Genomic DNA, 57671 nt, shown 5'->3' on the forward strand with positions numbered 1-57671 from the left:
TTTTCTTCGATTGGACGGTTTACCTTTCCCCAGTCAACAAAATCTGCACAAACCTCATCTTTTACAATAAATTTATCTTCGGGAGAACGCCCAGTATATTTTCCAGTAGTTGCTCGAATTGCACCCGTAGAAGTAAGACTTCCTTCTTGATAACGTAAAATTTTTTCTACTAATTGTGCTACCGACAAATTAATATGCATATTATTGTGTTCATTTAACTCTTTAATTAATGATCTCTCCACCGTTTTCATGTCATTATCTCCTGCCTTTTTAAGGATTTTATACGTTTATGACAACTTTTATTTTCTTAAGATGCTTATTAGTATAACACATTTATATTATTAGTCCATACTATTTAAAAATAAATTATAAAAAATATATAATAGCCCACCATCCGAAAATAGTTGACACCTACAGCTACTTTCGTTAATCTAAAGGTTGAACGGATACTCTTATTCAGAGTTGGTGGAGGGACAGACCCGATGAAACCCAGCAACCATCACATGATGTGAATTGGTGCTAACCTGATGCAAGGAACACTTCCTTGAACAATAAGAGCGAAAGGCCAGTATACCCTTTCCTCATGTCTTTGAAGGAAAGGCTTTTTTGTTTTTTATAGAGAAGTTATATATAAAATGATATTCATAGAAAAGCGATTGACCTGGTCAGTGGGAAAAGTTTTACCTTTTGAAGGTACTTTGAATAATATATGTAGAACATTTAAATTAGAGATCCGTAACATACAATAAAGGAGAGTTTAGCCTAATGGCTGTAAATCGACGTTTATTTACTTCAGAATCAGTAACAGAAGGTCATCCAGACAAAATGTCAGACCAAATTTCAGATGCTATCCTAGATGAAATTTTAAAAAAGGATCCGAATGCACGAGTTGCGTGTGAAACAACTGTAACAACTGGATTAGTGTTAGTAGCGGGGGAAATTTCGACAAGCACATATGTAGATATTCCTGCTATTGTAAGAGAAACGATAAAAGGAATTGGCTATACTCGAGCTAAATATGGTTTTGACTCGGAAACATGTGCTGTAATGACGGCAATTGATGAGCAGTCAGCAGATATTGCTGGCGGTGTTGACACCGCACTAGAAGCACGCCAAGGAAAAATGAGCGAGGATGAAATTGATGCAATAGGTGCTGGAGATCAAGGGTTAATGTTTGGTTTTGCTTGTGATGAAACCGAAGAGCTTATGCCACTACCGATTTCATTAGCGCATAAATTAGCGAAGCGCCTTGCTGATGTAAGAAAAGAAAAAATTGTAGATTACCTGCGCCCGGATGGGAAAACACAGGTTACTGTAGAATATGATGAAAATGATCAGCCTATCCGAATCGACACAATCGTTATATCTACACAGCATCACCAAGATACCACTACTGAACAAATTGAAAAAGATATGATTGAGCATGTGGTTCGTGCCGTTGTACCTGCTGATCTCTTGGATGAAAACACAAAGTATTTCATTAACCCAACTGGTCGTTTTGTAATTGGGGGACCACAGGGGGATGTAGGACTTACTGGTCGTAAAATCATCGTAGACACATACGGTGGGTATGCACGACATGGCGGTGGAGCATTTAGTGGAAAGGATGCAACGAAAGTAGATCGCTCTGCTGCATATGCAGCTCGCTATGTTGCAAAAAACATCGTTGCTGCAGGTCTTGCGAAGTCATGTGAGGTTCAATTGGCGTATGCAATTGGTGTAGCAGAGCCTGTATCCATTGCGATTAATACATTTGGTACTGGAAAGGTAAGCGAGGAAACACTTGTAGCTGCGGTTCGCAAATTATTCGATCTTCGCCCAGCAGGAATTATTCGGATGCTCGACCTTCGTCAGCCAATATTTAAAAACACAGCAGCATATGGTCATTTTGGTAGAACGGATGTTGCATTTTCATGGGAAAAAACAGATAAAGTTGATGAGTTAATCGCATTGACAAAATAATATTATAGCTGTACAGCTCTTATTGAGTTGTGCAGCTTTTTGTTTAGCTGATGGAGTTTGGGCTAGCATACGATTTATAATCTAGAAAGAGAGGAATGCTCATGTACTATTATGAAGATAATAGTGGTCTACTACTGGATATTGTCATATTAATAGGTGTGCTTTCACTTATTATTTTTATATTTAATTCGATCATGAGAATATTATTGCACGTGAAGCGTCCAAAATGGTTTTCTAATAATTATGTGAACGATATACATGAAAAGTATGATAAAAGGTTACGATTAATAGCTGTCATTGCATACATAGGTGCTGGATTTTATTTCATTTATACAACTATTTCCTCGAGTTCTGATGTTACGCTGTATTTATTTTTACTTGGCATGATCTTCACTGGTATACAGGAATTGTTTCGAGCATACATGGAGTGGAAATACCTAGAAGGGAAAAATGATTATCTATTTACGCTCAGTCAAGTTATATTTATTTCCACACTTGTCATTGTAGCGTTGAGGTCTGAGTTCTTTGGTCTTTTAGGGTGATAAACAGAGGAGCTTGATCTATTATTTCAAGCCCCTAACTGATTAATGTCCCATATTTGTATTTTCCTTATAATATTTACCTTTTTCTACATAAGATGTACGAACCCGTTCCATTTCCGCATAATCTTTTTCAGATAGCTCGCGTACAACCTTTGCCGGTCTCCCCATTACTAAAGTGTTAGGAGGTACTTTCTTTCCGGGTGGCACAAGACTTCCTGCACCAACGAATGCATTTTCTCCGATTTCCGCACCATCCAAGATAATCGATCCCATTCCAATTAAGGCATTTTTCCGAACGATAGCAGAGTGTAAGGTAACTTGATGACCGATTGTGACATCATCTTCAATGAGAAGTGTCTTATTTGGGCTTTGATGCAGCATACAAAAATCCTGGATGTTAACCCGTTTCCCAATTCGAGTTGGCGCAACATCACCGCGGATAATTGCTTTAAACCAAACACTAGATTCCTCATCAATCGTAACGTCTCCATTTATTACAGCATCTTTTGCAATAAAAGCAGTTTCGTGAATGGTTGGATAAATATTTTTGTAAGGCTCAATCATGTTTACATCCCCTTGTTTTTTGTTTTCCTATTGTATATGATGCTATAATTAGTATAGCAAATTTCACCAATTGGAATGGAGGAAATAGATTGACAAAGGTACCAAAAAATGCGATTACATTACTAAGAATCGTGTTTAAACGAATCTTTCCAATGGTTGATGAGGAAATGAATTACTGGAAGCGTAGAGCAGAGCAGATACCGAATGATGAGTTGCGCACCCAAGCTCTTGCTAGCATAAAAGATAAACGATTTCACTGTCAAGGTGGAAGTGTTTATGCACTGCTTGCTGGAGAAAGAGAGAAAAAAGCAGTTCGTTTTATTGTTGCGTATCAAACAATTAGTGATTATTTGGATAATCTTTGTGATCGAAGCACTTCGCTTGATCCTAAGGATTTCCGTATGTTGCATGAAGCGATGAAGGATGCTTTAACGCCTATGAATCCAATGAAAAATTATTATGAACTGCGAGATGATCAAGCTGATGGAGGCTATCTTGCGGAGTTAGTTCAAACATGTCAAGAAACATTAAGAGATGTAGCATCCTTTGAACAAATCCAGAATCAGCTTCTCAAACTCCAAGGATTATACGCAGATTTACAGGTTCATAAGCATGTACAGTTAAGAGAAAGAATTCCACGGTTAACGTCATGGTTTGAAAAAAATAAAGATACGAATGAAAATCTCTCATGGTATGAATTTTCTGCTGCGAGTGGTTCAACCTTGGGAATTTTTTGTCTTGTATCTTACGGACTTGGCGGAAAACTCAAATCAAATACAGCGCAAGCTATTTATGATGGCTATTTTCCTTACATGCAGGGGCTGCATATCTTGCTTGATTACTATATTGATCAACAAGAGGATCGTGACGAAGGAGATCTTAACTTTTGTAGTTATTATGAGGATTGGAATAAAATGAAAGAGCGTTTCCTTTATTTTATTAAACAGACAAAAACAGATGTACGCGGGTTGCCAGATCGGAAATTTCATGAAATGATCCATCAAGGCTTAATTGGCCTATACTTAGGTGATAAAAAAGTAAAAACAATTCCATATAGTGATAAAATGCGAAAGGCTTTGCTGCAAGCCGGAGGAGTTACTGCTAAAATGTTTAATTGGAATATTCGTATGTATTATAAAGCAGAGGGAAAGAGAGGGGAAATGAAAGATGTATGAGCAAAAAATGAAAGAAAATGATCGAGATGTTGTGGCATTTATTGAGGATATTGACAATGCCAAAAAGCGAGAGGATGCTTATAAGCTGCTTGAAATTTTTACAGAAACAACTGGATATCCGGCTAAAATGTGGGGAACAACCATTATTGGATTTGGTTCCTATCATTATAAATATGCATCTGGTCATGAAGGAGATGCGCCATTAGTCGGATTCTCGCCACGCAGGGCAAAGCATAGTTTATATTTTGCAGCCGGTGATGACAGAAGAGAGGATCTGCTGACAGATTTCGGAAAGCATACAACCGGAAAAGCTTGTGTGTATATTAATAAACTTGCTGATATTAATGTGGATGTTTTGAAAGCATTGATCAATCAATCTGTGGAGTTTTTACAGGAGAAATATCCAAATGAAGCAGGGGAAGATGCGTAACATAAAGAAGGGAATTACCAAGTCAGAGAATAATCGGTAATCCCCTTTATGTGTGTTAGGCTTTTGCCAGTTTACTTGAGATCCAAAGATAAATGAAAATGCCGCCAAATGTAATACAAGTGCCTGTAATTAATCGGGCAGATTCTGTTAATGATGTAAAGCCGAGCAGATAATCTGGCAGGGAAACGAAAGTTAAAACAATTGGAAGTACCCAGGTTTTAGACCAAATGGAAATCCCAATTATAAAAATCAATGTTACGATTGCAATGATAATGGTTCCAATCATGCCAAAGCTAATGACTGGTGTCGTAACATGCTGGTTAAGGAAAATCAGACCGATAAAAAGGGCCATCGGTAACAGTGCAACTGGATAAAGTATAGCAAATTGTTTTCCGGTAGACAGGTTTTTTCCAGCAATATACCGAAATGCAAGTGAAATGCTTGTTAAGAATAAGATGGCTATGATAAGAAATCCGATAATCTCTAAAAGGGAGTAAGCAAGCGTTCCTTCAAATAAATCTCTGACAACTGTGAACGAAAAAGCACCAAATAGAATCATTGGAATATACTTCATCCAAGCTTTAAGGTCAATTGGCATTTCGCTAGCAAGTTGTTCCATGTATGCTCTAGGCGATTGACCAATAATATGTTCAATTGATTTCCCATCTTTCTCTGCTTGCATTAAATGATCCTCTAATTCCTCGACGATTTCATCAATTTCTTTTTCCTTTTTCCCAGTTGAAAAAAGGTAAACGCGAAGGTTTTCTAAAAATTGTTTGCTTTTTTTGGATAGCGGTACGTTTTTAGGCATCATGTTTAATCTCCTTTTCCTTTTTCGTTTCATGTTTTAAGACATGGTTAACGTTCGTCTGTAAGTTCTCCCATCTTTCTATAAAATCTTGCAATTCTTGTTCTCCGTTTTCTGTCAGGCGATAATATTTTCGTTTCGGTCCTGCTGTGGACTTCTTTAATGTAGAGGTTACTAATTTTTCTTTTTGCATGCGTAATAATAATGGGTAGATTGTACCTTCACTGAAGTTAGAGAAACCATATCCTTCCAATTTTTCAGCTAGCTCATAGCCGTAGACTTCTTTGTTTTTAATGATGGCGAGTATGCAACCATCTAAGATCCCTTTCATCATTTGGGTTGTCGACACAATAATCAAACCTCCCTTATCATGTATAACAAGATATTTGTTTTCTGGAATATTAGTCTTGTATTACAAGGTATATGCTTAGTATATGTTTTATTACCTTGTAATGCAAGTGTTATTGTCTATTTATTAAAAACTAGAAGTACTTGATTATCTTGTTCAACAACTATAAGTATTTTAAACCAGGTGTAGTGATGAGTAGCCGGGTGAAGAGATATTCAATTTATACGGTAACTCAAAGTCAGCATGAAGACCTGATTATAGAAGGAGTGGTGTTATTCGGTCACTGAAGTCGAGTCCAAATGTCCAGGAATAGCGGAGCATCATGAATTACTATCAAATTGATTTTTGATTAATCTTAATTTAGAGCAGGTAAGTACAAATCAGAGTTTTAATAAATCTAAAACTGATAAACCAGCAATGAAGAGCAACAAAAATAGCCCGCGCATCCATGCAGCGATCAAATTGTCTGTTGGTCACCTTTCATGTGACGGGAATCCTTAAAAAAACCGCAGAGAAAATTAAATTTCTCTGCGGTTTTGAGGAAGTGAAACGTTATATCAATGCATCTTCCTTATCTTTCTTAGAATCCCGATACGTATTATAGAAGTGCATAATGATTGTCCGTAGTAATGCATAGAACGGTACCGCGAACAAAATACCGAGGAAGCCTGCAATGCTTCCGGCAGCAAGGATAACTGTTATCACCGTTAACGGGTGCAATTGCAATACTTGTCCCATTACATTAGGTGAGATGACTGAACTCTCAATTTGCTGGGCGATGAACATAATTAACGAAATCCAAATTAGATTCATCGGATCCTGAAATCCACCTACGATTAATGCGGGAATAACAGCTAGATACGGACCGAGAAAAGGAATAACATTGGTAATCATCCCAAAAAGGGCAAATGCTAGAGCGTACTCCAACCCGATAATGAGATAGCCAATTAACAGCAATACTCCTACAAAGAAACTAACAAGTAACTGTCCTTGAATGAACGAAGATAAAACCTTATCCATCTTAACGAGTAAACTGCTAACATTCGCTGCTTTTTTCTTACTAAATACTTGTGTGATAAAAGGAATTAATTTATCCCCATCCTTCAGCATGAAGAAAAGGAAAAACGGAATAAGTACAATTCCCATTGCAATTGAAACAACTTGCCCTAAAAAGCCACCAATAAAGCTTGGGATATTATTTGCTATCCCTTCCAAATGTGTTGGGAGGTCAGCGACGAAGTCATTAATCATCGAAACTGCCTGCTCTGGAATAGCTTCATAGTTCTTTTGTACCCACTGAATTGTTTCTTCAGCAAGTTTTACCATTTGTGGTATGCTGTCAATCATTGTAGAGAACTGATTCTGCGCAATCGGCCAAATGAAAATAATGAATAACGTTGCAATTAAGATAAGTGTTAAGTACACAAATATAATCGAAAATATTCTATTTATTTTTAGACGCATGAACAAATGCATTAATGGCTTCGTTAAATAGTACAAAATTCCAGCGCCAATGATTGGGAGTGCAACAGCACCAATCAATCTAATAACAGGAAAAAAGATGAAATGTGTAATTGAAACAAGCCAGATTAAGAGAAAAAGCATAATTAAAAAAAGCATTACTTGAAACCATCGTTTATGAACCAATCAATATCACTACTTTCGACCATTTTTATTTCTATTTTACATGGAGAGGAAGATAATAGAAAGTATTTTGATACAATTGTGCCAACAATATTGCCTGTTTATACATATGGGTTGAAAAGAGTTTCATAGTATGCTGATGCTGAAGGGAAAACTTTTCATGTTTGTGCTTCGTCTAACTTAATAGGAGGGGAAATTGTGGATGAGTATATCGTAGAATCAATCGGAGCTGATGATAAAGCAATTATGATTGATACAATGATGAAAAATTATGGACAAGATATTTTACAGCTTGTCTATTCGTACGTGAAAAATCAAACGATTGCAGAGGATTTGACACAGGATATTTTCATAAAATGTTATCGGAACTTACATACCTACAGGAAGAAGGCTAAATTGAAAACCTGGCTTTGGAGTATTGCAATCAATCATTGTAAAGATTATTTGAAAAGCTGGTATAACAAAAATGTAGTTCTTTCAAATGAGGTTCTCGATTCTGAGTTCGATGAAGCCAATCAACTAGAGAGCAAAGTGATTCAACAGGATGAGGATGATCGATTAGTCGCACATGTCATGTCTTTATCAGTTGAATTTAGAGAAGTTATTTATCTGTTTTACTTTGAAGAAATGCCAATTAAAGAGATTGCTAGCGTAACTGGTACCAATTCCAATACCGTAAAAACACGATTAAGACGTGCGAAGCAACTACTAAAAGAACAGATAGGAGGCCGCTGAATGGAAGACGATTTGAAAAACTTACGAAATCGCATGAAAAAAACAAGGTTTAACGAGCTGAAATTTACGGAACAGCATCGAATGACAGTACTCAAGCAAATCCAACAGGAAGAAGCGGAGGCAGATATCCTGCATCTCGTTATGCAGTTACTTGTACAGGAAAAGACTGGCTACGAATTAACAGAACAGCTGCGTGTGCGGGGTGTTAAGAAATTTGAGGGGAATGAAGGATTTTTGTATACCTTATTGCATCAGCTGGAACAGAAACGCTATTTAGATGCTGCTTGGAATAAGGAAGAAATGAAACTTTATCAGTTAAATCGAAAGGGGAGGAAGCTATTGGAAAAGGCAGAAAAGGAAAAGGATAGAAAAAACGTTATCTTAGGCTTACTTGCCGAGGTGAAGGGAAGGTGAAAAGAAAATATTTTCTAGATGCAGTTCGGTTGCAAATGAAATCAGAGAAAGCAAAAAAGTATATCGTGAAAGAGCTGGATCACCATATTGCTAGTGAAAAGGCGTATTGGCTGAAAAAAGGATTAATAGACAGTGAGGCAGAAGAAAAAGCGGTTCAGCAAATGGGCAGTCCACTATTACTAGGACAGCAATTGAATAAAATCCATCGCCCTAAGGTGGATTGGTGGTTGCTGATTATCGTCTCCATTATTATCTCGCTTGGCTTTTTACCTCTACTTCAAGATAGTTTTCAAACCGATATCTTAGTCATGATTAAAAAAACTATGATGACTATAATCGGACTATGTTTCATTATTGGTCTCATGTTCTTAGATTATACGAAGTTAAGAAAATACGGATGGTTATTTTATGGTGTTGCACTTTTTATTCAATTCTATCTGTTTTTTTTCGTAGAAACACTCGTAAATGGGTCTCCAATTTTGATGTTAGGGCCATTATCCATTGAAGATACAATCTGTTTGCCGTTTTTCTGGATAGGTTTTGCTTGTCTGTTAAGTAATGAAAAACAAACGGTTAGTAAAACGATTCTTTTGTTTGCTATACCATACATTTTATATTTGCTTTTATATAACGACCATAATGCATTGATTTATAGTGTCATGGTGGTAGTGATGATTTGGATAAATGCAAAGGGCTATCGGAAACGAATAAAGACTTTAGCACCGATAAGTATCATTCTTCTTGGCTCGTTAATTTACATATGGCTATTTGCCGAAAATATTCATAATCGCTTGATGGGATACTCGAAACCAGAGCAATTCGCCTCTGACGAAGGTTATTTTTATTTGATAATTAAACAACAACTACAGCATCTAAATTGGTTTGGTAAGTCCGATATGCAATTATTCCTATATGAAGGACATACCGATTTTGTTTTTCTCAATCTGTTAGCTCAGTACGGATTGGTACTGTCTTTTTTTATCATTCTCATTTTGCTTCTTTTAATAAGTAGACTAATTGCTGTTTGTAATATGATGAAAGATTCGTTTGGAAAACTCCTGACGATTGGTGGAATTGCGCTCATTACGATTGAATTGATCTACAATATCGGGATGAATTTTGGGTACTTGCCTTTAGCTGGTATGCCACTGCCGTTTATTAGTTATGGCTTGATGCCAACATTGATTCATGCAATTGTTATTGGTGTTGTTCTAAGTGCTTATCGACAAAAAGATTTACAATTTAATATCCATTCGTAGGAAGGAACGAAGCTTATGCATTTGACTATTAACATTGCATTTTTTGGAACAATATTAATACTTTTATATATAGTGATCGATTTGATTCGCAATAAAGGAAGAAATCTGTTAAGGAAATTTATTTTTTATACGTTTATGTTTTATTTTGTGTATGTCCTGCAGCTTACAATGGGAGGGATCACCATACCGCCGTTGGAAGCGAGAATGATTAAAGTGCAGTGGATACCTTTCTTTTTTGTCAATGACTGGGTGATGCATTATCAGGCAAATGGTTTAGATTTCTTTTTTTGGAATTCGGTGAAATTAACATTCTATAATTTGATCATGTTCGTACCATTTGGAATCTATTTAGCACTTTTATTTCAAGTTAAACAAATTTCGAAAGCAGCATTATTGATCGTTATTCTCAGTTTAGCAATTGAAGTTTTCCAATTAATCCTCAGTTATTTTGGAGTTATTTGGGCGAGAGGATTTGATGTCGATGATATACTTTTAAATACGTTTGGTGGTGTGATAGGTTTTATGTGTATGCGAGTAGCTATGAGATTCAGGAGACGCATTCAGCATAAATATTAAAATGAAAATAAGCTTAGCGTGCAACTGGAACTGCCCTAAGCTTATTTTTTGATGGGGATAGGCAAGAATCTTTTAGCTTGCTGTCGAAGTGTAATGTGGTTAATAGAGGGAAGCCCTTTATCAAATAGAGGAATTCATGAAAGAAATAGCGAAATATATATGTTAGATTGAAAAGTTTTTTAAGGGAGAATAGACGATGACAAAGGGCCTTATTCATCATGTGGAAATTAACGTGTCAAATTTGGAAGATTCAATAGCATTTTGGGGTTGGTTATTGGAGGAATTGGGATATGAGCTTTACCAAAGTTGGAACGAGGGACGCAGTTGGAAGCTAGAGGACAGTTACCTCGTTTTTGTTCAAACTGAGGAAATTTATCTAGATGCTTCCTACCATCGGAAGCGTGTTGGTCTTAATCATCTTGCTTTTTACGCTAAATCACGTGAACATGTTGATGTAATGACAAAGCGATTAGAGCAAAAGGGCATTTCCATTTTATACAGGGAGCATCATCCCTTTGCTAGTGGAAAGAAGCATTATGCTGTTTTTTTCGAGGATCCAGATAGAATAAAGGTGGAGCTTGTCGCAACCGTTTAATTGTTGGTTCAATTTTTAAAGCATAATTGCATATTATATACTATAAAAGTTATGTGAGAGCTTATTAGTTGTAAACCGAAAAGGGGGAGATGAACAATGGACAAAAAACACAATGATTTAATCGGTGAGATACTCGAAGCAGCTGGTGAAAAAGATAATTTTAACTTAAAGGGTGCGGGAAGGCCGTTGCCAAAGGGATATGTGGAAAGAGATATTTTTCAAAACTTCCAGCAGATTGCAAAAGATGCAGGGTACTTGCCGTATTGGCTGAAGATTCAAAAGCAAATTGCAGCCATGTTGTTAACTGCTAAAACGCAAAAAGACATAAAGAAAATTAATAAGAAAATCAAAGAGTATAATACTGTTTGTCCCCCATCCATGCAAAAGCTCCCAGTTGAGCTGGATAAGCTAGAGGAGGCTAAAGTAATCTGGTAAGGTATTTGTTGCCAGTCAACACTATAAGGGAGGAGATTATGTGATTCTCCAAAAAGGGATTACAGGAAAAACTCAAAACTCAAATGATTTGCCAAAACCAGATGGGAAAGACTTTAAGCGATTATGCTATACACTTATCGCGCAGCTAGGTGGGAGCGTAAAAGCATTTACACAACCGCAAATCGATACAAATTATTTTCATGTCGATCTGGAGGTTTTTAATAAGCGATTGCATCTGCTCTTAAATGAGAATTATCCATATCTTGCTGTTGCAAGTGAGGTTGATTTTTTTAACATAACTTTTATTGATGTGCCAATATTAACAAAGCAATTTGCACCTTACTATACAATTTTGCTGAAAGCGGAATTGAATGAGCGAATTCAGCTCAGATCAGGACGTAAAAAGGGTGCTTTACTTAACGAAAATGAATTGATTCAAGAAGAATTAGCTGACTTAGTCTATTGGCAGCCTGAAACAGTTGGTCATGTGTTGTTCAATCATTGGGATTAAGCAGACTCGGAAGTCTTAGATTTTTCATTTGCTTGTCCAGATGCAATGGCGTGACTAGATTACATATACGTATAGGGAGGGAAAAAATGAAATTAAATCAAGAGGATCAATTTATTAAAGAGATTCAATTACATAAAGATAGTATTCATTCATACGACACATTTCCATTCGATCTTCCGGTTATTAAAAATTTAAAAAGGTTATTATTCCACCCGAACGTAACCTATATTATAGGAGAAAATGGAATGGGGAAATCAACCTTGCTGGAAGGGATTGCAATTGCACTTGGATTTAATCCAGAAGGTGGAACGAAGAATTTTAATTTCTCAAGCTTTGACTCGCATTCAAATTTAGATCAGTTTTTAAGAATCGCAAAGGGGCCATACCTGCCTAATGATAGCTTCTTCTTTAGAGCGGAATCCTTTTACAATGTTGCGAGCAATATTGAAGAAATGGATATGGATGCGTCACCATATAGTGGATCAAGAATTATCGATTCATTTGGTGGTAAATCTCTTCACGAGCAATCACATGGTGAATCTTTTTTTGCAACATTTACGAATCGCTTCCGTGGCCAAGGCTTGTATATCCTTGATGAACCAGAAGCAGCATTATCTCCAATAAGACAATTATCAATGCTTGTAAGAATCCACGAGCTCGTTAATCAAGGATCACAATTTATCATTTCCACACATTCACCGATTCTTATGGCTTATCCAGATGCACGAATCATTCAGCTTACGGAGGACGGTATGGAAAAACAGCGTTTAGAAGATACAGAGCATTATAAAGTGATGAAGCAATTTTTTGATGATAAAGATAGATTACTGCATCACCTGTTTCAATGATATTGAATAGGAGTGAGGCTATGAAAGCACCAGATTTAACGAGTGAAACAAAACGATTAATTATTCGACCATATCAGAAGCAGGATTATGAAAATTGGTATACGCAATTTAGTCGGCGATTGCCATCGCAATCCAAATACGATGAAGGTTATATTGACATGTCTCGTTTTACAAAGGATTGGTTTAGTAAATGGGTCCAAGGGTTCCGTGAAGGTGCAAAAAAAGATGATATGTATATTTTGGGTGTTTTTCGAAAAGAAGATGGAGCCAATGTTGGGACTGTCGAGTTATCGACAATATTACGGGCGAAATACCAATGGGCTATGATGGGATATTTTATACATAATCAGTTTTGGGAGAAGGGGTATGGAAAAGAAAGTGTTATTGCTGCCACACATTTATTTTTTAAACAATTAAACTATCATCGTATCGAACTGCATATCAATATGGATAACGAGCCGTCGATTCGATTAGCAGAAAGTGCTGGTTTTATTTATGAATGTACAAGAAATGAATTTACTTACGAGCGTGGACGTTGGACAGATTTATTAATCTATTATCGGAATAACGACTCAATATGAAAAGGCATACGTAACTTCTAGAAAAGGAGAGAGAAGATGGGGACCGTCATTCGCTGGTTGCTGGCGATATTTTTTACATACTTTGCAATTATTACACTACAAACAGGACTGGAATTGCTTAGTGCTTCAAGAGAAGATGGAGCAATTGCAGTTCGATTCCTATCTTTTGAAATAAATAATCAAGTTGATTCGGAAAACATGGCATCCTATACGATTGCATTCTTTGCAGGAGCGCTTGTTGCTATGATACTTGCGCTCAGCCTTATGAGAGATGCCTTTTCTAGTCTAAAGGGAAAAAGTTAATTGGGATTTTAAAAAAAGGGCTTGGAAGTGAATCTCTCAGTATTGAAACAAAGAGCCGTCATCTCAAAAGAGAATCCTGCTCCAGTTATTAATTGCCTTTATTAAAAAATGATTCTGTTCGTGTTGGCATTTCCAAAAAACAGAGAATAATACATTGCAATTCATTGTACCTATTTTAATTTAAGAACTTTTTTTTGAATAGCAAGTATAAAAGGTGGGTCATTTTTTTGATTAATAAAGCCATAGCGTAAGACATTAAACTGCTTTTGATCTAGTTGAAGCAGGTACTTTAATAGTCCTTCTTTTTCTTCCTTGCCACCTTCATGGCCGTGGTATACAACAAGAACGACAAGTCCATCTTTTTTCAAACGGTTTAAAATAGCATCTACAGCAGTCACCGTTGAATCAGGTGTTGTAATTACTGTTTTATCGCTTCTAGGTAAATAACCGAGGTTGAAAATCGCACCCGCAATTTCTTCATTTTTATCCTTTGGAAAATAATCCAGAATTCTTTCATGACTATCGTGGATTAAAGATACATTGGAGCAATTATTGTTAATTAATACTTTTCTCGTATTTGCAATTGCTTGGTCCTGTATATCAAAGGCATAAACATGACCGTTTTCACCGACTAGCTTACTGAAGAATAAGGTATCATTTCCATTTCCGCACGTTGCGTCAATTACTTTTTCACCCGATTGTATCGTTTCTTCTAATAAATAATGAGCATAATTTAGAATTCCTTTTAGCATATATGCAGCACATTCCTTTTCATTAGATTTATCTCTTCCTTCATGTTATCACGAAAATGCCAATCAAGAAATGCAGTAAAAACTGAGGCGAACCTTTAAAATGAGGTTACCTTGACAATAGTTACCGGATTCATTATAATTCGGTTAAATAATCTAACGACTTTGATAAGGATTAGTAGTAATTTTTTTCAGGCATAGAGAGGCAGTGCTCGGTGGAAACTGCCGTTGAAAGATTTTATGAACTCACCTTTAATGTTGCAGGAATGAATAGGAGTAATTCCTGCCGTCTATCCACGTTAAAGATAACAAGTGAACGCGAATATATGTGTTAATTTGGGTGGTACCGCGGGAGATACAGCTTCTCGTCCCTTTTCTGGGGATGAGTGGCTTTTTTTTTCGCAGATAAGAAAGTGTTAGACTTTCTTATCTGCATAAGTGCAACTAAGGCATCGCCTAAATACTTGCACTCCAAAGTATAAGGGCTTCTAAAAAAGCAAAGAACGCTTTCGTAAGAATCCCTTTAACGAATGCCAAGTTTACTAATGGAAAATACAAGCGTTGTACAGCGAAAGGAAGGAAAATTAGATGAGCTTTAACCATCAGCAAATTGAAAAAAAATGGCAAAAACACTGGCTTGAAAATAAAACGTTTAAAACGGAAACCTTTTCTGAAAAAGAGAAGTTCTATGCACTTGATATGTTTCCATATCCCTCAGGAGTAGGGCTGCATGTAGGACATCCCGAGGGCTATACGGCAACGGATATTCTATCGCGTATGAAACGAATGCAAGGCTATGAAGTAATGCACCCGATGGGATGGGATGCATTTGGGCTTCCGGCAGAACAATATGCAATTGATACAGGGAATAGCCCAGCTGAATTTACAGCAAAAAATATTGCGACATTTAAACGCCAAATACAAGAACTTGGTTTTTCGTATGATTGGGATCGTGAAATCGATACAACAGATCCGAATTATTATAAATGGACACAGTGGATTTTCACAAAGCTTTATGAAAAAGGGCTCGCTTATATCGATGAGGTTGCGGTGAACTGGTGTCCGGCATTAGGTACAGTTTTGGCGAATGAAGAAGTAATTGATGGAAAAAGTGAACGCGGTGGACATCCGGTCGTACGTAAACCAATGAAGCAGTGGATGCTGAAAATTACTGCATATGCTGATCGCTTGTTGGAAGATTTAGATGAATTAGATTGGCCAGACAGCTTAAAAGAAATGCAACGTAACTGGATTGGCCGCTCAGAGGGCGCAGAAGTAACATTTGCAATTGATGGACATGAAGAAGAATTTACTGTATTTACAACACGTCCAGATACATTATTTGGTGCAACGTATGCAGTGCTTGCCCCAGAACATCCGTTTATCGAAAAAATAACAAGTGCAGAACAAAAAGCTGCCGTAGATGCTTACTTGAACGAAGTCCAAACGAAATCCGATTTGGAGCGTACTGATTTAGCAAAAGATAAAACAGGTGTATTTACTGGTGCATATGCAGTTAACCCTGTGAATAATGAAAAAATGCCAATCTGGATTGCAGACTACGTATTAATGTCATATGGAACTGGTGCAATAATGGCGGTTCCAGCACACGATGAGCGGGACTATGAATTTGCAACAAAATTTGAATTGCCAATTGTGGAAGTAGTTTCAGGTGGAGATATAACAAAAGAAGCATTTACTGGTGATGGAGAACATATCAATTCAGGATTCTTAGATGGGCTTGGAAAAGAAGAGGCGATCTCCAAAATGATTGAATGGCTTGTCGCTGAAGGAAAAGGCGAGAAGAAAATTACGTATCGCCTGCGCGATTGGCTCTTTGCGAGACAGCGTTATTGGGGTGAGCCAATTCCGATCATTCATTGGGAAGATGGTACAATGACAACTGTTCCAGAAGAAGAACTTCCATTGGAACTACCAGTGATGTCAGAGATTAAACCATCTGGTACAGGGGAATCTCCACTTGCTAATAACAGTGATTGGGTAAATGTTGTTGATCCGAAAACCGGAATGAATGGGCGCCGTGAAACAAACACCATGCCGCAATGGGCGGGAAGCTGCTGGTATTTCTTACGATACATTGACCCGAAAAATACCGAACAGCTAGCAGATCCAGCTGCACTGGAAGAATGGTTGCCAATCGATATTTATATCGGTGGAGCAGAGCATGCCGTGCTTCATCTACTATACGCACGTTTCTGGCATAAGTTCTTATATGACATTGGAGTCGTATCAACAAAAGAACCATTCCAAAAGTTATTTAACCAAGGGATGATTCTTGGCGAAGGTAACGAAAAAATGAGTAAATCCAAAGGTAATGTTGTAAACCCGGATGATATTGTAACATCTCATGGTGCAGATACATTACGTCTTTATGAAATGTTTATGGGGCCATTGGATGCGTCTGTCGCATGGTCAACAAATGGATTAGACGGTGCTAGAAGGTTCCTTGATCGTACATGGAGATTGTTCATGAACGATGATGGTACCCTTTCTGAGAAAATTGTGGAAGCAGAAAATACAGCTTTAGATAAGGTCTACCATGAAACGGTGAAAAAGGTAACAGATGACTTTGAAAATCTGCATTTTAATACCGGGATATCGCAAATGATGGTATTTATTAATGAAGGCTACAAAGCAGATCAAATTCCAAAAGCATTTGTGGAAGGGTTTGTGAAGATGCTTTCTCCAGTTGCCCCACATATTGCTGAAGAGCTTTGGGAACAACTTGGCCACTCAAATACGATTACCTACGAAGAATGGCCGGTCTTCGATGCATCGAAATTAGTGGAAGATGAAGTAGAAGTAGTTCTTCAAGTCATGGGCAAAGTTCGTTCGAAATTAAGTGTGCCGAAAGATATTTCGAAAGAAGACTTGGAAAAATTAGCATTAGCAGATGAAGGATTGCAAAAATGGATCGAAGGAAAAACAATTCGAAAAGTAATCGTCGTGCCAGGAAAATTAGTAAACGTAGTAGCGAACTAAATGAAACCAAAAAGATCTCCTTCTATATTTAAAGAGGAGATCTTTTTTTATGAAGTGTCACGTCCATTTAACTGGATTCAACCCAATTCGTTTGTAAAATAATCCACTCGCCATTTTCGAAATACCATAATGTTTCAATTGTGCCAAGACGATCTGCGTGGTAGGCACCGCTAATTTGTTGATAGCTTTTTAGACCATACCCTTTGCTTTCACTAATCGATATTGGTTCATAAAAAGCAATTGGATCAATCATTAATGAAGTAGGTTTTAAAAGGTTGCCTTTTTTATTATAAATTCCAAGACGTATATAATCCTCTGCACGGTCTTTAACATCCATCACAATTGGCTTGCCATTAGGGATAATTTCAATAATTACTTGAAAATTCTCTTCAAATTTACCACTAACATAGCGCTGTTCTGGTAAAGGGATTTCTTTTAACTTCTGATTTGCCAATGTGTGTAAGAAAGAAGTGTATAAACCGCCACTCCCACCAGTCGGACTTTGATAGAAGATATCCTTTATTCCGTCATGATCCAGATCAATGAATTGAAGCTTTGGTTCGTAACCACCACCATAATTGATTTTCCACTCTTCTTTATCAGAAGATCGAATCTCAGCCCAAATATCTTGATAATATTGTGCGTCTGGAGCAAAAAGCTTTCCTTTCAATTCTATTGTATTGTTTTCTCCATCTCCTGTTACATCAGCTTGGTATGTTTCAATTAAGATACTATCTGGTGCTGTTTCTGCAGCAAATGTAATTGTTGGAAATGCAATCATCAATATTAGAAAAAAATATTTCACGTTCATCACTTCCTTTATTTGAAATAATAATGTGGTATATGTAAGGTGAATTGAATGTAACTTCACCTTTGCAAATAAAATGAATTACTTCCTGCTTTGTTAGTTCTTGTAGGTTGCGCATTGTGGTTGCATCCTATGCGTGAAATACGTAAAATTGAAATTGAATACAATAAAGGGGATGACAATATGCCAGAAATAAATGAAGTAGCACCTAAAGAAGTTGAAAAGCTGATGAACGAGGAAGATATTATAATCATTGATGTAAGAGAAGATGAAGAAGTTGCTCAAGGAATAATTGAAACAGCCAAGCATATTCCATTAGGAAATATTCCGGAAGCAGTAGCTGACTTAGATAAAAATAAATCGTATATACTTGTATGTCGATCAGGAGCAAGAAGTATGAATGCGTCCAAATATATGGATGAACAAGGTTTTAAGGTTTCCAATATGAAAGGCGGCATGTTGGAGTGGGAAGGCGAAGTAATCGTCGATTAATAGAGAAGAAGTTATTTTCAGTAATTCTGAAAATAACTTCTTTTTATTTAGGTATTGCATTTTGAACTTAAGGGGTGTAGTATAAATTTTGCTGTCAAGAAGAGAAGCAAATGAAATAAGTTTTCAGCTTCAAAATGAACTCGACAAATTAAAAATAAATGTTGACAAGTATTTATGAGAAATGCTATAATAAACATCCACTAGTTAGGAAAAGTCGAAAATGATTTGTTTTTCAGATTTATTGTTGATTACTAGTGTGGTATTGTAATTATAAGTTAACAAATTTGCTCTTTGAAAACTGAACAAAACAACCAGTATGTCAAGAAAAAGGAAACTCGTTTTTCTTTTTAAAACAAGTAGAAGTCAGCTTCTACAAAAGCTAAGTATTACAAACTTTTATGGAGAGTTTGATCTTGGCTCAGGACGAACGCTGGCGGCGTGCCTAATACATGCAAGTCGAGCGCAGGAAATAAACGGAACCCTTCGGGGTGATGTTTATGGAATGAGCGGCGGACGGGTGAGTAACACGTGGGCAACCTGCCTGTAAGATCGGGATAACTCGCGGAAACGTGAGCTAATACCGGATAACACTTTTCATCTCATGGTGAGAAGATAAAAGACGGTTTCGGCTGTCACTTACAGATGGGCCCGCGGCGCATTAGCTAGTTGGTGAGGTAACGGCTCACCAAGGCGACGATGCGTAGCCGACCTGAGAGGGTGATCGGCCACACTGGGACTGAGACACGGCCCAGACTCCTACGGGAGGCAGCAGTAGGGAATCTTCCGCAATGGACGAAAGTCTGACGGAGCAACGCCGCGTGAGTGATGAAGGTTTTCGGATCGTAAAACTCTGTTGTTAGGGAAGAACAAGTTGGGTAGTAACTGACCCAACCTTGACGGTACCTAACCAGAAAGCCACGGCTAACTACGTGCCAGCAGCCGCGGTAATACGTAGGTGGCAAGCGTTGTCCGGAATTATTGGGCGTAAAGCGCTCGCAGGCGGTCTTTTAAGTCTGATGTGAAAGCCCACGGCTTAACCGTGGAGGGTCATTGGAAACTGGAGGACTTGAGTACAGAAGAGGAGAGTGGAATTCCACGTGTAGCGGTGAAATGCGTAGAGATGTGGAGGAACACCAGTGGCGAAGGCGACTCTCTGGTCTGTAACTGACGCTGAGGAGCGAAAGCGTGGGTAGCGAACAGGATTAGATACCCTGGTAGTCCACGCCGTAAACGATGAGTGCTAGGTGTTAGGGGGTTTCCGCCCCTTAGTGCTGAAGTTAACGCATTAAGCACTCCGCCTGGGGAGTACGGCCGCAAGGCTGAAACTCAAAAGAATTGACGGGGGCCCGCACAAGCGGTGGAGCATGTGGTTTAATTCGAAGCAACGCGAAGAACCTTACCAGGTCTTGACATCCTCTGATACCTCTAGAGATAGAGTTTTCCCTTCGGGGACAGAGTGACAGGTGGTGCATGGTTGTCGTCAGCTCGTGTCGTGAGATGTTGGGTTAAGTCCCGCAACGAGCGCAACCCTTGATCTTAGTTGCCAGCATTCAGTTGGGCACTCTAAGGTGACTGCCGGTGACAAACCGGAGGAAGGTGGGGATGACGTCAAATCATCATGCCCCTTATGACCTGGGCTACACACGTGCTACAATGGATGGAACAAAGGGAAGCGAACCCGCGAGGTCAAGCCAATCCCATAAAACCATTCTCAGTTCGGATTGTAGGCTGCAACTCGCCTACATGAAGCCGGAATCGCTAGTAATCGCGGATCAGCATGCCGCGGTGAATACGTTCCCGGGCCTTGTACACACCGCCCGTCACACCACGAGAGTTGGTAACACCCGAAGTCGGTGAGGTAACCTTTTGGAGCCAGCCGCCGAAGGTGGGACTAATGATTGGGGTGAAGTCGTAACAAGGTAGCCGTATCGGAAGGTGCGGCTGGATCACCTCCTTTCTAAGGATTATTACGGAACCCTACCTTCGGGTAGGAAGGGCATACTGTGTTGTTTGGTTCAGTTTTGAGAGAGTAAATCTCTCTATTTGTACCTTGAAAACTAAATAAGAGTAACAACGACATCAATATTAATGTAAAAGGCTGAAGCGACTGTTCTCAGGAGCTGAAGCTGAATTAAATAAAAGCAAGGCTAATAAATTAGTACGCTTATTTACTGTAACTTAGTTAAGTGAATAAGGGCGCACGGTGGATGCCTTGGCACTAGAAGCCGATGAAGGACGGGACTAACACCGATATGCCTCGGGGAGTTGTAAGTAAACTTTGATCCGGGGATTTCCGAATGGGGGAACCCACTGTTCGTAATGGAACAGTACATGCATCTGAATACATAGGGTGCATGAGGTAGACCCGGGGAACTGAAACATCTCAGTACCCGGAGGAAGAGAAAGAAAAATCGATTTCCTGAGTAGCGGCGAGCGAAACGGAAAGAGCCCAAACCAGAAAGCTTGCTTTCTGGGGTTGTAGGACACTCCACTCGGAGTTACCAAGGAATTCTTTAAATGAATCGACCTGGAAAGGTCAGCCACAGAAGGTAACAGCCCTGTAGTTGAAAAAGAATTCCCTCCGGAGTGTATCCTGAGTACGGCGGAACACGTGGAATTCCGTCGGAATCCGGGAGGACCATCTCCCAAGGCTAAATACTCTCTAGTGACCGATAGTGAACCAGTACCGTGAGGGAAAGGTGAAAAGCACCCCGGAAGGGGAGTGAAATAGAACCTGAAACCGTGTGCCTACAAGTAGTCGAAGCCCGTTAATGGGTAACGGCGTACCTTTTGTAGAATGGACCGGCGAGTTACGATCGTATGCAAGGTTAAGTGGAAGACACGGAGCCGCAGCGAAAGCGAGTCTGAATAGGGCGAATGAGTATGCGGTCGTAGACCCGAAACCGTGTGATCTACCCATGTCCAGGGTGAAGGTCAGGTAACACTGACTGGAGGCCCGAACCCACGTATGTTGAAAAATGCGGGGATGAGGTGTGGGTAGGGGTGAAATGCCAATCGAACACGGAGATAGCTGGTTCTCTCCGAAATAGCTTTAGGGCTAGCCTCAAGAAATAGAGTACTGGAGGTAGAGCACTGATTGGACTAGGGGCCCTCACCGGGTTACCGAATTCAGTCAAACTCCGAATGCCAGTTACTTTTACTTGGGAGTCAGACTATGGGTGATAAGGTTCATAGTCGAAAGGGAAACAGCCCAGACCGCCAGCTAAGGTCCCAAAGTATACGTTAAGTGGAAAAGGATGTGGAGTTGCCCAGACAACCAGGATGTTGGCTTAGAAGCAGCCATCATTTAAAGAGTGCGTAATAGCTCACTGGTCGAGTGACTCTGCGCCGAAAATGTACCGGGGCTAAACGTATCACCGAAGCTGCGGATTGTTCTTACGAACAATGGTAGGAGAGCGTTCTAAGTGCTGTGAAGTCAGACCGTGAGGACTGGTGGAGCGCTTAGAAGTGAGAATGCCGGTATGAGTAGCGAAAAAAGAGTGAGAATCTCTTTCACCGAATGCCTAAGGTTTCCTGAGGAAGGCTCGTCCTCTCAGGGTTAGTCGGGACCTAAGCCGAGGCCGAAAGGCGTAGGCGATGGACAACAGGTAGATATTCCTGTACCACCTCATGATTGTTTGAGCGATGGGGGGACGCAGTAGGATAAGGAATGCGCACTGATGGATATGTGCGCCCAAGCAGTGAGAAAGTCAGATAGGCAAATCCGTCTGGCAATTTCAAGCTGTGATGGGGAGGGAAATTTAGTACCGAAGTTCCGGATTTCACACTGCCAAGAAAAGCCTCTAGTTAGATCATAGGTGCCCGTACCGCAAACCGACACAGGTAGGCGAGGAGAGAATCCTAAGGTGAGCGGGAGAACTCTCGTTAAGGAACTCGGCAAAATGACCCCGTAACTTCGGGAGAAGGGGTGCTTCATTTACATGGAGCCGCAGTGAATAGGCCCAAGCGACTGTTTAGCAAAAACACAGGTCTCTGCGAAGCCGAAAGGCGAAGTATAGGGGCTGACACCTGCCCGGTGCTGGAAGGTTAAGGGGAAATGTTAGCCGCAAGGCGAAGCTTTGAACCGAAGCCCCAGTAAACGGCGGCCGTAACTATAACGGTCCTAAGGTAGCGAAATTCCTTGTCGGGTAAGTTCCGACCCGCACGAAAGGTGCAACGACTTGGGCACTGTCTCAACGAGAGACCCGGTGAAATTATACTATGCGTGAAGATGCGCATTACCCGCGACAGGACGGAAAGACCCCGTGGAGCTTTACTGTAGCCTGATATTGAATGTCTGTGCAGCTTGTACAGGATAGGTGGGAGCCTTGGAAACCGGAGCGCTAGCTTCGGTGGAGGCATCCGTGGGATACCACCCTGGCTGTATGGACATTCTAACCCAGGACCGTGATCCGGTTCGGAGACAGTGTCAGGCGGGCAGTTTGACTGGGGCGGTCGCCTCCCAAAAGGTAACGGAGGCGCCCAAAGGTTCCCTCAGAATGGTTGGAAATCATTCGTAGAGTGTAAAGGCACAAGGGAGCTTGACTGCGAGACCTACAAGTCGAGCAGGGACGAAAGTCGGGCTTAGTGATCCGGTGGTTCCGCATGGAAGGGCCATCGCTCAACGGATAAAAGCTACCCCGGGGATAACAGGCTTATCTCCCCCAAGAGTTCACATCGACGGGGAGGTTTGGCACCTCGATGTCGGCTCATCGCATCCTGGGGCTGTAGTCGGTCCCAAGGGTTGGGCTGTTCGCCCATTAAAGCGGTACGCGAGCTGGGTTCAGAACGTCGTGAGACAGTTCGGTCCCTATCCGTCGTGGGCGTTGGAAGTTTGAGAGGAGCTGTCCTTAGTACGAGAGGACCGGGATGGACACACCGCTGGTGTACCAGTTGTTCCGCCAGGAGCATCGCTGGGTAGCTACGTGTGGAAAGGATAAGTGCTGAAAGCATCTAAGCATGAAGCCCCCCTCAAGATGAGACTTCCCATCACTTCGAGTGAGTAAGATCCCTCAGAGACGATGAGGTTGATAGGTTCGGTGTGGAAGCGTGGTGACACGTGGAGCTTACGGATACTAATCGATCGAGGACTTAACTAAATTCTTTATTTGATGTCTTGTTTTCTCTTATTTAGTTTTTAAGGTATAAACCTAAAAAAAATAGGTCTGGTAGCAATAGCGAAGAGGTCACACCTGTTCCCTTGCCGAACACAGAAGTTAAGTTCTTCAGCGCCGATGGTAGTTGGGGCTTTGCCCCTGCAAGAGTAGGACGCCGCCAGGCACATGTAAAAAGGAGTTACGAAAATAATTCGTAACTCCTTTTTACAATTATATACGAAGTACATTGTTTTCGTTGAGCAATAAAAAGGGATGTGTCTCATATGTGATGAGGGCATCCCTTTATATTGTTTATGTTACTATGAAATTTGATTGCCATAGTACCTAATTAGCTACGTCTTAAAAGTGCAGTATTGAAGATAGGCTTCCTACTCTACAGTTGCTAAGGGCGCTTTTTCTTTAGTTGTTAAGCTTCTGATTTATCAGCTTCTGTAATATTAAATTTAGTGCTTATCGAATCAGTGATGACAGTAATAGCTCCGTCACCAGTTACATTACATGCTGTTCCGAAACTATCCTGTGCTAAGTATAGTGCAATCATTAAAGATACCATTGTAGGATTAAAGTGCAGCATAACCTCTAATAATCCAATTGCGGCCATAACCGCTCCACCTGGAACTCCTGGGGCAGCTACCATTGTAACACCTAACATAAGTAGGAATGGTAAAATTGAGATAAATGAGACTGCTTCTCCTTGTAAAAATAAAACAGCAAGTGAACAGCTCATCAATGTAATTGTACTTCCAGATAGATGAATATTTGCTAATAATGGTACGGTAAAATCTGCGATATTTTTTCGAGCCTTTATGGTTTTCGTTCGTTCTAATGTTACCGGAATCGTTGCTGCTGATGATTGTGTTCCCAATGCAGTAAAATAGGCAGGAGTCATCTTTTTTAGCATAATGAATGGATTTTGTTTACTTAATGAACCAGCAACAGTATATTGAACGACTAAATATAAAATATGAAGTACGATAATCATAACAAACACTTTTGCAAAAACACTTAGAATCGTTGCAACTTGTCCTGCATGCGTCATATTGGCGAAAATACCAAAGATATGGAAAGGAAGTAACGGAATAATTACCTTTTCGATAACAAGTTGGACGATATCACGAAAGTCATTCGCTATATTTAGTAATGTATTACTTCTAACCGCTGCAATTCCAATACCGATAACAAATGAAAGCAATAATGCTGTTACAACCTCCATTGGTGGAGCCATATCAATTACAAAGAATGCTTCACTTAATCCAGCAGTAGGATCTGTAAATGCTTGAAGAGACTGACCACTTAGCATTGTGGGATAAAGACTTTTAGCAGTAAAGAAAGCAATGATTCCGGCAATGATTGTTGAAGTATACGCAAGGCCGGCAGTAACACTTAACAATTTTCCTGCACCACGTCCAACTTCTCCAATTCCCGGTGTGATGAAACCAAGGATAATAAGTGGGATAATGAAGCTCAGAAAGTTACCAAAGAGCCCATTAAATGTTGCAAAGAATTGTATAAGCCAATCATTACTGAAGGAACCAATGGCAATACCTAAAATAATGGCAGTAATAATTCGTGCGAGTAAACCAAATCGTTTCATTTTTGTTCCCCCTAAAGATATATATTTTTTTAGTATACACTAACTGATACAGTGAAGACCATACTATATAAAAAGTGGGATAATTCGCAATTAAACTACAATTTTAAAAGCGTACCAAAATGGCACGCTTTTTTTGCAGCTAAGTAAGTAGTAGGATACTTTCTTACTGCATCGTGAATTGCATTTTCCAAGCGAAATATCAGAGAATAATTCATGACATTTCATGCTGGAAATTATTGCTACAGAAGGCTTTATCTGATTAGCTCATCCCAAAGGGACCCATGCTTCCACTACTGCTATTATTTCCACTATTGCTGTTATTACCACCCATTCCGCCAGACATGAATGGTAAGAATTTTTGAGCAACTTGACCAAGGTTTTGATTATTTCTTGTCATGGTATAATAGGTAGCTGCCCCAACGCCGACGGAAGCAAGAAGTGGTAACCAAGCACCGTTCTTTTGCATGTATCATCAACCCTTTCTGTAAAAGTATCAGACAATCTTAGGTTGACCGAAGCGAGCAAAAAAATCCTAGGAATCATATACCATATAAGACGCTTCAGTGGCTGCATTCATTCCGGCAAGCCTACCTGTTACAAGTGCTGAGGTGATATTGTAACCACCGGTATAGCCGTGAATATCCAATATTTCCCCGCAAAAATAAAGCCCATGCATTAATTTAGATTGCATCGTATTCGGTACAATTTCCTTAATGGTAACACCGCCACCTGTTACAAAGGCTTTCTCAAGCGGCAACGAACCATGCACATAGAAGTGAAAGTTTTTAATTGTGTGCACGATCGAGCGAACCGTTTCTTTTGACACATTCGCACACTTTTGCTCATCTGTAACATTGTTTTGTATAAGGATGTAGTTTAATAAACGTTCGGGTACAATTCCTTTTATCACATTTCTGAATGATTTTTTAGGACTTAATTCCATTGTTTCTAAAAGATGTTGTACCAATTTATCTTCGTCTTTATCAGGTAAAGCATCCAATAAAACGGGAACTTGTTTATTTCCCTTCATTAATTCTTTAACTACAAATTGAGAGCAACGTAATACCGCGGGTCCAGATACACCAAAATGGGTGAAGAGCATGTCCATTTGATGCGTGATAATAGGCTTACCTTTTTTGTTTAAAACAGATAAAGCAACGTTGCGTAAGGAAAGACCTTGCAGGCTTTTGTTTTGGATGAAAGGCTCTTTTGATGTCAGTGCAACCTCTGTAGGGTAAAGCTCTGTAATCGTATGTCCCGCCTTCTTCGCCCAAGCATAGCCATCACCTGTAGATCCGGTGTGAGGGACAGCTTTTCCGCCGGCTGCAATAACAATCGTTTTGGTGTTTATTTTTTCTCCATCTTCTAAGATAACCGTGTGTGTCGTGTTATCATAGTGTACAGCTTTGACTTTCGTGTTCATGTTTATTGATACATGTAAATCATTTAATTTATCGATAAGGGCATTAACAACGCTTTGTGCAGAGTTAGAAACAGGAAACATTCTGCCATGATCCTCTTCTTTCAATGCTACGCCCATATTTTCAAAAAAATCGATAATATCATAGTTATTAAAGATAGAAAATGCACTATATAGAAATTTCCCATTTCCAGGGATATGTTTAATCACTTCATCCTGCGGGAGTCTGTTTGTTACGTTACATCTGCCGCCACCAGAGATGGCAAGCTTTTTCCCGAGCTTTTTTCCTTTTTCAAGGAGCATTGTCTTTGCACCATGCTCGGCTGCTGATATGGCTGCCATAAGCCCAGATGGACCTCCGCCAATTACAATTACATCATATTTCAATTTGATTCATTCCTTTCCTATGTATATTACCACTTATACACTACATTTCGCCATAGATGACAGAATAAATTTGAAAAGCTCTTTAGAAAACTTCTGATCCTCTAAACCTTTATCTAAGCGAATGTATGAAAAAAAGAAAAGTTATTTACAGTCCTATTTGCCAAAAATTGATGATTCCAGACGAACATTATAGGAAGAAACTGCTGATTAAGTGTGGTAAAATGAAGATTGGTATTTTTTAAAAGAAGTTAGTTGTATTAGTAGAATGAAATTCGGAATGTAAAAAAGATGCGGGTGAAATAATGTCGAAAATTATAAGAGGTACGATGCTTCTAACAGGGGCGTCGTTTTTATCAAAATTTCTAGGAATGATTTATGTTATACCTTTTAATGTACTTGTTGGAGCTGTTGGTGGTGCATTATATGGTTATGCATATACGCCATATAGTATTTTCCTCAGTATATCAACAGTCGGAATACCATCAGCAGTTTCGAAATTTATATCTAAGTATAATTCGCTTGGTGATTATGAAACCGGGATGCGTATGTTTAGGCTTGCGAGCTTACTTATGCTTGGTACCGGGCTGTTTGCCTTTTTAATGTTGTATTTTAGTGCCGATTGGATTGCCGGATTCCAAATAAAAGGTGAGGATACACCTATTACGGCTGATGATGTAGCGTTCGTTACACGTATGGTCAGTATCGCTTTAATTATTATCCCTTCAATGAGTATTTTACGTGGTTTTTTTCAAGGGCATCAATCGATGGGCCCGACAGCTGTGTCACAGGTTGTCGAGCAAATTGTTCGAATTGGCTTTATCTTAATCGGAGCTTATATTATTATTCATCTTTTAGGTGGAACAATTGTGACAGCTGTAGGCTTCGCAACATTTGCAGCATTTATTGGTGCGGTTGGGTCTTGTCTAGTTTTGGCGATTTATTGGAAAAAACGCAAGCCTTTTATCAAGAAGCAAATTGCACGGCAAAAATATACGTATGCAATACCAACCAGAGATTTATTTAAAGAGCTGTTTCGTTATGCGGGTCCATTTGTTTTGGTTGGGCTGGCAATTCCGTTGTATCAGCTCGTTGATCAGTTTACATTTCAACCTGCGATGCTAGCTAGCGGTCGTGAGGATATATGGGTTTCAGCTGCTTCTGCAATAATGACTTACGGACATAAGGTTGTCATTATTCCAATGACAGTGGCAACCGGGCTTTCTTTAGCTATGTTGCCAAGTCTAACCGAGTCCTTTACGCAGAAAAACGAGGTCATGTATACGAAGCAGATTAACCAAGCGCTGCAAATAATTTTAGTGGTCGTTATTCCTGCTTCCGTTGGCATTGCGATTCTTTCCAACGAAGCATATGGTGCATTATATGGCATGGAGAATATTGGAGTAACAGGTTCATTGCTCGCATGGTATGCACCGGTTGCCTTGTTATTTGCTCTATTTACAGTGACAGCCGGAATTCTGCAAGGCATCGATCAGCAAAATTACGCAGTGTTAAGCTTAATGGCGGGTGTATTAGCAAAAGTATTACTCAATAGTCAGCTGATTCACGTATTTGGAGCAAAAGGGGCAATCTTTGGTACGGCGCTAGCGGCAGGAATTGCAGTTACGTTAAATCTTTGGCGTCTAAAAAAAGCCCTCAATTTTAAATTAAAACAAACCATTAAACGAACGATATTGATTGGAATTTTCACCCTAATCATGTGTATCGTTGTTTGGACATTAAAAGCTGTTATGGGACTTTTTCTTCCTTATGAGACATCACGTTGGGCTACGATTGTGATGCTTGGTATAGGTGCCGGCAGCGGTGCAATTGTTTATTTTGTATTAGCTTATAAATCAACCCTGCTTGAACATATATTTGGGGGCAGAATCCCTGTAGTGGGAAGATTTTTAGGAAGATAAAATAACTGTTTAAATGTGCCTCTAAAAGGAGAATAAAGATGCGACTCGATAAATTGCTATCCAACATGGGCGTTGGGAGCAGAAAAGAAGTTAAAGCGTTACTGAAGAAGAAACAAGTTACAGTTAATGGTATTGTTTCAAAAGATAGCGGTGAAAAGATAGACCCGAATAAAGATGAGATTGCTGTGAATGGGGAAATCATTCGTTATGAGCAGTATATTTATTTGATGATGAATAAAGCACCTGGCTATATTTCGGCGACAACCGATAAGCGAGAGAAGACGGTTATTGACCTCCTGGGAGAAGATGTGCAACATTTTAAGCCATTCCCTGTTGGCAGGCTGGATAAAGATACAGAGGGTCTTCTTTTGCTTACGAATGACGGAGAACTCGCTCATGAGCTTGTTTCGCCAAAGAAAGACATTGGTAAAACCTATTTTGCACGAATAAATGGAAAAGTAACTGTCGATGATACAGCTGTTTTCCGTGAGGGAGTTGTGCTTGAAGATGGTTATGAAGCAAAGCCTGGTGAACTTACTATTTTACAAAGTGATGCAATATCTGAAATTGAACTGACAATCACAGAAGGAAAATTTCACCAGGTGAAGCGGATGTTTGAAGCGGTTGGGAAGCGTGTTATATATTTAAAGCGCCTGCGCATGGGGGAGCTTCAATTAGACCCAGATTTAAAGCTTGGCGCTTATCGTCCATTAACAGAAAGCGAATTAGCTTATTGTAAGTCATTAAAAAAATAAATGAGGGAATAGGGATGGCTCATTATTTTATTGCAATTCAACTGCCGAAGAGGCTACAAGCATATTTCACAAGCTGGCAAAATGAACTACAGAAGAAATTAGTGTATAAGCAATGGACACATCAGAAGGACTTGCATATCACACTACAATTTTTAGGTGAAGTGGACGATAATAGAATAAGGCATTTAACAAAAGCATTAGAGGAGATTGAACGTATATCTTCATTCGATATTGAGGTCGGTGGAGTTGGGGTATTTGGTAATCCGAATAAGCCACGTGTACTGTGGGCAGGGGTTAACAAGACAAATGCATTGGCACAGCTTCAAAGATACGTTGAATCGTGTACAATGACTGTCGGTTTTCCGAAAGAAACACGAGCGTATACCCCGCATATCACATTGGCAAAAAAATGGGACGGAACGGATAATCTAGGCAAAGATACCTTGAAAGATCTAAAGAATACGTGGAATGAAACGTGGTCAATAACTGTCGCAGAAATAGTGTTAATTCGTATTCATCCCAAGCAAACTCCAAAATATGAAGTTGTAAAACGGTACTGTTTGCAGTAACGAGCAGGGACGATCTTGTAAAATCAAAGGAGGTGGTAGCAATCGCGCAGTTAATTAAGCTTCAGGATTATCTATCACGTTATGAATGGGATGCTTATCGTTATCCAACACAATATATCAGACTAAAAAAAGATAATTGGAATAAGCTATATTATATTTGGGAGAATCCAGAAAACGGGGAGTCGATCACGGGAACAGATGAAGCAGCTGAGCAGAATCGAAATGAGCGATCCGTATTTTCGAAGTTAAGAACAAAATTTAAACGAGGTAAAGATCTGGTGGAGGAAACGAAGCCGAAACAAGAAAGCAATCAATACGCTGATTTACCTGAATCGGAAGAGGAACTGAAGCACTATTTTTTAGATAAGCTGTTTCAATTCCAAATGAAGTGGGCCACTTCCACCATTACACACACATCAATAGTAGATAGAGAATATTATCAAGATCCACTATTACGCTATTTGCTGCAACGTTTTCCAGATACGTATTTGGTAATGTATTTTCCTGTTTTTGAGATAAAAAACGCACCAGTTGAAACGGAAATAATCTTGATTAGTCCTATTGGTATCGAGATTATCTATTTTGTCGAAAAACAAACTAGTGCGGTTATTATGGCCGGGGATGAACGAACATGGTTGGTTGAAGAAGAGAAGAAGCAAACGAAAATTTTAAGTCCAATTATTGCTTTAAAGCGCACTGAAAAACTTATTCGCAGTATCTTGCAAACTTATTCCATTGATTTTCCGATAGAAAAGACAGTACTATCGCGAACAAATTCAATCGTTTTTGCAACGGAGCCATATCAAACGAAGCTGGTTGACCAATCAAAATATCCAGATTGGTTTCAAGAAAAGCGGAGGCTAACATCTCCTTTAAAAAGCTCACAGCTGAAGGTTATAGAGGCTCTGTTAAAGCATTGCAGTTCAACCTCCTTCAGACGTCCAGAATGGGAAGTGGATACGAGTCCAACAATGATTGTTGATTTGGAGGAATAGTATATGTATATATTTATTATTAATCCAAAAGCAGGCTCTGGTCGGGCTCTAAAAGTATTTTCTGATATTCAGAACAGTGCTATTTACAGGCAGATGGATAGTCAGTATTTCTTCACTGAGTATGAAGGTCATGGAGAAGCTATTGCAAGAAAGATTAGTGCAGACCCAGAAGGGAAAACCATTATCGTCGTTGGTGGCGATGGGACGATTCATGAGGTTATGAATGGCTTAATATCGACCGAAATTCGAATAGCCTTTATACCGGCGGGATCCGGGAATGATTTTGCTAGAGGTTGTGGAATTAAAGGAAAGCCAGAAGAAATATTACGAAAAATTATTGAACATAATATGGTACGCCCATATTGGATTGGAAATTATACAGCAGACGGGTATGGAGTGCATAAATTTGTCAACAGTATCGGCTTTGGTTTTGATGCTGCAATCGCACACGCTGCAAATCAATCAAGTTATCGAAGGTTTTTGAACGCGCTTGGACTTGGAACGCTTAGTTATGTAATAGCATTGATATATGTTTTAATGTATTATAAACCAATGTCCATGGAGCTTGAAATCGATAATGAAAAACGAATACTAAAGGATTGCTGGATGGTGACAATTGCAAATCATCCTTATTATGGCGGCGGGATGAAGATTATACCTACTGCAGTAATACAACCGAATGTATTCCCATTATTAATTATCCATTCCATTTCGAAATGGAAGGTGCTTGCATTGTTTATAACCGTCTTCCTTGGTATACATACACGATTTAAAGAAGTGGAGATACTAGAAGCAACGACATTGAAAATAACTGCGGAAACGAGCATCCCTTTTCAAACGGATGGACAAACGGGAAAATGTTCTTCCAGTTTGATATCGAAGCAAAAGGAAGCAGTACATATTACTGGAATTAATGAAGCGTGGGCAAAATAAATAAAATTTATAGAAAAAGTTATTTGTGTTTTAATGGAAATCACTATAAAATGTATTATTGAATGCTAATTTTGAAAGATGTGAACGAATTATGATCGAGTGGCTTGGACAAGTATTAGGTGTTGGATGGAAAATAACACCGGCGGGCGGACTTACTGGGGATGCATATGTTGCAGAAAAGGATAATAGAAGACTTTTTCTGAAACGTAATTCATCTCCATTTCTTGCTGTATTATCTGCTGAAGGAATCGTTCCCAAGCTTATTTGGACAAAACGATTGGAAAATGGCGATGTTATTACGGCGCAGGAATGGCTTGAAGGAAGAGCACTAAAATCATATGAAATGCAGCATCAGCGAGTAGCGGATATATTGTATAAAATCCATCATTCGTCTGAACTGTTGCATATGCTTATGCGGATGGGGAAAAAGCCTGTCACGTCGGATGATAGTTTTAGCTATGTAAAGCAGCTATTAACATCTTTGGGTCTAATGAAGCATCAAGAAATTCAAGAGGCGATGAAGCATCTTGCACAGTTACTCCCAAAAACACGGAATCAAAACCTTGTCGTCTGCCATTGCGATATTAATCATAATAATCTTATTCTTACCGAGGACAGTGATGTTTTTCTAGTGGATTGGGATAATGCGATGATTGCAGACCCTGTGACAGACTTTGGTATGCTGCTTAAATGGTACATTCCAAAAGAGAACTGGTATGACTGGTTGTATAAATATGGGATTACTCCAGATAAAAACCTATTTGAGCGCATGTACTGGTATTTGGTGCAGGATGCACTTCGGTTCTTATGCTGGCATGCCGAGCGTGAAGAACCAGAGAAAATGGCGGAACGGTTACGCGATTTGAAGGAATTGAATGAGCATATTCGCCAATTTATTCTAAAGTAGTATGCTGTAAGGCTTTAATCCATTCATCCATATTTTTTTTATGTGCTGTAATGTGATCTGGCATGTTTTGTGCGGACACACCTTGTCTGCCATAATGATAAATTTCTGGTAAGAGACTTAGCAGTTGTTCATTTGAAATGCTATTGTTTCTTACCATTGATTCAACTAAACGAATAATCTGCTCGTATTCACTGACACTAGCGCAGCAGTCAGCTTGCTGTTCATCTAAAATATCGTATAATAATGTTAATTGATTGTTAACAGAAAGCGTCATTGTAATCACCTCAAGGTTAGTTTAGTCTGTTTCATTTTTTCTATACACAAAAGCGGAAGCGCCCGATTAGCGAAGTGCGGACTGGGCGTGGCTTTTCATATTTCTATACAAAAAGTAATAAAGCGAGGGTTTAGACAATGCGTCAACGACATAAACCGTGGGCGGATGATTTTTTGCAGGAAAATAGCCAGCTTATTGTTCCAAATGCAATGGAGCATAAGGGGAAATGGCAACAACTCTTTAATAACGATCATCCGATTCACATTGAAGTGGGAACTGGTAAAGGCCAGTACATTGTAGGGATGGCTAAGCAGCATCCAGATATTAATTTTATTGGGATTGAAGTAGTGAAGAGTATTATTGTAACAGCGGGTCAGAAAGCGTTAGATGCAGAAGTGGATAATTTATTGCTATTAAATGTAGATGCTGCTGATTTACGAGAGATTTTTGCTGAAAATGAAATTGCAACGATTTATTTAAATTTCTCTGATCCATGGCCGAAAAATCGCCATGAGAAGAGAAGGTTAACATATCATACATTTTTAGAGCAGTATAAAGAGATTCTTGATTCAACTGGCAAGGTTATTTTTAAAACAGATAATCGTGGTTTATTTGAATATTCCCTAGTCAGCTTCAATGCTTTTGGAATGAAGCTGGAAGAAGTGAACTTAGATCTTCATGCAATAAATGATCCATTGAATATCATGACAGAATATGAGGAAAAGTTCTCTTCGAAGGGACAAGTTATCTATCGCAGTAAAGCAAGCTTTTAATATACGAAAAAGGTCATCGCATGATATGGTGTGATGATTTTTTTGTTGTAATAATAGTAAGGAAATTAAGGCGAATTGTTTGCGTCGAATTGGAAGATGGTTATCACTGTTCTCGTCGGTGCGAGATTACAAACTCAGGTGGAAGGAATGGTATAACTGTTCGAGAAAACCAAACTATAGAGGTTACGGTTGAATGGGACGATAAAAGGGAGGTTTTTGAGTTAGTGGCAAAGGACTAAAAAATAGCTTGACATATTAGGCCTTTTCTTGCAATAATAGGTTTAACAATAAAATGAATTACCTTTAAATCAGTCCTGTGAGGCTGGTAAGGATGAGACGGATATGGATGCACAACTAGTGGCGGGCTAGGCCTGCTATCATGTGCTGCTAAAGCAAACACCTTACCAGTTCTTTTTGGAAAGGTGTTTTTTTATGTGAAAACACTGGAATTTTAAAAGGTAAACAGAGGAGAGAAAGAAATGAAACAGCGGGAGATACAAGTTGATGAACGGTTACCTTTATTACAAAGTTTGCCACTTAGTTTTCAGCACTTATTCGCAATGTTCGGTTCAACTGTATTAGTACCAATTTTATTTGGAGTCGATCCAGCAACAATCTTGCTCATGAATGGAGTTGGGACATTACTATACATTTTGATTACAAAAGGAAAAATCCCGGCTTATTTAGGCTCTAGCTTTGCCTTTATTTCGCCAGTAACAGCAGTATTAACTGTTGGGGGAGGCTATGGAGCGGCACTAGGCGGATTCTTTGTTGTAGGGTTCGTGCTGGTTCTAGTCGGTATTATCGTGAAATATGCGGGTACTTCCTGGATTGATGTTATTTTTCCCCCGGCAGCAATGGGGGCTATCGTTGCGGTAATTGGATTAGAGCTGGTTCCAGTAGCAGCGGATATGGCGGGTCTATTACCGTCAGAAGGTGCAACAGATACGGCGGTTAACGTAACGGTTTCATTGCTGACACTAGGAGCGACCATAATTTATTGGGTAACAATGCGTGGTTTCTTGAAAATAATTCCGATTTTACTTGGAATTATAACTGGTTATATTATCGCAACACTATTCGGTATTGTTGACTATACAGCTGTAAAGGAAGCTGCATGGATTCAGATGCCTACGTACTACCAAATTGAGTTTAATTGGTCTGATATCTTAATTATTCTGCCGGCAGCGCTTGTACTTATACCCGAGCACATAGGTCATCTAGTTGTGACTGGAAATATTGTTGATAAAGATTTAACAAAGGATCCTGGCTTGGACCGCTCTTTATTCGGTAATGGTATTTCTACAATGCTCTCCAGTTTCTTTGGTTCCACTCCGAATACAACGTATGGTGAAAATATAGGGGTACTCGCGATTACTCGTGTCTATTCGACTTGGATAATTGGAGGGGCAGCAATCATTGCGGTAATTCTATCCTTCTGTGGAAAGCTCGCTGCACTTATTTCCTCGATTCCGACACCAGTAATGGGTGGGATTTCCTTGCTTCTTTTCGGAATCATCGCGGTTAGCGGACTTCGGATGTTAGTAGAACAGCAGGTTGATTATAATAACTCGCAAAATTTGATTCTGACTTGTGTTGTCCTAGCAATCGGAATTAGTGGTGCGTCAATTACAATCGGAACAGTAGCGTTAACAGGTATGGGTCTAGCGACAGTTGTAGCAATTGTGATCAGCTTACTGTTTAAATTGTTCAATACGCTTAAGTTATCAAATGAATAAATAGAAATACATATTGAAGCTCTGCAGGAGACGATGAACTGCAGAGCTTTAATTTTCTGAGAATTGAGGAATGATGTGGAACTTACTGGACCCCTGGTTTACCTGGTCTTGTAAGGTGACGTTTATTTGTCCATAGTCGATTATGATTCGTGTTTTCGGGAAATGTGTCTCCTGCATTTAATTCGACCTTCTGAGGGTCATTGACATTCCCACCAGTTTCACCAATTTCGATATAAACCCCGTTATTCGGTGCTTTTTGTCCAGCTCGAAACTGTCTGCTTTCACCCATTTCTATACTCACCCCTTGATTTTTGTTTTTCTTATTATGATTATCTGCGGTTGCTTCATACATGGCAATATAAGGATAGACAATGTAAAGAAAAAGTGTGCATCCATTTGATGGACACACACTTACTAATTAAATCAGCTTAATAGGTCAATTAATTCGATTTTGGGGTTCTTATCTTGAAACCAATTTAATGAGAATTCGTTTCGGAATAAAACGAGTGGATTGCCGTGACGGTCTTTAACAAGTAAATTCCTGCTATCAAATAAAGATTCATCAACCTGATCTTCTTTTAACCAGCGGGGAATTCGCTCCCCAATCGATTCAAATAAAACCTCTGCATTATATTCATTTTGCATTCGATATTTAAATACGTCATATTGTAGCTCGCCTACAGCTCCTAAAATAAAGGAATCGGTAAGCCGGTCGCGGAATAATTGAATAGCTCCTTCTTGAACGAGCTGTTCGATTCCTTTTCTAAATTGCTTCGATTTCATAACGTTTTTTGCAGCCACTTTTTTAAATAATTCTGGAGGGAATACTGGCAGTTCGTCGTACTCGATTGTTTCCTTGCCAGCTATTAATGTATCACCGATTTGATAAGCATTTGGATCGTAAATGCCAATAATATCGCCCGCATATGCTTCCTCAACAGTTTCTCTAGTTGAAGCAACCATTTGTTGAGATTGGGAAAGTTTGAATATTTTCCCTGTTCGTGATAATTTGACGCTCATCCCACGTTCGAACTTCCCGGAGCAAACTCTTAAAAATGCAATTCGATCACGGTGAGCAGGATTCATGTTGGCTTGGATTTTGAAAATAAATCCAGAAAAATCTTCATGGTCTGGTTGGACAATTCCCTCTGTTGTCTTTCTAGGTGTTGGTGTTGGTGCCATCGAGATAAATGTATTGAAAAAGAGCTCGACACCAAATGGAGCAAGGGCGCTACCGAAAAAGACAGGTGTTTGCTCACCTTTCATGATTGCATCAAGTGAAAATTTGTCGCCTGCTTCAGCGACTAATTCCAGCTCATCCTTGGCTGCTTCGTACGTCGGGTTCCTTGTCAGCTCCTTATGCTCGACATTATCTAATTCAGCATATGGAATATAGGTTTCTTCTTCATTGGTATGGTGCTTCACAAATTGCTTACCATAACGATCGAATATGCCAAGGAATTGTTTGCCCATTCCAACTGGCCAATTCATTGGATATGTTTCAATTTCAAGCACCTGCTCAATTTCCTCTAATAACTCAAGTGGTTCTTTACCTTCACGGTCTAATTTATTTATAAACGTAAATATAGGAATACCGCGCATACGGCATACTTTAAACAGCTTGATTGTTTGGGGCTCGATTCCTTTAGTGGAATCAATAATCATCACAACACTATCGACAGCTGTTAATGTGCGGTACGTATCTTCACTAAAATCCTCATGTCCAGGAGTATCGAGAATATTCACGTGATAGCCTTCATAGAAAAAATTCATTACACTGGAGGTAACGGAAATCCCACGTTGTTTCTCGATCTCCATCCAGTCTGATGTTGCAAATTTCCCTGATTTTTTCCCTTTTACGGTACCAGCTGAACGAATCAGATTCCCATATAATAGCAGCTTTTCTGTCATTGTTGTTTTTCCTGCATCGGGATGCGAAATAATCGCAAATGTTTTTCGTTTTTTTACTTCTTCATGTATTGCCATTCCAATAATCCCTTCTATTCTTAAAGATTCTTTTATCATACTATATGAAAGAGGTGCCTGTCACTGTTTGATTTTTAGCGATCGATGCAGCTTGAGTTTGATTAATTGCCGTTTACTTGTAAAATGCTGATAGTCCTTCTAAAGCTCATAATTATGGAGGGGAAAGATGATTGTTCTCTATTATAAGTGCAAAAAAAGAAGCCGCGTGTGTCGCGCTGCTTCTCGGATAACGTGTTATAAAATAAGTAAATAATATATTGTCACAGGTAAATAAATATGCTATACTAACTTAGTTATTAAATATCATTTTGTGATATCATAACTATCCAACTATATTATATCAAACAATTTCTGCTGTTGTCAACTAAAAAATGAAATTTATTGAGAGAGGGATGGATGCAATGAGTCACGATACTGAAAATCGCCAATATGAACAGCGTCGGGTTGAGAAGGTAGTAGAAGTGATCAACAATAAAGAAGAAAATCTTGAGGCACGATCTGCAGGATTAAAACAAAGCGTTGTTGAGCTGCGTAAAACATTTTGGGATGATGTAACGGTTAATCTTGAAGAAATGGATGATATCATAGAAACGCAGGAAAGTATTAAGCAGCAAGCTGCAATATTATCCCAGAAAGAGCAATTCCACGGGAAAATAAGTGCAGAAATACAAACATTACAAAGACTCAGGAACGCTCCTTATTTTGGGCGATTTGATTTTATTGAAGAGCCAGGAACTGAGGAAGAGTCGCTTTATATAGGAATAGCCTCGTTGATGGATCAAGATGAAGAGGACTTTCTTGTGTATGATTGGCGTGCACCGATCTCGAGTCTATACTACGATTTCTCTCCAGGACCAGCCCATTATCAAACATTGGATAGCACTATATCTGGTGAAATGACATTGAAACGGCAATTCATTATAAAACAAGGTGTCATTGAGGGGATGTTTGATACTGGCATTACAATCGGTGATGAGCTACTTCAGCAAGCGTTGGGGAATAATGCGAGTACGTCTATGAAAAACATTGTAGCAACAATACAGAAAGAACAAAATAAAATTATTCGAAATGAGCGTAGTAAGCTTTTAATCGTTCAAGGGGTAGCAGGAAGCGGAAAGACGTCTGCAGCTTTACAGCGAATTGCATATTTAATGTATCGCTACCGCGAGGAGTTACATGCAGATAATATTGTATTATTTTCACCGAATCCGTTATTTAGCAGTTATATTTCCAATGTGCTTCCTGAGTTAGGCGAAACGAATGTTAGACAAATGACGTTTTTGGATTACTTAAAAAATGGAATTGGCGGCAACCTTACAATCGAATCACCGTTTGAGCAGATGGAATATGTATTAACGCAAACAGAGAGTGAACATTATCCTATTCGAATGAAGAATATGGATTATTTATCAACCATTGATTTTATGCAGTTAATTGATGCTTTTACTTCGGATCTGAATGGTAGCGGTATTCAATTTAAACCTATTAAATTTCGTGGAAGAACACTCATCGATCAGGAGCAAATCGGAGAATATTTTTATTCCTTGGATAAAGAGATAGCAATCCCAAATAAGATGGAAATGGTATCGAAATGGTTGCTGCAGGAACTAAGTAAATATCAGCAGCAGGAAATTGCTGAGGACTGGGTAATGGAGCAAATCGAATTGCTGGATAAAGAGGATTATATGCGTGCATATCAGCGAGCAGAAGAAAAGCTGCAATCGAGTACAGTTCAAGATGAAGAGAAAATATTAAGAAGATATATGGTGAAGCGTTTTTTTCAACCGCTGAAAAAACGTGTGAAGCAGTTCGCGTTTGTAAATATATTAGCCACTTATCAACAGTTGTTTACTGAATGGAATACAAAAGAGCTACCAAACAATTGGCAGGATATCCGTGCCCAAATTGCAACGGATTTATCTCAGAAGTTTCTAACGTGGGAGAATGCTACACCATATCTCTATTTTAAAGGGAGATTGCTAGGGGACAGTGCCGATCGTTCTGTCCGGCAGTTGATTATCGATGAAGCACAGGATTACTCTGCCTTTCAATTTGCCTATATTAAGCATCTTTTTCCTTATACGAGAATGACACTATTAGGAGACGTTAATCAAGCTATTTATACGCATGTTGCGAAAGAAAACCCGCTCATACCAGTGGAGCATGTAGAAAGCCATGAACGAATTACACTGACAAAAAGCTATCGTTCAACAAAACAAATTGTTGATTTTACAACGTATTTTGCACCTGGCCATGAACCAATTGAACCGTTTAATCGTGAAGGAAGTAAGCCAGAACTGATCAACCTGCAAAATGAAAATGAATGTATGACAACTGTATTGACGTGTGTGGAGGAGCAATTGAAGAAGGGGAACGAGACAATTGCATTAATATGTAAGACATTAGAGGAAAGTGAACAGATTTATCATTTATTACAAGATAAGCTACCCATCCATTTGGTAAATGAAGAAACCTATACATTTGAAAAAGGTGTGCTTGTTTTGCCAATCTATTTGGCGAAGGGAATTGAATTTGATGCTGTCATCATACCTGATGCATCAGCAGATCACTATTCATTGGAATCGGATAAATCCTTATTTTATACTGCCTGTACAAGGGCAATGCATGCTTTGACAATACTCTGTCGACAAGAGATATCTCCTTTTATCAAACTTGTTCCGAAAGAGTTGTATGATGTGAAGGAATAAAGGGAATCGCGCTGTTCGTCGCATAACGAATAGTGCGGCTATTCCTTGTTTCGATAGGATAATGGATGAAACTCTTTTCCTATTGTGCTATATTAAACAATTGAGGAACGAGGATTCAGTAATTAGAAGCCCTTAGGAAGAGGAGAGAAAGACCTTGGTCTTATATACAGTAAAAAAGGCATTGAATAACAATGTGTTGATTGCAAGTGATGACGAGGGGCAGGAAGTAGTTTTAATTGGGAAAGGTATCGGATTTAACCGGAAAAAGAATGATACAATTACGGAGGATGCGATTGAAAAGCTATTTGTATTAAGAAATGAAAGGGAACAAGCAAATTATATTAAGCTTTTGCCTCAGGTGGATGAAGCGGTATTAAAAACGATTATTGAATCAATTAATATCATTCAAGCAAGATCAAATACACCTTTACATGAAAAGGTGCATGTTGCACTCACGGACCACACCGCATTTGCAATTACGCGTTTATTAAAAGGAATGGCGATTAAAAATCCGTTTTTAAAAGAAACAAAAGCGCTTTATCCTGCAGAATATGAAATTGCCGCTGATGTTGTTGATTATATTAATCAATCGCTGCAGGTCGAACTGCCAGAAGGGGAAATTGGTTTTATTGCATTGCATATTCATAGTGCAATTACAGATAAAGCAATTGCTGATTTAAATAAATATTCTCAGCTTGTGACGAAACTGATTAATGTGATTGAAGACCAATTAGAAATACAGATTGATAGAGAAAGCATTCATTACCTACGTCTTGTAAGGCATTTGCGTTATACAATTGAACGAATAACTAACAATGAGTTTATTGAGGAACCAGAAAAAATAGCAAACCTCTTGAAAACGGAATATCCAGTATGCTATAATCTTGCATGGAAGCTAATTAAAATTATGCAACAAACACTAAATACTTCTGTTTACGATGGAGAAGTTGTTTACTTAACGATGCATCTCCAGCGGCTAAACAATAAAATAGATTAATGCTATCTTACGTGTTACTGATTCGATCAGGCATGAGTTGAGATAATCACATGAATAAATGACAAGGGTTACAAGCTCCTTGCCATTCGTTTATCGTGATCTCTACTCATGTCTTTTTTGTTCTTCAAAAGTGTTTGTTGGATAGTAAAAATTGGAGGAGGATAACAATGTTTAAAAAGGCTTTTGGTGTGTTGCAGAAAGTCGGAAAAGCGTTAATGCTGCCGGTAGCATTGCTGCCAGCCGCAGGTCTTTTGCTTGGGATAGGTAATGCAATGCAGCAGGATACCATGCTAAATTACCTTCCGTTTCTAAGCGCGGATTGGATTCAATTAGTCGCTTTAGTTATGGAAGATGCCGGAAATATTATTTTCGCGAATCTCGCACTTATCTTTGCAGTTGGTGTTGCAATCGGACTTGCTGGTGATGGAGCAGCTGCTTTGGCAGCAATTGTTGGTTACCTTGTCTTAAATCAAGTAATGGGATCGTGGTTGGCAGTTACGCCAGAAATGATTGAAAGTGACCCAGGATTTGCGGCGGTGCTAGGAATACCTACGCTGCAAACAGGAGTTTTTGGTGGTATTGTCGTCGGGTTAATCGCGGCGTTTTGTTATAATCGCTATCATGATATTGAAATGCCATCATTCCTTGGCTTCTTTGCAGGGAAGCGGTTTGTGCCAATAATGACAGCGGCAGTATCCTTTGTTGCAGGCTTAGTACTATTATTCATCTGGCCGCCTGTACAAGAGGCAATGAACAGCGCATCTTACTGGTTAATTGAAGAAGGTACGTATTTAGCGGTATTTTTCTTTGGTTTTATTAAACGTTTATTAATTCCATTTGGATTGCATCATATTTTCCATGCACCATTCTGGTATGAGTTTGGTGCATATACAACAGCTGCAGGAGAAATTGTCCGTGGTGATATGACGATTTTCTTTGCGCAGTTAAGAGATGGTGTGGAAATTACTGCTGGTAATTTCATGGCTGGTGAATTCCCGATTATGATGTTCGGTCTGCCGGCAGCAGCGCTTGCAATGTACCACGCTGCACGTCCAGAAAGGAAAAAGTTAGTGGCAGGTCTTCTTGCATCTGGTGCATTAACATCGTTCTTAACCGGTATTACCGAACCACTTGAGTTCTCGTTCATGTTTGTATCACCACTGTTATTCGTACTGCATGCATTCTTAGATGGGTTATCATTTGTACTCATGACATTTTTAGGTGTTAATATCGGTTATACGTTCTCAGGTGGAGCCATTGACTTTGCGTTATTTGGTATTTTACCTGGACAAGAGCCATGGTGGCTCGCGATATTAGCTGGTCTTGTGTTTGCGGTTATTTATTACGTCTTATTCCGTTTCTTCATTAAAAAATTCAATCTAATGACTCCAGGTCGTGAAAAGATTGAGGAGCAGGACGAAAGTGAAGCAGCAGATGCTGGTGAACTTGCTTATAATGTATTGGAAGCGATGGGCGGACAAGAAAACATTACGCATTTAGATGCATGTATTACGCGTTTGCGTGTCTCTGTAGGCAGTGTAGCGAATGTTGATAAAGGTAAACTGAAAAAGTTGGGAGCTGCTGGTGTACTTGAAGTAGGTGATAATATTCAAGCAATATTTGGACCGCGATCTGATATCATTAAAAGTCAAATGCAGGATATAATATCAGGAAAAACACCACGTCCTGTAAAAGTCGAAGAAAATAAAGCTAGTGAGGCAGCTGTAAAAACTGACTTCGATGAAACAATTGTCTCACCAATGAAAGGCGAAATCATTTCCATCACAGAAGTACCGGATGAAGTCTTTTCTGGAAAAATGATGGGTGATGGTTTTGCGATTGTTCCAGAAGAAGGTACTGTTGTTTCACCAGTAAACGGTAAAATCATGACTGTATTTCCTACGAAGCATGCAATCGGCATTCTATCCGATGGTGGAAAAGAAATTCTGATTCATGTAGGTCTTGATACGGTCAATCTACAAGGTGAAGGGTTTGAAACGCTCGTTGGTGAAGGAGATATTGTCGAAGCTGGACAAGCTATATTAAAAGCAGACCTTGACGTTATTGGCAGAAAGGCAAAATCCATTGTAACACCGATTGTATTTACAAGTGTTCCTGATGGACAAGCGATAGCAGTTCCGGAAAAAGCAAATGTAAAAGCTGGAGATACGATTGCTTAATATGAAATATAACCCCCTTGCTACTACGTTAAAATGTAGCTAGGGGGTTTTTGCATGATGAAGCGATTGCTATGCCATTAGGATCTAATTCAATGAGTTTGAAAAGTAAGTGCAATTGAAAGCCCGAAAAGCAGTAAATCTAAGTTTATTGGTCACTCATAGATGTGATGAAAGCCCGAAAAGCAGTAAATCTCAGTTTATTGGTCACTCATAGATGTGATGAAAGCCCAAAAAGCAGTAAATCTAAGTTTATTGGTCACTCATAGGTGTGATGAAAGCCCAAAAAGCAGTAAATCTAAGTTTATTGGTCACTCATAGGTGTGATGAAAGCCCGAAAAGCAGTAAATCTCAGAATATTGGTCACTCATCGGAAGAATGAACACCTCAACAGCAGAAAACCCCAGCAGTTTAGTCACTTAATAAAAATCACAGCATCTTATTAATCACAATAGTCAAGATAAATACAATTCCAATGCCGCTTTTTCCGATGGTGTGCAGGGAAAGTGCAGCTAAGACGAATATAGTAAACTGAAGTATAAGCTTTATTGAAAAAGGAAGTTTAATTGCTGCTTTTGGGGAAAGGTTCAATCCCAGAACGTTGCGATGACGGAGGGAATTCCGATACCAAATAAAATTAAAAAATAGGGGCTTCATAAGTTGGAAGCCCAAAATGGAAAAGACAACAAGCGCAAATAATTCCAATAAAAATAGAATACCTTATAAAACATATGGCATGATGGTCATTGACGCAACTCCTCATATATGAAATTTTTAAGGAGGCAACGATCAACTATTTAACCTTAGCTTTCTTTCCGTTTTGCTCACGTAAGTTTTCAGTTGATCGGCAGGATATAAAACGGAATCACCATGACATACTTCTAACCGTTCTGGCTGTAATTGCTCTAGAATTGTGCTGCTTTTTACGGCTTCATGCATATCACCTGTAAAAAGAGCCATTGGTTGTTGAATCATTCCACGCTTTGATGTAAAAAGATCCCCAGCCAATAATACATTATCTGTTTCGTGATAATAGACGACCCAATGCGAGATGCTCGTCTTTTATTGAGGTTCCCATCATATACATAAAACGGGGGTGAGGCGTTGGCAAAGCAGATTTTTTCGATTCTTTTAGTTGCTGCAACGTATATTGGCACGATTGTTGGAGCGGGGTTTGCAACGGGGAAGGAAATTGTTACATTTTTTAGTGTGCACGGTACATTTGGAGCAATCGGGATTGTTATCACGGGCTTTTTATTTATCTTTGTCGGCACGAAAATTATGATTATATCTGCTCGCATTGGGGCTTACTCGTATCAGGATTTAAATGTATATTTATTTGGTTCAAAAGGCGGCAAGTTCGTTAATATATTTATGTTTATTGTTGTCATTTGCGTCACCTCGGTTATGCTTTCGGGAGCTGGAGCGGTTTTCCACGAACAGCTTGGTCTTTCTTTCCAATTCGGAATTATAATAACGATTATTCTTTGTTATATTGTCGTGTTAAAAGGAATGAGGGGTATTTTTGCAATTAATTCCTATATTGTTCCACTAATGATTTTATTTAGTCTGTTCGTATTTATCTCTATTTTTAGTGGGAAAACAGATGGTCTGGTTGGACAAGTGATGGCAATCCTCCATTCAGAAAGCTGGGAGTGGATTATTTCACCACTAACTTATTCTTCGTTTAATTTAATGACAGCACTTGTCGTGCTTGTGCCTTTAGGGAATGAGATTCGAGATGAGCGTATTTTAAAATGGGGCGGATTTTTAGGTGGATTCGGTCTATTTCTCATATTAATCATGAGTCATTTTTCATTGTCTGCTTTTCCAGCGACATTCTCATATGATATTCCGATGGCGGAAATCGTTAAGTTATTTGGGACTGTGCTTCATGTCTTTTTTCTGCTCATTATTTTTGGGGAGATATTTAATACCGTTGTTGGGAATGTCTTCGGAATCACGCGGCAATTAAAGGCAGCATTTGGTCTGCGTTATCAGCATGCGGTCTTACTTATTCTGTTTGTTATTTTTGTTATTAGCCAAGCGGGTTATGGGAAATTACTGACCGTTCTCTATCCGTTATTTGGCTATCTGGGATTGTTTATGCTCTTTTTATTGATTGTTAAGCGGATGCCGGAGAAGTGAAATCCTTAATTAATTGATGCGAGCAGGGATGAAGTCCAGGAGGCGAGTCCCTGCTTTATTTCTAGATGATTTCACAAAAATAATTCCATATCATAGATGGGGAGGGGACGTATTAGCATTCATTCCATAGATTGCTGTAACCTTTGGAGTTTCTCTAACAAATCGTTATACGTTTCCTTACCTAATTCATGTTCCGCCTTTTCTTGCAATTCTAACCAAATGGGAGTTGCTTCTTCTATTTTGCTAAGTCCCATTTCGGTTATCGAAACGAATTTAGTTCTTGAATCATTTTTATCTCTTGTAATGTTTACATATCCATCTTTCTTTAATATGTTCACATTACGAGTAATGGTAGATTGGTCAAGCAACATGATGTCTCCCAGCTTGCTAATGGAAATTTCTCGATGGCGAGCGATGTTTACTAGCATATAGTATTGCGTGACTTTTAAACCAGTCGATGCCATTTGCTTTTCATAAACTTGTGTAACGATTCGCGCTGCCTTTCTAATATTGGCACAAGCGCAGGTCTGAATAATAAAATCCAACTCATTGTCTAGATTTTTCATAAAGTAGATCTCCTTTCAATCTGTAAATTTAAAATAGGTATCAATAATTAACTGAAAATTAATTCTTGACAGATAATACAATTATTAATACCATTATATATGTATATACATTAATTTCAATGGTAATCGAACTTTAATTTTTTATTAATATATGTATATACATATATTGAATTCTTAGAAGGAGAATGTTTATGACATTACAAGAACAAATAATAGGAGTATGGTCACTTATTTCCTATCAGTCCAAAGATAAGGAGGGGAATATCATATACCCACTGGGAAAAGATGCGACAGGATTTCTTATGTATCATCCAGAAGGTTACATGTCGGCGCAGCTGATGCGACAAAGACGCCCGGCATATGTATCAGGTGATTCACATAAAGGAACGAAGGATGAAATGGCTGAGGCTGCGTTAGGGTACATGTCCTATGCAGGGAAATATGAGGTGATCGAAGAAACAAATACGTTAACCCATCATATGGAAGTAAGTATGAATCCGACTTGGCTCGGACAACAGCAGCCGCGTATTGCTTCAATTGAAGGAGATATTCTTAGAATTCGCAACGGTTTAAATCCAAACCAAAAGCTTATTTGGAAGCGTATTCCATAGTGTTTTATTCCGAACATAGCAAAGAAGACATTTAAAAGGGGTTGATAATGGCAAAAGGGTGAAGCTATATCGAGCCTATTAGAGGTGTAGATAAACAATTCAATTCATAGGGTTATGCTGGAAAAATTAATATAAGGCTATTATTCAAAAATATACACCTATAAGGAGGGGATTAGTTTGGCTAAACAAACACTTTTTCTGGAGGATTTAAAAGTAGGTGATGTGTTTATCAGTGAAACGTATGAATTAAGTACAGATAAAATAAAAGCATTTGCGCACGAGTTTGATCCACAAGTTTTCCATTGTGATGAAATTCTGGCAAAAGATACTTTTTTTAAGGGTTTAGCTGCGAGTGGTTGGCACACTGCTTCGATTACGATGAGTTTATTGACAAAAAGCCTGCCTTTTGCGCATGGAGTTATTGGAGCAGGAGGAGAAATCAAATGGCCACGTCCTACTCGCTCAACTGATGTTCTACATGTGAAAAGCACCATTAAAGAAATCAAACCTTCTAAAACGAAACCGAACCAAGCTCTTTTATTTGTGGAATGTGAAACGATAAATCAACATAATGAGGTTTGTCAACATTTAGTTGCTAAACTTTTAAGTTTTCGTAGGGGAAGATGAAAGTGCACATAATGCGCTGATTATGTGCACTTTTATGTTGAAGTGAGTAAAACCTTATCTCCCGCTCAACTGCATAATCGTCATATCATCCATCGGTGGGTTATGGAGTCCTGCACGCACGTCACGGTAATAACGCTGTAATGGATTTTGTTTCGATAAGCTGCGTGCACCGACAACTCGCATTGCCAAATCAACAATATGAATCGCCTTATTTACGACAGATAATTTAACTGCACCAAGCTCAGGTCCCATCGTTTGTCGGATTGTATCTCCATTTTCATCCCATTTTCTTGCAACAGAATAAAGGAAATGCTCCGATTCTAATACTGCAAGCTCCATTTCGCCTAATTTTTGCTTAATATTTGGTAAATCAGCGATTGTTCCTGTAATACTATTAGGCGAGTAAGTTGTTGCAAACTGAACTGCATAAGCTTGTGCGGCCCGTGCTATTCCAAGATAGCATGCAGGAATATGTAATAGCCATCCAGCGGGCTTTTTTCGACCTGGTTTGATTCGTTCCACAAGGTCATCAGCATCTACATGAACGTTTTCTAAGACTAAGTCATGGCTTCCACTTCCGCGCATTGCGATTGAGTCCCATGTTTCATCAACACGCACACCTTGTTTATCACGTTTTATCAAGAAATTCCCAACTTGATCTTCACTATCAATGGAAGCACTGACTATAAAATAATCAAGAATGGGTGAGAGTGTCGTGAAGGTTTTTCTTCCATTTACAATCCAGCCACCTGTTGTTTTCGTTGCGAAGGTTTCCGGTTTGCCACCGCGCGTTGGGCTTCCGGTTGCCGGCTCAGAAGCGGCGTTATTTAATAATGCGCCATGTTTAACGACATCTCTGGCAACAGTTGCGTAGCGTCCTTCAGGCCAACGTTCATTTTCACCGAGATGCTTGACAATGCCCATATGCCAGCCGATTGAAAGTGCTGTTGAGCCGTCAGCCTGGGCAATGACTTCTTGATGCTGCAGCATTTCAGTTAGCGATATTTCCATTCCGCCAAATTGCTTTGGAACTGTTAAAGCAGGATAATCAACTGCTTTTAAGTCTTCAAAATTTTCATGAGGAAATGTCCCGTTTTCATCATGCACCTGGGCGCGAACTTTGAAAGGTTCAACTGTTTTTTTTAACAGTTCTATTCGTTCTGACATAGTATTTAATGTTGTAAGCTTCATTTGTGATCCTCCTGTACATAAAAGAATTGGTTTCTAAATCTTATAAAACAGATTGGATTAATATATCTATTATTTCATTCCTTCTTAAAAAAGTAAATTGAAGTTGTTAGTTAAGAAAATATCAATTTTGGAGTATACTCTTAGTATCCCCTAAAAATGTCGTAATGAAAGCTGACAGGTAATAGGGAAGCAGCATGTGTCTAACGGAGGTGATTGGGTTGGATCCTTTAGAGGTTATGTTAAATCTGAAGCAGGTAATACCATATTACCAACCGGTTATCAGTGCGGATACGCAATTGATTGTTGGTTATGAAGTACTTCCATTATTTAAAGAAGAAAACGGCAATCTAAAGCAGTTGGACTGGTTTTTTGATGACGGTTCAATCCCTGGAGATTTCCACTTTGAACTGAATAATGATGTTCAACAAAAGGCATTGCATACGTTTATGGAAAGTGATCAGTCAATGAATCTGACATTTTATTATAATGCTAGACTATTAATGAAAGATGATGGAGAATCATTGCTAACTCTTTTACAATCTAGTGCCCAAAAAGGACTGGATTTGCATAAAATTATCATAGAAATAAAGGAGGCTTCAATCACGGAGCAAAGCAATGATTTAAGAAAGCTCATCAAATATATGAAGACGCTTGGTATTCGGATTGCCATTGATGTTGAACAACGAAATGCTAGTTTAGAACGTTTAGTTCAATTAGAACCAAACATTGTAAAAGTAGATGCTGGATTTTTAGATGATGACCTATTACCGCAGCTATATGGCGATGTCCATCATTCGTTATCGATGCTTTCTCGTAAAATTGGAGCAGCACTCCTGTTTAAGGGAATCACTACATATAGTCAATTAAACTACGCATGGCGTCATGGTGGGCATTATTACCAGGGAAGTTATCTAAAACAGCCACAATCTAATTTTGTCGAAGCAGATTGTTCTCAAGAAAAGATTAAAACAGACTTTCAACGGTTTGTATTATTTGAACGTAAAAAAATGAAAGCCCAGCTTGAATTAACCAATTGGATTAATGAGCAATTTAAAATGATGCTGCCAACTGTAAAATCAGATGATGCTTATGATGATATTATCCTGAAAATTGGTGAGGCATGCACGAACTTTGCTTTTCGTATCTATATTTGTAATGAGGAAGGGATTCAACTGTCATCAAATGCAGAGAAAAATGCTATAGGAGAGTGGGAACTGCATTATGAAGGTAGGAATAAAAACTGGAGCTGGCGCCCGTACTTTTTCGAAAATGTGATGCGTATGAATGTCGAGAAAAAAGGGCTCTTATCTGACTTATACACAGATATTGAAAGAGATGAACGCATTAGAACCTATTCGTTCCCGATTTCAGAAACGTTGTATGTATTTTTAGATATTCCATATGCTTATTTGTATGAACAAGAAGGTTTGCTATAATTAACTGTTTGAAAGTCCAAGAATGAACCATTGTTTGTATACTATGTAAAAAATCCATTTTGCAACAGCTTAGTCAAAGTCAAAATGGATTTTTTTTAATTGGTATATTGGCCGTTTATCCTTATGGTAAAATAGAATTTCTATTTAGACTTAGATAAGATTAATAAATTTCAAGAAAATAAAAAAGCTGATAAAAAATCAGCCTAAGGTAGTATCATATGGGATGATCTTGCATTTTTTAGTGTTGCGTGATCTTTCCTCGGATTTCTCCATTCGGGTATGATTTTGAATGGATGTTGACGTATGCTTTTCCAGCATTCATTAGATCAACTAAGTCTGAGATTGATTTATCTTTGAGTGGTCCAGTAAGATCAGCGGATGTTAGGAACCCCTCTAAAATAGTTTCTTGTTCTTCAAGACTGGCAGCTTCACTGGATAAAAAAGCGACGACAGGTCCATTAATATTTCTGCGTCCGACATGAATATGTGCTTGCGTCATATTGTTAATATTATTGGCAGCAAGTCGATAGCGGATTTCATTCCCATTTCTACTCACATGAAAGAGTGTTGTACCATCAGCATATGTCCGAACTGGTGGTGACTCTTGTGAGCCTGTTAATTCTGCAATATAAAAATAGTCATTATACATCAAAATTACCCTCCATTTATAGTTATCAATAAGCTCCATCCGGATTTGTGAAACGAAGGCATTTACTAAAGGAAGCTCGCGATCCAAAGTATGAGAATTCTTAAAAGCAGGAACTTATTAAAATCCCTTCAACGAATGCCACGTTTTCTAATGTATTCTATTACCAAGAAGCAATTTTGCTTGTACGACTATCCCTATGTAAACGGTTTAGTATAATTTTGGCTAACACCTATAAGGAATAGGTGCGTTTTAAAAAGAGGAATAAAGGGAATATATGGTTCATGGCGTACCTAAAATAAATTTTAATGGGTATGGCATAATAGAGATGAAACTACATAAAAAGGAGCGAAAACATGGCGAATATTATTTTTACCTCACCTAGTAAGTATATTCAAGGGAAGAATGCATTAAAAGATATTGGACAGCATGTTAAGTCAATTGGCAAAAAGCCTTTAATCCTTTCAGATGAAACCGTTTGGAAAATAACAGGCTCCACAATAGAGGAGAGCTTGAAAGCAGATGATTTAGATTTTCATTACGTAGAATTTAATGGAGAAGCTTCATTAAATGAAGTAGAAAGAATTGTAAAAGATGGGAAGAACGAAGCAGTTGATAGCGTCATCGGAGTTGGCGGAGGAAAAACACTTGATACAGCGAAAGCAGTTGCTGATGGTCTGGCAGTGAGTGTTGTGATTGTTCCTACAACAGCATCAACTGATGCACCAACCAGTGCTTTATCTGTTATTTATAGTGATGAAGGTGTGTTCGAGTCCTATAAATTTTATGATAAAAATCCGGAGTTGGTACTCGTAGATACGAAAGTGGTTGCAGGTGCTCCACCACGACTATTTGCTTCTGGAATTGCGGATGCAATGGCAACATGGGTAGAGGCAAGAGCAACAATTAAAAGCAATGGAGATGCAATGGCAGGCGGCAAGACTAGTATTGCCGCACGAGCAATTGCTGAAGCCTGTGAAAAAACATTATTCGCTTATGGACAAGCAGCTTATAAAGCAGTGCAAAAGGGCCTGGTCACGAAGCATGTGGAAGCCGTTGTTGAAGCGAACACATTGCTATCCGGTCTTGGTTTTGAAAGTGGTGGACTAGCAGCTGCACACGCAATTCATAATGGTTTTACCGTACTCGAGGGTGATATTCACCATTTGACACATGGTGAGAAGGTAGCGTATGGAACATTAACGCAGCTCGTGTTAGAATTGCATTCACAAGATGAAATACTTAAATATATTGAATTTTATCGAGCGCTTGGATTACCTACAACATTAAAGGAAATGCATTTAGAAGAAGTATCCTACGAAGATTTGCGAAGAGTTGGAGAAGCAGCTACACAGGAGGGAGAAACAATGGGAAATCTTTCCCAGGATGTTACTCCAGATGATGTTGCTACGGCAATTCTCGCGGTGGATCAATTGAGTAAAACTAAATGAAATAAGAGAGTAAGGCGGTTACCAGCCTTACTCTCTATTACTTTCCTGAGGTTTTGAATCTGTTTCACGTTGTGGCTCGATATCCTGGTTTGGATCATTGTTTTTTTGCTTTTGCTCTAGCGAGTCATCGCTTTGTTTTTCTTTGTCTTGATTGGACATGTTATCACCTCGCTGACAAACTAGGATGTATTTCTATATAGTCCTGTAACCGTTGTAGCTCCATTTCAAACATGATTCGACCGAAACAAATTAAATTAGAATGCCGGAGTTTTTTAAGTCCTTACAAGCAGCTTCAATTTTAACGATTGAATCGGATTCAAGAGTATGCAGGTGAATTCCATTGGTTAGTGCAGATAAGTATGAAGCATCCGTGGACTGGATCTTTTTGATAAACTCGTCAGCTTCCTTTCGGTTGCTGACCCGAATCGAAGCGGTTATGTCACCATATACAGGATGTTCTACAATAACGTCTTTGATCGTTACCCCATGGTCAACAATCAAGTATAGCTCTTCTTGTGTTTGGCTAGCATCATGCTTACAGGCAATTACTTGTTGCTTTTGATTATTTGTATGCTCGTTAAGATAGAGATACCCTTGGCTTGTTGCGATAATCGGTTCGTTTTTCGCCTTTAATATCGACACATCCTGAACAATCACCTGTCTGGATACGTTGGTAAGTTTGGCGAAATCACTGCCACTTATTGGTTGATCCGATTGCTTTAGTTTTTGTATGATGAGCTGCTGTCTTTTTGCTGAAGGCATTTTTTCGTGCTGCATTTTATTGCCCTCCTTAAACATTTCTGTGACATTTAGTCCAATTACGTGTGATTTTGTAAGTAGTACTTGATAATATATTAATTCTATGTAAATATAGATGTCAAGACAGATGACTATTTATCTAGTAGCTGAACCTAGATTTGTCTCTAGAGGATTGCTAGTCTTTCTAGAAGTAAGCGTATTCTAATGTCTTTAATGTGAAAACAATCACAATCAGACTGACAACAAGTGAAGGAGTAACGATTATGAATCCAATCAAACTACGAAAAGCACTCGAAACATTTTTAATCGAAGATATTGGTGATCAAGATTTGACGAGCGATTCTATTTTCCCAAGGGAACAATTGGGAACAGGCTTGTTTATCGTGAAAGAAGCGGGAGTTCTTTCTGGACTCTCTATTATTAAGGAAACCTATCATTTACTGGATTCTGAAGTGGAGGTGGAGCTGCATTTTAATGATGGTGATAAAATTGAAAAACAAACGGTGATTGCAAAAGTTTATGGATCTGTCCGTTCCATACTTTCTGGAGAGCGTGTAATCTTAAATCTTTTGCAGCGTATGAGTGGAATTGCGACGATGACGAACCACTGTGCAGAAGCCTTAAACGATCCATCGATCAGTATTTGTGACACAAGAAAAACAATGCCAGGTCTAAGAATGTTTGATAAATATGCAGTTACTTCTGGCGGAGGGAAGAATCATCGAAATGGATTATATGACGGTGTGATGATTAAAGATAATCATATTTCCTATTGTGGATCAATTACACAAGCGGTTGAAAAAGCACGTGCTGCACTTGGTCATATGATAAAGATTGAAGTGGAAACAGAGAATAAAAGCGAGGTATTGGAAGCCGTAGATGCAGAAGCAGATGTTATCATGTTCGATAATCGCAGTCCAGAGGAAGTAAAAGAATTTGTCGATCTTGTACCCGCTTCTATCGTAACCGAAGCATCTGGTGGAATTACGCTTGCTAATCTAGCAACGTATGCAAATACTGGGGTGCAATACATATCATTAGGTGCATTAACACATTCTGTTCAAGCATTGGATATTAGCTTGCAGGTGAATGAAGGAAGTAAAAAATAAAGCCAGCAACAGGAGGCCGTTTGATGAACAAAACCATCGTTATTGCAATTATTTTTGGGTTTGTTTTCCTAACTGCATGTGAAAAAGATAACGAACAAGAAGCAAAAGGGGCGGTTCAATCGGAAGCGACTTTTCACACAACGATTGTTGGTGGAAGGGTTGGTGGTGCTTGGTCTGTTTTTGCTGAAGGAATCGCAGAATCAATTCGCAGGGAACATGAAGGAGCTATTATTACGGTGGAACCAGGTGGAATCGTGGAAAACCCACTAACTGTCGCTACGGGAACTGTTCCGTATGGGTTATCCTATGCGATGACTTCCTACGCAGCATATAGTGGTGATGAGCCATATGATCAGCCCTATGAAGATATTCGATCTGTAAGTGTTGTGATCCCGGCAAATTACTATCAATTTATAGTTGCTGCGGACGTTTACTATGATTCCTTTGAAGAGATGATTAAGCAAAAAGCTCCAATTCGATTGGCAGTCGATCAAAAGGGAGCAGCGGGTGAAATTATTACCCGCAACATTTTAGAAGCATATGGAATCTCCTATGGTGACATTATTTCTTGGGGAGGATCGATTGATTATTTATCTGGATCGAAAACATTTGAAATGATGGCCGATAATCGGATTGACGCTAGTGGAGATGCGGTGTCAGCGCCTTCAAGCGATATTATCGAAGCGTCAACATTGATGCGTCTGAAAATGCTTGAATTAAATGGAAAGGTGATCGAGCGTGTATCTGAAAAGCTTGGAATGGATGCAGGAACGATTAATGCTACTGCATATCCCTTTTTAGAGGAAGACGTAGCGACCGTTAGCACCCCGGCAATACTTATTGCGCATAAAGATGTTCCGGAAGAAGATGTCTATCAGATGACAAAGGCGATCTATGAAAACTTTGACTATCTTAGAACGGTACACAAGGAATTTAATAGTCTATCAGAAGATAACATGATGAAAGTTGGTAATGTGCCACTGCATCCAGGTGCGGAAAAATTTTTCCGAGAGAAAGGAATGCTTCCATAATATTATTTTGTGTTCTATTGAGGGCGCGCCAGATTGCTTGCTTTAGAAAAGATTACTAGGTTTTGCTTTTTCTCGAAAGGAGTCATTGCGTTGTGAACAGGAAAGCAGTATTAACCAGATGGCTGGTGGAAGGATACAAGCGTAATCTATCCAGCCTCCCAATGAAGCTTTTTATATTTTTTGCATTTGGATTGTCTGTTTACCAAATTTGGTCTGTAATTTTTGGGAATCTTGATCCACTTAATCAAATGGCAATCCATTTAGCATTTATTCTTGCACTTACATTTTTACTTTATGGCTATTCAAAAAAGGAAGCAGTTCGAAGTCATAAGCCTAGCTTGATTGACTATTCCTTTGTTGTGTTGGCAATCAGTGCGGGTATCTATTTCACGTTCCATGCTGAGCGGATTGCAGTTCGAATACCAATTATGAATCCATTAACAGGTTGGGATCTCTTTTTCGGACTTGTGTTTATTGTTTTAACGATTGAGGCAACACGACGTACGATTGGTTTTCCAATTATTGTTCTTGTGTTTATTGGGTTTGCTTATACATTGTGGGGCCATCATTTCGATGGGCTATTTGGTCATCGGGAAATGTCTGCGGTTGAGTTTATTGAAAAGCTCACCTACGGCTTTAATGGACTTTGGGGATCGCCAATTTCTGTAGCGGCTTCATTTGTGTTTATGTTTATGTTGTTTGGTGCGTTCTTGCAAAAATCAGGTGCCGGGGAGTTTTTCTTTCGGATTTCAACAGCTATTGCAGGAAGAACGCGAGGAGGATCTGCAAAGGTAGCAGTTCTTGCTAGTGCATTTTTCGGCTCTATCTCTGGCAGCCCAACAGCAAATGTTGTGACTACGGGTAACTTTACGATTCCGGTTAGTAAAAAATCAGGCTATACACCAGCGGTTGCAGCAGCAGTGGAGGCTGCTGCCTCTACAGGGGGAAGCATTTTGCCTCCGATTATGGGATCATCGGCGTTTTTAATGGCCGCAGTGACACAAATGTCATATGGGTCCATTGTAATTGCAGCATTGATTCCTGGCGTTCTATATTATGTTTCTTTATTTGTGATGGTTCATTTTGAGGCCATGCGCCTTGATTTACCAAGACCTGCCAAGGAAGATATTCCGAAAGTCAGCGAAGTGCTTAAAGAAGGCTGGTTTTATTTTATTCCATTAATTGTACTAGTTGTTCTCTTAGTGCAAGGTTACAGTGCTTCACGTACAGGATTCTATGGCCTCCTTGCAGTAATCATTGTTAGCTGGTTTCGCAAAGAGACACGAATGGGCGTGCGAAAGACTTATGAGGCATTAGTGGATGGCGCAAGGTCCTCAATTCCTGTAACAACAGCCTGTGCCGCCGCAGGTCTTATTATTGCTGGTATTATGACAACTGGTCTTGGTGGAAAGGTAACGAGTATTGTGCTTGGATTAACAGAAGGGATGTTGTTTCCGACATTAATTCTTGTGATGCTGATTTGTATCGTATTAGGGATGGGAATGCCGGTTGCTGCTGCATACATCCTAACAGCGATGCTTGCAGGTCCAGCCTTAATCGAATTAGGGGTGTCAGTGATAGCTGCACATCTCTTCATTGTGTACTTTTCAATTTTTTCAGCAATTACCCCACCTGTTGCTGTTGCCGCATATGCCGCAGCGGGAATTGCCGAGGCAAACCCGAACCGCGTAGGACTAGAGGCTGTCAAACTAGGTATTGTCGGTTTTGTTGTCCCATTCATGTTTGTCTTAGAACCCGCCCTCTTAATGGACGGAAGTTTTGTAGAAGTATTACTGGCACTCTTGACTGCTGTTATTGGTGTCACGGCTCTAGCAGGAGGGGTGATTGGCTGGTTAAAAACACGGACGAATGTTTTGGAGCGGATTCTATTAGTTGTGAGCGGTGCGCTATCTATGTATGCTAATCTATGGACGAGCACACTTGGTATCGTAATTATTATTTTAGTCTATGTTTCACAGAATAAAAGAAAAGAAGAAATGCCTGTTAGAGCTACTGAACTTCGATCTTAGTCAGCTTTATCGAATGAGGTGTTATCAAGGTAA

54 protein-coding genes, 3 rRNA genes, 1 riboswitch and 1 other annotated feature (1 of these 59 running past the window's edge) are annotated in these 57671 nt (G+C 39.1%); of the genes, 38 read left to right on the forward strand and 19 right to left on the reverse strand.

Annotated elements, in window-relative coordinates; translation table 11 throughout:
• Positions 1 to 251, reverse strand: partial view of a phosphoenolpyruvate carboxykinase (ATP) gene (gene pckA, locus MHH64_RS11015; protein ID WP_340003225.1) — the 5' portion only. It extends 1336 nt beyond the left edge of the window; 251 of the gene's 1587 nt are visible here — the first part of the coding sequence; the start codon lies at positions 249 to 251; the stop codon falls past the left edge of the window.
• A gap of 198 nt (positions 252 to 449) precedes the next feature.
• Positions 450 to 558, forward strand: a riboswitch (SAM riboswitch).
• A gap of 207 nt (positions 559 to 765) precedes the next feature.
• On the opposite strand from pckA, the gene metK reads away from it, so the two are divergent.
• Together metK and MHH64_RS11025 are read left to right on the forward strand one after the other, a co-directional pair.
• Positions 766 to 1962: a methionine adenosyltransferase gene (gene metK, locus MHH64_RS11020; RefSeq protein ID WP_251661357.1), complete on the forward strand. Its 1197-nt coding sequence runs from the start codon at positions 766 to 768 to the stop codon at positions 1960 to 1962.
• Positions 1963 to 2063: 101 nt separating this feature from the next.
• Positions 2064 to 2504 carry a DUF4181 domain-containing protein gene (locus tag MHH64_RS11025; RefSeq protein WP_251661355.1) on the forward strand — a complete coding sequence of 147 codons (441 nt, stop codon included), beginning with the start codon at positions 2064 to 2066 and terminating at the stop codon, positions 2502 to 2504.
• 42 nt (positions 2505 to 2546) lie between these two features.
• On the opposite strand, the gene MHH64_RS11030 is transcribed toward MHH64_RS11025, so the two are convergent.
• Positions 2547 to 3068 carry a gamma carbonic anhydrase family protein gene (locus MHH64_RS11030; protein WP_095309141.1) on the reverse strand — a complete coding sequence of 174 codons (522 nt, stop codon included), beginning with the start codon at positions 3066 to 3068 and terminating at the stop codon, positions 2547 to 2549.
• Positions 3069 to 3220: 152 nt separating this feature from the next.
• Here MHH64_RS11030 and MHH64_RS11035 point away from each other — a divergent pair, with 152 nt between their 5' ends.
• Both MHH64_RS11035 and MHH64_RS11040 read left to right on the forward strand, forming a co-directional pair.
• A complete protein-coding gene (locus MHH64_RS11035; protein ID WP_095309284.1) occupies positions 3221 to 4243 on the forward strand; it encodes a tetraprenyl-beta-curcumene synthase family protein in 1023 nt (340 codons plus the stop codon).
• Positions 4236 to 4673: a DUF1801 domain-containing protein gene (locus MHH64_RS11040; RefSeq protein WP_095309139.1), complete on the forward strand. Its 438-nt coding sequence runs from the start codon at positions 4236 to 4238 to the stop codon at positions 4671 to 4673. The genes MHH64_RS11035 and MHH64_RS11040 overlap by 8 nt, the downstream gene beginning before the upstream one ends.
• Positions 4674 to 4728: 55 nt before the next feature.
• Here MHH64_RS11040 and MHH64_RS11045 read toward each other — a convergent pair whose 3' ends face one another.
• The 3 genes from MHH64_RS11045 to MHH64_RS11055 form a co-directional block, all read right to left on the reverse strand.
• Entirely contained in the window at positions 4729 to 5487 is a 759-nt protein-coding gene (locus MHH64_RS11045; RefSeq protein ID WP_340003227.1) for a hypothetical protein, read from the reverse strand.
• The gene (locus MHH64_RS11050) at positions 5477 to 5833 is read right to left on the reverse strand and encodes a PadR family transcriptional regulator (protein ID WP_118888843.1); all 357 of its coding nucleotides are present in this window, start codon (positions 5831 to 5833) and stop codon (positions 5477 to 5479) included. The genes MHH64_RS11045 and MHH64_RS11050 overlap by 11 nt, the downstream gene beginning before the upstream one ends.
• 549 nt (positions 5834 to 6382) lie before the next feature.
• On the reverse strand, positions 6383 to 7477 hold the full coding sequence (locus MHH64_RS11055) for an AI-2E family transporter (protein WP_095309133.1): 1095 nt from the start codon (positions 7475 to 7477) through the stop codon (positions 6383 to 6385).
• Between the two features lie 192 nt (positions 7478 to 7669).
• Here MHH64_RS11055 and MHH64_RS11060 point away from each other — a divergent pair, with 192 nt between their 5' ends.
• From MHH64_RS11060 to MHH64_RS11105, 10 genes are all read left to right on the forward strand, one after another.
• A complete protein-coding gene (locus MHH64_RS11060) occupies positions 7670 to 8209 on the forward strand; it encodes a sigma-70 family RNA polymerase sigma factor (protein WP_095309131.1) in 540 nt (179 codons plus the stop codon).
• The gene (locus MHH64_RS11065) at positions 8210 to 8623 is read left to right on the forward strand and encodes a PadR family transcriptional regulator (protein ID WP_340003228.1); all 414 of its coding nucleotides are present in this window, start codon (positions 8210 to 8212) and stop codon (positions 8621 to 8623) included.
• A complete protein-coding gene (locus tag MHH64_RS11070; protein WP_340003229.1) occupies positions 8620 to 9882 on the forward strand; it encodes an FtsW/RodA/SpoVE family cell cycle protein in 1263 nt (420 codons plus the stop codon). Before MHH64_RS11065 ends, MHH64_RS11070 begins: the two co-directional genes overlap by 4 nt.
• Positions 9883 to 9897: 15 nt before the next feature.
• Positions 9898 to 10458 carry a VanZ family protein gene (locus tag MHH64_RS11075; RefSeq protein WP_340003230.1) on the forward strand — a complete coding sequence of 187 codons (561 nt, stop codon included), beginning with the start codon at positions 9898 to 9900 and terminating at the stop codon, positions 10456 to 10458.
• A gap of 196 nt (positions 10459 to 10654) precedes the next feature.
• Complete coding sequence (locus tag MHH64_RS11080; protein ID WP_340003231.1) at positions 10655 to 11053, forward strand: VOC family protein; 399 nt, start codon at positions 10655 to 10657, stop codon at positions 11051 to 11053.
• A 96-nt stretch (positions 11054 to 11149) separates the two neighbouring features.
• On the forward strand, positions 11150 to 11488 hold the full coding sequence (locus tag MHH64_RS11085) for a DUF1992 domain-containing protein (RefSeq protein ID WP_095309120.1): 339 nt from the start codon (positions 11150 to 11152) through the stop codon (positions 11486 to 11488).
• A 40-nt stretch (positions 11489 to 11528) separates the two neighbouring features.
• The gene (locus tag MHH64_RS11090) at positions 11529 to 11999 is read left to right on the forward strand and encodes a hypothetical protein (RefSeq protein WP_095309118.1); all 471 of its coding nucleotides are present in this window, start codon (positions 11529 to 11531) and stop codon (positions 11997 to 11999) included.
• An 86-nt stretch (positions 12000 to 12085) separates the two neighbouring features.
• Entirely contained in the window at positions 12086 to 12847 is a 762-nt protein-coding gene (locus MHH64_RS11095) for an AAA family ATPase (protein ID WP_095309116.1), read from the forward strand.
• Between the two features lie 20 nt (positions 12848 to 12867).
• Positions 12868 to 13428: a GNAT family protein gene (locus MHH64_RS11100; RefSeq protein WP_340003232.1), complete on the forward strand. Its 561-nt coding sequence runs from the start codon at positions 12868 to 12870 to the stop codon at positions 13426 to 13428.
• 36 nt (positions 13429 to 13464) lie between these two features.
• Complete coding sequence (locus tag MHH64_RS11105) at positions 13465 to 13731, forward strand: hypothetical protein (protein ID WP_340003233.1); 267 nt, start codon at positions 13465 to 13467, stop codon at positions 13729 to 13731.
• A 170-nt stretch (positions 13732 to 13901) separates the two neighbouring features.
• Here the strand turns inward: MHH64_RS11105 and MHH64_RS11110 are convergent, their stop codons facing one another.
• On the reverse strand, positions 13902 to 14483 hold the full coding sequence (locus MHH64_RS11110) for a class I SAM-dependent methyltransferase (protein WP_095309109.1): 582 nt from the start codon (positions 14481 to 14483) through the stop codon (positions 13902 to 13904).
• A 153-nt stretch (positions 14484 to 14636) separates the two neighbouring features.
• Positions 14637 to 14856 (forward strand) — a binding site (T-box leader).
• 212 nt (positions 14857 to 15068) lie between these two features.
• On the opposite strand from MHH64_RS11110, the gene leuS reads away from it, so the two are divergent.
• Positions 15069 to 17483: a leucine--tRNA ligase gene (leuS, locus tag MHH64_RS11115; protein ID WP_340003234.1), complete on the forward strand. Its 2415-nt coding sequence runs from the start codon at positions 15069 to 15071 to the stop codon at positions 17481 to 17483.
• A gap of 67 nt (positions 17484 to 17550) precedes the next feature.
• Here the strand turns inward: leuS and MHH64_RS11120 are convergent, their stop codons facing one another.
• Positions 17551 to 18288 (reverse strand): hypothetical protein, encoded by a 738-nt coding sequence (locus MHH64_RS11120; protein WP_095309105.1) that lies wholly within the window; start codon positions 18286 to 18288, stop codon positions 17551 to 17553.
• Positions 18289 to 18474: 186 nt separating this feature from the next.
• On the opposite strand from MHH64_RS11120, the gene MHH64_RS11125 reads away from it, so the two are divergent.
• The 4 genes from MHH64_RS11125 (at position 18475) to rrf (ending at position 24063) form a co-directional block, all read left to right on the forward strand.
• Positions 18475 to 18783 carry a rhodanese-like domain-containing protein gene (locus MHH64_RS11125; protein WP_095309104.1) on the forward strand — a complete coding sequence of 103 codons (309 nt, stop codon included), beginning with the start codon at positions 18475 to 18477 and terminating at the stop codon, positions 18781 to 18783.
• A gap of 395 nt (positions 18784 to 19178) precedes the next feature.
• Positions 19179 to 20740 (forward strand): 16S ribosomal RNA (locus tag MHH64_RS11130).
• A gap of 223 nt (positions 20741 to 20963) precedes the next feature.
• Positions 20964 to 23882, forward strand: a 23S ribosomal RNA gene (locus tag MHH64_RS11135).
• Positions 23883 to 23947: 65 nt separating this feature from the next.
• A 5S ribosomal RNA gene (gene rrf / locus MHH64_RS11140) occupies positions 23948 to 24063 on the forward strand.
• Together the 16S, 23S and 5S rRNA genes form the textbook arrangement of a ribosomal RNA operon.
• Positions 24064 to 24306: 243 nt before the next feature.
• Here the strand turns inward: rrf and MHH64_RS11145 are convergent.
• From MHH64_RS11145 to MHH64_RS11155, 3 genes are all read right to left on the reverse strand, one after another.
• Positions 24307 to 25494 (reverse strand): dicarboxylate/amino acid:cation symporter, encoded by a 1188-nt coding sequence (locus MHH64_RS11145; RefSeq protein ID WP_095307626.1) that lies wholly within the window; start codon positions 25492 to 25494, stop codon positions 24307 to 24309.
• A 259-nt stretch (positions 25495 to 25753) separates the two neighbouring features.
• Complete coding sequence (locus tag MHH64_RS11150; RefSeq protein WP_095307624.1) at positions 25754 to 25960, reverse strand: hypothetical protein; 207 nt, start codon at positions 25958 to 25960, stop codon at positions 25754 to 25756.
• Between the two features lie 66 nt (positions 25961 to 26026).
• Entirely contained in the window at positions 26027 to 27301 is a 1275-nt protein-coding gene (locus MHH64_RS11155) for an NAD(P)/FAD-dependent oxidoreductase (RefSeq protein ID WP_118890388.1), read from the reverse strand.
• Positions 27302 to 27603: 302 nt separating this feature from the next.
• On the opposite strand from MHH64_RS11155, the gene MHH64_RS11160 reads away from it, so the two are divergent.
• From MHH64_RS11160 to MHH64_RS11185, 6 genes are all read left to right on the forward strand, one after another.
• Positions 27604 to 29220 carry a polysaccharide biosynthesis protein gene (locus MHH64_RS11160; protein WP_340003235.1) on the forward strand — a complete coding sequence of 539 codons (1617 nt, stop codon included), beginning with the start codon at positions 27604 to 27606 and terminating at the stop codon, positions 29218 to 29220.
• Positions 29221 to 29258: 38 nt separating this feature from the next.
• Entirely contained in the window at positions 29259 to 29975 is a 717-nt protein-coding gene (locus MHH64_RS11165; protein ID WP_340003236.1) for a pseudouridine synthase, read from the forward strand.
• A gap of 14 nt (positions 29976 to 29989) precedes the next feature.
• Positions 29990 to 30544, forward strand: a complete 555-nt coding sequence (thpR, locus tag MHH64_RS11170; RefSeq protein WP_340003237.1) for an RNA 2',3'-cyclic phosphodiesterase — start codon at positions 29990 to 29992, stop codon at positions 30542 to 30544.
• 32 nt (positions 30545 to 30576) lie between these two features.
• The gene (locus MHH64_RS11175; RefSeq protein ID WP_340003238.1) at positions 30577 to 31539 is read left to right on the forward strand and encodes an NERD domain-containing protein; all 963 of its coding nucleotides are present in this window, start codon (positions 30577 to 30579) and stop codon (positions 31537 to 31539) included.
• Positions 31540 to 31542: 3 nt separating this feature from the next.
• Complete coding sequence (locus MHH64_RS11180) at positions 31543 to 32472, forward strand: diacylglycerol kinase family protein (protein ID WP_340003239.1); 930 nt, start codon at positions 31543 to 31545, stop codon at positions 32470 to 32472.
• 91 nt (positions 32473 to 32563) lie between these two features.
• Positions 32564 to 33379: a phosphotransferase family protein gene (locus MHH64_RS11185; RefSeq protein WP_340001771.1), complete on the forward strand. Its 816-nt coding sequence runs from the start codon at positions 32564 to 32566 to the stop codon at positions 33377 to 33379.
• Here MHH64_RS11185 and MHH64_RS11190 read toward each other — a convergent pair.
• Positions 33366 to 33653, reverse strand: coding sequence for a YtzH-like family protein (locus tag MHH64_RS11190; protein WP_095307609.1), 288 nt, complete (start codon positions 33651 to 33653; stop codon positions 33366 to 33368). The genes MHH64_RS11185 and MHH64_RS11190 overlap by 14 nt on opposite strands.
• A 137-nt stretch (positions 33654 to 33790) precedes the next feature.
• On the opposite strand from MHH64_RS11190, the gene trmB reads away from it, so the two are divergent.
• Together trmB and uraA are read left to right on the forward strand one after the other, a co-directional pair.
• On the forward strand, positions 33791 to 34426 hold the full coding sequence (trmB, locus tag MHH64_RS11195) for a tRNA (guanosine(46)-N7)-methyltransferase TrmB (RefSeq protein WP_095307608.1): 636 nt from the start codon (positions 33791 to 33793) through the stop codon (positions 34424 to 34426).
• Between the two features lie 479 nt (positions 34427 to 34905).
• The gene (uraA, locus tag MHH64_RS11200) at positions 34906 to 36165 is read left to right on the forward strand and encodes a uracil permease (RefSeq protein WP_095307605.1); all 1260 of its coding nucleotides are present in this window, start codon (positions 34906 to 34908) and stop codon (positions 36163 to 36165) included.
• An 82-nt stretch (positions 36166 to 36247) separates the two neighbouring features.
• On the opposite strand, the gene MHH64_RS11205 is transcribed toward uraA, so the two are convergent.
• The gene (locus MHH64_RS11205; protein WP_095307602.1) at positions 36248 to 36454 is read right to left on the reverse strand and encodes a YjzC family protein; all 207 of its coding nucleotides are present in this window, start codon (positions 36452 to 36454) and stop codon (positions 36248 to 36250) included.
• A 134-nt stretch (positions 36455 to 36588) separates the two neighbouring features.
• Positions 36589 to 38151, reverse strand: coding sequence for a peptide chain release factor 3 (locus MHH64_RS11210; protein ID WP_340001772.1), 1563 nt, complete (start codon positions 38149 to 38151; stop codon positions 36589 to 36591).
• Between the two features lie 401 nt (positions 38152 to 38552).
• On the opposite strand from MHH64_RS11210, the gene helD reads away from it, so the two are divergent.
• The 3 genes from helD (at position 38553) to ptsG (ending at position 44036) form a co-directional block, all read left to right on the forward strand.
• Positions 38553 to 40859, forward strand: coding sequence for an RNA polymerase recycling motor HelD (gene helD / locus MHH64_RS11215; protein ID WP_340001773.1), 2307 nt, complete (start codon positions 38553 to 38555; stop codon positions 40857 to 40859).
• 154 nt (positions 40860 to 41013) lie between these two features.
• Positions 41014 to 41856, forward strand: a complete 843-nt coding sequence (locus MHH64_RS11220) for a PRD domain-containing protein (RefSeq protein ID WP_118890383.1) — start codon at positions 41014 to 41016, stop codon at positions 41854 to 41856.
• A gap of 167 nt (positions 41857 to 42023) precedes the next feature.
• Complete coding sequence (ptsG, locus tag MHH64_RS11225; protein WP_340001774.1) at positions 42024 to 44036, forward strand: glucose-specific PTS transporter subunit IIBC; 2013 nt, start codon at positions 42024 to 42026, stop codon at positions 44034 to 44036.
• Positions 44037 to 44822: 786 nt separating this feature from the next.
• On the opposite strand, the gene MHH64_RS11230 is transcribed toward ptsG, so the two are convergent.
• The gene (locus MHH64_RS11230; RefSeq protein ID WP_340001775.1) at positions 44823 to 45041 is read right to left on the reverse strand and encodes a hypothetical protein; all 219 of its coding nucleotides are present in this window, start codon (positions 45039 to 45041) and stop codon (positions 44823 to 44825) included.
• A 96-nt stretch (positions 45042 to 45137) separates the two neighbouring features.
• Between MHH64_RS11230 and MHH64_RS11235 the strand changes: the two genes are divergently transcribed.
• Positions 45138 to 46181 (forward strand): hypothetical protein, encoded by a 1044-nt coding sequence (locus tag MHH64_RS11235; protein WP_095307590.1) that lies wholly within the window; start codon positions 45138 to 45140, stop codon positions 46179 to 46181.
• Between the two features lie 119 nt (positions 46182 to 46300).
• Here the strand turns inward: MHH64_RS11235 and MHH64_RS11240 are convergent, their stop codons facing one another.
• Positions 46301 to 46747: a MarR family winged helix-turn-helix transcriptional regulator gene (locus MHH64_RS11240; RefSeq protein ID WP_251659929.1), complete on the reverse strand. Its 447-nt coding sequence runs from the start codon at positions 46745 to 46747 to the stop codon at positions 46301 to 46303.
• Positions 46748 to 46938: 191 nt separating this feature from the next.
• Between MHH64_RS11240 and MHH64_RS11245 the strand changes: the two genes are divergently transcribed.
• Complete coding sequence (locus MHH64_RS11245; protein ID WP_251659931.1) at positions 46939 to 47358, forward strand: lipocalin-like domain-containing protein; 420 nt, start codon at positions 46939 to 46941, stop codon at positions 47356 to 47358.
• Between the two features lie 177 nt (positions 47359 to 47535).
• Positions 47536 to 47985, forward strand: a complete 450-nt coding sequence (locus MHH64_RS11250; RefSeq protein WP_095307586.1) for a MaoC/PaaZ C-terminal domain-containing protein — start codon at positions 47536 to 47538, stop codon at positions 47983 to 47985.
• 54 nt (positions 47986 to 48039) lie between these two features.
• On the opposite strand, the gene MHH64_RS11255 is transcribed toward MHH64_RS11250, so the two are convergent.
• Positions 48040 to 49176 (reverse strand): acyl-CoA dehydrogenase family protein, encoded by a 1137-nt coding sequence (locus tag MHH64_RS11255; protein WP_303450850.1) that lies wholly within the window; start codon positions 49174 to 49176, stop codon positions 48040 to 48042.
• A gap of 209 nt (positions 49177 to 49385) precedes the next feature.
• Between MHH64_RS11255 and MHH64_RS11260 the strand changes: the two genes are divergently transcribed.
• A complete protein-coding gene (locus MHH64_RS11260) occupies positions 49386 to 50612 on the forward strand; it encodes an EAL-associated domain-containing protein (RefSeq protein ID WP_340003274.1) in 1227 nt (408 codons plus the stop codon).
• A gap of 238 nt (positions 50613 to 50850) precedes the next feature.
• Here the strand turns inward: MHH64_RS11260 and MHH64_RS11265 are convergent, their stop codons facing one another.
• Entirely contained in the window at positions 50851 to 51261 is a 411-nt protein-coding gene (locus tag MHH64_RS11265; protein ID WP_158586311.1) for a CHRD domain-containing protein, read from the reverse strand.
• Between the two features lie 353 nt (positions 51262 to 51614).
• Here MHH64_RS11265 and MHH64_RS11270 point away from each other — a divergent pair, with 353 nt between their 5' ends.
• Positions 51615 to 52709 carry a glycerol dehydrogenase gene (locus MHH64_RS11270; protein WP_251659936.1) on the forward strand — a complete coding sequence of 365 codons (1095 nt, stop codon included), beginning with the start codon at positions 51615 to 51617 and terminating at the stop codon, positions 52707 to 52709.
• 27 nt (positions 52710 to 52736) lie between these two features.
• Here the strand turns inward: MHH64_RS11270 and MHH64_RS11275 are convergent, their stop codons facing one another.
• A complete protein-coding gene (locus MHH64_RS11275) occupies positions 52737 to 52868 on the reverse strand; it encodes a hypothetical protein (protein WP_262366407.1) in 132 nt (43 codons plus the stop codon).
• A 90-nt stretch (positions 52869 to 52958) separates the two neighbouring features.
• Positions 52959 to 53486: a transcription repressor NadR gene (locus MHH64_RS11280; RefSeq protein WP_340001776.1), complete on the reverse strand. Its 528-nt coding sequence runs from the start codon at positions 53484 to 53486 to the stop codon at positions 52959 to 52961.
• 245 nt (positions 53487 to 53731) lie between these two features.
• Between MHH64_RS11280 and nadC the strand changes: the two genes are divergently transcribed.
• From nadC to MHH64_RS11295, 3 genes are all read left to right on the forward strand, one after another.
• A complete protein-coding gene (gene nadC, locus MHH64_RS11285) occupies positions 53732 to 54577 on the forward strand; it encodes a carboxylating nicotinate-nucleotide diphosphorylase (RefSeq protein ID WP_251660028.1) in 846 nt (281 codons plus the stop codon).
• 23 nt (positions 54578 to 54600) lie between these two features.
• Positions 54601 to 55608: a TAXI family TRAP transporter solute-binding subunit gene (locus MHH64_RS11290; RefSeq protein WP_095307573.1), complete on the forward strand. Its 1008-nt coding sequence runs from the start codon at positions 54601 to 54603 to the stop codon at positions 55606 to 55608.
• A gap of 92 nt (positions 55609 to 55700) precedes the next feature.
• Positions 55701 to 57638, forward strand: coding sequence for a TRAP transporter permease (locus MHH64_RS11295; protein WP_340001777.1), 1938 nt, complete (start codon positions 55701 to 55703; stop codon positions 57636 to 57638).
• Positions 57639 to 57671: the final 33 nt, after the last annotated feature.

Source organism: Oceanobacillus sp. FSL K6-0127, from assembly GCF_037983385.1.
GTDB lineage: Bacteria > Bacillota > Bacilli > Bacillales > Amphibacillaceae > Oceanobacillus > Oceanobacillus profundus.

Excerpts from the sequence above, each read along its gene's own strand:
- MHH64_RS11160 (WP_340003235.1), top strand. The coding sequence starts at position 27,604 with ATGTCGAAAATTATAAGAGGTACGATGCTTCTAACAGGGGCGTCGTTT.
- MHH64_RS11110 (WP_095309109.1), bottom strand. The coding sequence starts at position 14,483 with ATGCTAAAAGGAATTCTAAATTATGCTCATTATTTATTAGAAGAAACG.
- nadC (WP_251660028.1), top strand. The coding sequence starts at position 53,732 with ATGAATCCAATCAAACTACGAAAAGCACTCGAAACATTTTTAATCGAA.
- MHH64_RS11240 (WP_251659929.1), bottom strand. The coding sequence starts at position 46,747 with ATGAAAAATCTAGACAATGAGTTGGATTTTATTATTCAGACCTGCGCT.
- helD (WP_340001773.1), top strand. The coding sequence starts at position 38,553 with ATGAGTCACGATACTGAAAATCGCCAATATGAACAGCGTCGGGTTGAG.
- MHH64_RS11035 (WP_095309284.1), top strand. The coding sequence starts at position 3,221 with ATGGTTGATGAGGAAATGAATTACTGGAAGCGTAGAGCAGAGCAGATA.
- MHH64_RS11290 (WP_095307573.1), top strand. The coding sequence starts at position 54,601 with ATGAACAAAACCATCGTTATTGCAATTATTTTTGGGTTTGTTTTCCTA.
- uraA (WP_095307605.1), top strand. The coding sequence starts at position 34,906 with ATGAAACAGCGGGAGATACAAGTTGATGAACGGTTACCTTTATTACAA.
- leuS (WP_340003234.1), top strand. The coding sequence starts at position 15,069 with ATGAGCTTTAACCATCAGCAAATTGAAAAAAAATGGCAAAAACACTGG.
- trmB (WP_095307608.1), top strand. The coding sequence starts at position 33,791 with ATGCGTCAACGACATAAACCGTGGGCGGATGATTTTTTGCAGGAAAAT.
- MHH64_RS11280 (WP_340001776.1), bottom strand. The coding sequence starts at position 53,486 with ATGCAGCACGAAAAAATGCCTTCAGCAAAAAGACAGCAGCTCATCATA.
- MHH64_RS11095 (WP_095309116.1), top strand. The coding sequence starts at position 12,086 with ATGAAATTAAATCAAGAGGATCAATTTATTAAAGAGATTCAATTACAT.
- MHH64_RS11085 (WP_095309120.1), top strand. The coding sequence starts at position 11,150 with ATGGACAAAAAACACAATGATTTAATCGGTGAGATACTCGAAGCAGCT.
- MHH64_RS11075 (WP_340003230.1), top strand. The coding sequence starts at position 9,898 with ATGCATTTGACTATTAACATTGCATTTTTTGGAACAATATTAATACTT.
- MHH64_RS11080 (WP_340003231.1), top strand. The coding sequence starts at position 10,655 with ATGACAAAGGGCCTTATTCATCATGTGGAAATTAACGTGTCAAATTTG.
- MHH64_RS11275 (WP_262366407.1), bottom strand. The coding sequence starts at position 52,868 with ATGTCCAATCAAGACAAAGAAAAACAAAGCGATGACTCGCTAGAGCAA.
- MHH64_RS11255 (WP_303450850.1), bottom strand. The coding sequence starts at position 49,176 with ATGAAGCTTACAACATTAAATACTATGTCAGAACGAATAGAACTGTTA.
- MHH64_RS11065 (WP_340003228.1), top strand. The coding sequence starts at position 8,210 with ATGGAAGACGATTTGAAAAACTTACGAAATCGCATGAAAAAAACAAGG.
- MHH64_RS11210 (WP_340001772.1), bottom strand. The coding sequence starts at position 38,151 with ATGGCAATACATGAAGAAGTAAAAAAACGAAAAACATTTGCGATTATT.
- MHH64_RS11180 (WP_340003239.1), top strand. The coding sequence starts at position 31,543 with ATGTATATATTTATTATTAATCCAAAAGCAGGCTCTGGTCGGGCTCTA.
- MHH64_RS11245 (WP_251659931.1), top strand. The coding sequence starts at position 46,939 with ATGACATTACAAGAACAAATAATAGGAGTATGGTCACTTATTTCCTAT.
- thpR (WP_340003237.1), top strand. The coding sequence starts at position 29,990 with ATGGCTCATTATTTTATTGCAATTCAACTGCCGAAGAGGCTACAAGCA.
- metK (WP_251661357.1), top strand. The coding sequence starts at position 766 with ATGGCTGTAAATCGACGTTTATTTACTTCAGAATCAGTAACAGAAGGT.
- MHH64_RS11105 (WP_340003233.1), top strand. The coding sequence starts at position 13,465 with ATGGGGACCGTCATTCGCTGGTTGCTGGCGATATTTTTTACATACTTT.
- MHH64_RS11045 (WP_340003227.1), bottom strand. The coding sequence starts at position 5,487 with ATGATGCCTAAAAACGTACCGCTATCCAAAAAAAGCAAACAATTTTTA.
- MHH64_RS11100 (WP_340003232.1), top strand. The coding sequence starts at position 12,868 with ATGAAAGCACCAGATTTAACGAGTGAAACAAAACGATTAATTATTCGA.
- MHH64_RS11150 (WP_095307624.1), bottom strand. The coding sequence starts at position 25,960 with ATGCAAAAGAACGGTGCTTGGTTACCACTTCTTGCTTCCGTCGGCGTT.
- ptsG (WP_340001774.1), top strand. The coding sequence starts at position 42,024 with ATGTTTAAAAAGGCTTTTGGTGTGTTGCAGAAAGTCGGAAAAGCGTTA.
- MHH64_RS11205 (WP_095307602.1), bottom strand. The coding sequence starts at position 36,454 with ATGGGTGAAAGCAGACAGTTTCGAGCTGGACAAAAAGCACCGAATAAC.
- MHH64_RS11265 (WP_158586311.1), bottom strand. The coding sequence starts at position 51,261 with ATGTATAATGACTATTTTTATATTGCAGAATTAACAGGCTCACAAGAG.
- MHH64_RS11030 (WP_095309141.1), bottom strand. The coding sequence starts at position 3,068 with ATGATTGAGCCTTACAAAAATATTTATCCAACCATTCACGAAACTGCT.
- MHH64_RS11270 (WP_251659936.1), top strand. The coding sequence starts at position 51,615 with ATGGCGAATATTATTTTTACCTCACCTAGTAAGTATATTCAAGGGAAG.
- MHH64_RS11165 (WP_340003236.1), top strand. The coding sequence starts at position 29,259 with ATGCGACTCGATAAATTGCTATCCAACATGGGCGTTGGGAGCAGAAAA.
- MHH64_RS11025 (WP_251661355.1), top strand. The coding sequence starts at position 2,064 with ATGTACTATTATGAAGATAATAGTGGTCTACTACTGGATATTGTCATA.
- MHH64_RS11040 (WP_095309139.1), top strand. The coding sequence starts at position 4,236 with ATGTATGAGCAAAAAATGAAAGAAAATGATCGAGATGTTGTGGCATTT.
- MHH64_RS11145 (WP_095307626.1), bottom strand. The coding sequence starts at position 25,494 with ATGAAACGATTTGGTTTACTCGCACGAATTATTACTGCCATTATTTTA.
- MHH64_RS11185 (WP_340001771.1), top strand. The coding sequence starts at position 32,564 with ATGATCGAGTGGCTTGGACAAGTATTAGGTGTTGGATGGAAAATAACA.
- MHH64_RS11190 (WP_095307609.1), bottom strand. The coding sequence starts at position 33,653 with ATGACGCTTTCTGTTAACAATCAATTAACATTATTATACGATATTTTA.
- MHH64_RS11125 (WP_095309104.1), top strand. The coding sequence starts at position 18,475 with ATGCCAGAAATAAATGAAGTAGCACCTAAAGAAGTTGAAAAGCTGATG.